Origin of the sequence: Cryomorpha ignava (genome assembly GCF_010686655.1) — a bacterium.
Classification (GTDB): domain Bacteria; phylum Bacteroidota; class Bacteroidia; order Flavobacteriales_D; family Cryomorphaceae; genus Cryomorpha; species Cryomorpha ignava.
Genome location: NZ_JAAGVY010000032.1, coordinates 1 through 57,671, shown reverse-complemented (window position 1 = coordinate 57,671; position 57,671 = coordinate 1). Strand labels below are relative to the sequence as shown.

At 40.1% G+C, this 57,671-nt stretch carries 43 protein-coding genes (1 of these 43 running past the window's edge); 24 read left to right on the top strand and 19 right to left on the bottom strand.

What is annotated here, in order from left to right:
- The 5 genes from G3O08_RS14820 to paaZ all read right to left on the bottom strand — a co-directional run.
- Window positions 1-778, bottom strand: part of the annotated coding region (locus G3O08_RS14820; RefSeq protein ID WP_163286167.1) for a DUF2339 domain-containing protein (this coding region is incomplete at its 3' end). Its footprint begins 787 nt before the window's first position; 778 of its 1,565 annotated nt are in view.
- 139 nt (window positions 779-917) lie between these two features.
- Window positions 918-1,130 (bottom strand): hypothetical protein, encoded by a 213-nt coding sequence (locus tag G3O08_RS14815; RefSeq protein WP_163286166.1) that lies wholly within the window; start codon window positions 1,128-1,130, stop codon window positions 918-920.
- Between the two features lie 1,001 nt (window positions 1,131-2,131).
- Window positions 2,132-2,911, bottom strand: a complete 780-nt coding sequence (locus G3O08_RS14810; RefSeq protein ID WP_163286165.1) for an enoyl-CoA hydratase/isomerase family protein — start codon at window positions 2,909-2,911, stop codon at window positions 2,132-2,134.
- A complete protein-coding gene (locus G3O08_RS14805) occupies window positions 2,904-3,650 on the bottom strand; it encodes a TerC family protein (protein WP_163286164.1) in 747 nt (248 codons plus the stop codon). Before G3O08_RS14805 ends, G3O08_RS14810 begins: the two co-directional genes overlap by 8 nt.
- Window position 3,651: 1 nt before the next feature.
- Window positions 3,652-5,700: a phenylacetic acid degradation bifunctional protein PaaZ gene (paaZ, locus tag G3O08_RS14800; RefSeq protein ID WP_163286163.1), complete on the bottom strand. Its 2,049-nt coding sequence runs from the start codon at window positions 5,698-5,700 to the stop codon at window positions 3,652-3,654.
- A 413-nt stretch (window positions 5,701-6,113) separates the two neighbouring features.
- Between paaZ and G3O08_RS14795 the strand changes: the two genes are divergently transcribed.
- From G3O08_RS14795 to G3O08_RS14785, 3 genes are read left to right on the top strand one after another with little or no spacing between them, the layout of a single operon-like run.
- On the top strand, window positions 6,114-6,371 hold the full coding sequence (locus G3O08_RS14795) for a DUF433 domain-containing protein (protein ID WP_204336896.1): 258 nt from the start codon (window positions 6,114-6,116) through the stop codon (window positions 6,369-6,371).
- A gap of 9 nt (window positions 6,372-6,380) precedes the next feature.
- Window positions 6,381-6,731 carry a DUF5615 family PIN-like protein gene (locus tag G3O08_RS14790; protein ID WP_163286162.1) on the top strand — a complete coding sequence of 117 codons (351 nt, stop codon included), beginning with the start codon at window positions 6,381-6,383 and terminating at the stop codon, window positions 6,729-6,731.
- Window positions 6,732-6,765: 34 nt separating this feature from the next.
- Window positions 6,766-7,116 carry a helix-turn-helix domain-containing protein gene (locus G3O08_RS14785; RefSeq protein ID WP_163286161.1) on the top strand — a complete coding sequence of 117 codons (351 nt, stop codon included), beginning with the start codon at window positions 6,766-6,768 and terminating at the stop codon, window positions 7,114-7,116.
- Between the two features lie 69 nt (window positions 7,117-7,185).
- Here the strand turns inward: G3O08_RS14785 and G3O08_RS14780 are convergent, their stop codons facing one another.
- Window positions 7,186-8,397 carry a bifunctional alpha/beta hydrolase/OsmC family protein gene (locus G3O08_RS14780; RefSeq protein ID WP_163286160.1) on the bottom strand — a complete coding sequence of 404 codons (1,212 nt, stop codon included), beginning with the start codon at window positions 8,395-8,397 and terminating at the stop codon, window positions 7,186-7,188.
- Between the two features lie 107 nt (window positions 8,398-8,504).
- Between G3O08_RS14780 and G3O08_RS14775 the strand changes: the two genes are divergently transcribed.
- From G3O08_RS14775 to G3O08_RS14760, 4 genes are all read left to right on the top strand, one after another.
- Window positions 8,505-10,901, top strand: a complete 2,397-nt coding sequence (locus G3O08_RS14775; RefSeq protein WP_163286159.1) for a penicillin acylase family protein — start codon at window positions 8,505-8,507, stop codon at window positions 10,899-10,901.
- Between the two features lie 126 nt (window positions 10,902-11,027).
- Window positions 11,028-13,631 carry a choice-of-anchor L domain-containing protein gene (locus G3O08_RS14770; protein ID WP_163286158.1) on the top strand — a complete coding sequence of 868 codons (2,604 nt, stop codon included), beginning with the start codon at window positions 11,028-11,030 and terminating at the stop codon, window positions 13,629-13,631.
- A 372-nt stretch (window positions 13,632-14,003) separates the two neighbouring features.
- Window positions 14,004-15,122, top strand: coding sequence for a serine hydrolase domain-containing protein (locus tag G3O08_RS14765; RefSeq protein WP_163286157.1), 1,119 nt, complete (start codon window positions 14,004-14,006; stop codon window positions 15,120-15,122).
- A 177-nt stretch (window positions 15,123-15,299) separates the two neighbouring features.
- Window positions 15,300-15,566, top strand: a complete 267-nt coding sequence (locus G3O08_RS14760; protein WP_163286156.1) for an XRE family transcriptional regulator — start codon at window positions 15,300-15,302, stop codon at window positions 15,564-15,566.
- A 512-nt stretch (window positions 15,567-16,078) separates the two neighbouring features.
- Here G3O08_RS14760 and G3O08_RS14755 read toward each other — a convergent pair.
- From G3O08_RS14755 to G3O08_RS14740, 4 genes are all read right to left on the bottom strand, one after another.
- On the bottom strand, window positions 16,079-17,929 hold the full coding sequence (locus G3O08_RS14755) for a Xaa-Pro dipeptidyl-peptidase (RefSeq protein ID WP_163286170.1): 1,851 nt from the start codon (window positions 17,927-17,929) through the stop codon (window positions 16,079-16,081).
- A 34-nt stretch (window positions 17,930-17,963) separates the two neighbouring features.
- Window positions 17,964-18,473, bottom strand: coding sequence for a DUF6265 family protein (locus G3O08_RS14750; RefSeq protein WP_163286155.1), 510 nt, complete (start codon window positions 18,471-18,473; stop codon window positions 17,964-17,966).
- Window positions 18,474-18,993: 520 nt separating this feature from the next.
- The gene (locus G3O08_RS14745; RefSeq protein ID WP_204336895.1) at window positions 18,994-20,355 is read right to left on the bottom strand and encodes an acyl-CoA dehydrogenase family protein; all 1,362 of its coding nucleotides are present in this window, start codon (window positions 20,353-20,355) and stop codon (window positions 18,994-18,996) included.
- Window positions 20,342-20,836 (bottom strand): MgtC/SapB family protein, encoded by a 495-nt coding sequence (locus tag G3O08_RS14740; protein WP_163286154.1) that lies wholly within the window; start codon window positions 20,834-20,836, stop codon window positions 20,342-20,344. The genes G3O08_RS14745 and G3O08_RS14740 overlap by 14 nt, the downstream gene beginning before the upstream one ends.
- A gap of 207 nt (window positions 20,837-21,043) precedes the next feature.
- Here G3O08_RS14740 and G3O08_RS14735 point away from each other — a divergent pair, with 207 nt between their 5' ends.
- From G3O08_RS14735 to G3O08_RS14725, 3 genes are all read left to right on the top strand, one after another.
- On the top strand, window positions 21,044-21,259 hold the full coding sequence (locus tag G3O08_RS14735; protein ID WP_163286153.1) for a dodecin family protein: 216 nt from the start codon (window positions 21,044-21,046) through the stop codon (window positions 21,257-21,259).
- A 205-nt stretch (window positions 21,260-21,464) separates the two neighbouring features.
- Window positions 21,465-25,121 (top strand): chemotaxis protein CheB, encoded by a 3,657-nt coding sequence (locus G3O08_RS14730; protein ID WP_163286152.1) that lies wholly within the window; start codon window positions 21,465-21,467, stop codon window positions 25,119-25,121.
- A gap of 50 nt (window positions 25,122-25,171) precedes the next feature.
- A complete protein-coding gene (locus G3O08_RS14725) occupies window positions 25,172-25,531 on the top strand; it encodes a response regulator (protein WP_163286151.1) in 360 nt (119 codons plus the stop codon).
- A 123-nt stretch (window positions 25,532-25,654) separates the two neighbouring features.
- Here the strand turns inward: G3O08_RS14725 and ypfJ are convergent, their stop codons facing one another.
- The 3 genes from ypfJ to G3O08_RS21895 all read right to left on the bottom strand — a co-directional run bounded on the left by ypfJ (window position 25,655) and on the right by G3O08_RS21895 (window position 28,099).
- Window positions 25,655-26,551, bottom strand: a complete 897-nt coding sequence (gene ypfJ, locus G3O08_RS14720; protein ID WP_163286150.1) for a KPN_02809 family neutral zinc metallopeptidase — start codon at window positions 26,549-26,551, stop codon at window positions 25,655-25,657.
- 850 nt (window positions 26,552-27,401) lie between these two features.
- Window positions 27,402-27,821, bottom strand: coding sequence for a helix-turn-helix domain-containing protein (locus G3O08_RS14715; RefSeq protein ID WP_163286149.1), 420 nt, complete (start codon window positions 27,819-27,821; stop codon window positions 27,402-27,404).
- Window positions 27,818-28,099 carry a type II toxin-antitoxin system HigB family toxin gene (locus tag G3O08_RS21895; RefSeq protein WP_163286148.1) on the bottom strand — a complete coding sequence of 94 codons (282 nt, stop codon included), beginning with the start codon at window positions 28,097-28,099 and terminating at the stop codon, window positions 27,818-27,820. The genes G3O08_RS14715 and G3O08_RS21895 overlap by 4 nt, the downstream gene beginning before the upstream one ends.
- Window positions 28,100-28,312: 213 nt before the next feature.
- On the opposite strand from G3O08_RS21895, the gene G3O08_RS14705 reads away from it, so the two are divergent.
- The 4 genes from G3O08_RS14705 (at window position 28,313) to G3O08_RS21750 (ending at window position 32,143) form a co-directional block, all read left to right on the top strand.
- Window positions 28,313-29,071: a hypothetical protein gene (locus G3O08_RS14705; RefSeq protein WP_163286147.1), complete on the top strand. Its 759-nt coding sequence runs from the start codon at window positions 28,313-28,315 to the stop codon at window positions 29,069-29,071.
- Between the two features lie 57 nt (window positions 29,072-29,128).
- Window positions 29,129-30,094 carry an alpha/beta hydrolase gene (locus G3O08_RS14700; protein WP_163286146.1) on the top strand — a complete coding sequence of 322 codons (966 nt, stop codon included), beginning with the start codon at window positions 29,129-29,131 and terminating at the stop codon, window positions 30,092-30,094.
- Between the two features lie 61 nt (window positions 30,095-30,155).
- On the top strand, window positions 30,156-30,869 hold the full coding sequence (locus tag G3O08_RS14695; RefSeq protein ID WP_163286145.1) for a flavodoxin family protein: 714 nt from the start codon (window positions 30,156-30,158) through the stop codon (window positions 30,867-30,869).
- 197 nt (window positions 30,870-31,066) lie between these two features.
- Complete coding sequence (locus tag G3O08_RS21750; protein WP_163286144.1) at window positions 31,067-32,143, top strand: dipeptide epimerase; 1,077 nt, start codon at window positions 31,067-31,069, stop codon at window positions 32,141-32,143.
- Here G3O08_RS21750 and G3O08_RS14685 read toward each other — a convergent pair.
- The gene (locus tag G3O08_RS14685) at window positions 32,133-35,891 is read right to left on the bottom strand and encodes a T9SS type A sorting domain-containing protein (RefSeq protein ID WP_204336894.1); all 3,759 of its coding nucleotides are present in this window, start codon (window positions 35,889-35,891) and stop codon (window positions 32,133-32,135) included. The genes G3O08_RS21750 and G3O08_RS14685 overlap by 11 nt on opposite strands.
- A gap of 320 nt (window positions 35,892-36,211) precedes the next feature.
- The gene (locus G3O08_RS14680; protein ID WP_163286142.1) at window positions 36,212-39,853 is read right to left on the bottom strand and encodes a T9SS type A sorting domain-containing protein; all 3,642 of its coding nucleotides are present in this window, start codon (window positions 39,851-39,853) and stop codon (window positions 36,212-36,214) included.
- A gap of 446 nt (window positions 39,854-40,299) precedes the next feature.
- Between G3O08_RS14680 and G3O08_RS14675 the strand changes: the two genes are divergently transcribed.
- The gene (locus G3O08_RS14675; RefSeq protein WP_163286141.1) at window positions 40,300-41,790 is read left to right on the top strand and encodes a T9SS type A sorting domain-containing protein; all 1,491 of its coding nucleotides are present in this window, start codon (window positions 40,300-40,302) and stop codon (window positions 41,788-41,790) included.
- A 333-nt stretch (window positions 41,791-42,123) separates the two neighbouring features.
- Window positions 42,124-44,043, top strand: a complete 1,920-nt coding sequence (locus tag G3O08_RS14670) for a DEAD/DEAH box helicase (protein WP_163286140.1) — start codon at window positions 42,124-42,126, stop codon at window positions 44,041-44,043.
- A 26-nt stretch (window positions 44,044-44,069) separates the two neighbouring features.
- On the opposite strand, the gene G3O08_RS14665 is transcribed toward G3O08_RS14670, so the two are convergent.
- The gene (locus tag G3O08_RS14665) at window positions 44,070-44,927 is read right to left on the bottom strand and encodes a mechanosensitive ion channel family protein (RefSeq protein WP_163286139.1); all 858 of its coding nucleotides are present in this window, start codon (window positions 44,925-44,927) and stop codon (window positions 44,070-44,072) included.
- A gap of 108 nt (window positions 44,928-45,035) precedes the next feature.
- Between G3O08_RS14665 and G3O08_RS14660 the strand changes: the two genes are divergently transcribed.
- The 3 genes from G3O08_RS14660 to G3O08_RS14650 all read left to right on the top strand — a co-directional run bounded on the left by G3O08_RS14660 (window position 45,036) and on the right by G3O08_RS14650 (window position 47,730).
- Window positions 45,036-45,917: a cation diffusion facilitator family transporter gene (locus tag G3O08_RS14660; protein WP_163286138.1), complete on the top strand. Its 882-nt coding sequence runs from the start codon at window positions 45,036-45,038 to the stop codon at window positions 45,915-45,917.
- A gap of 88 nt (window positions 45,918-46,005) precedes the next feature.
- Window positions 46,006-46,791: a copper resistance protein NlpE N-terminal domain-containing protein gene (locus G3O08_RS14655; RefSeq protein WP_163286137.1), complete on the top strand. Its 786-nt coding sequence runs from the start codon at window positions 46,006-46,008 to the stop codon at window positions 46,789-46,791.
- Window positions 46,792-46,815: 24 nt separating this feature from the next.
- Window positions 46,816-47,730 carry a DUF6268 family outer membrane beta-barrel protein gene (locus tag G3O08_RS14650; RefSeq protein WP_163286136.1) on the top strand — a complete coding sequence of 305 codons (915 nt, stop codon included), beginning with the start codon at window positions 46,816-46,818 and terminating at the stop codon, window positions 47,728-47,730.
- A 261-nt stretch (window positions 47,731-47,991) separates the two neighbouring features.
- Here G3O08_RS14650 and G3O08_RS14645 read toward each other — a convergent pair whose 3' ends face one another.
- The 3 genes from G3O08_RS14645 to G3O08_RS14635 all read right to left on the bottom strand — a co-directional run bounded on the left by G3O08_RS14645 (window position 47,992) and on the right by G3O08_RS14635 (window position 49,313).
- Window positions 47,992-48,174 (bottom strand): hypothetical protein, encoded by a 183-nt coding sequence (locus G3O08_RS14645; protein WP_163286135.1) that lies wholly within the window; start codon window positions 48,172-48,174, stop codon window positions 47,992-47,994.
- A 227-nt stretch (window positions 48,175-48,401) separates the two neighbouring features.
- Complete coding sequence (gene tnpA, locus G3O08_RS14640; RefSeq protein ID WP_163286134.1) at window positions 48,402-48,863, bottom strand: IS200/IS605 family transposase; 462 nt, start codon at window positions 48,861-48,863, stop codon at window positions 48,402-48,404.
- A 30-nt stretch (window positions 48,864-48,893) separates the two neighbouring features.
- Window positions 48,894-49,313, bottom strand: coding sequence for a type I restriction endonuclease subunit R, EcoR124 family (locus G3O08_RS14635; RefSeq protein ID WP_163286168.1), 420 nt, complete (start codon window positions 49,311-49,313; stop codon window positions 48,894-48,896).
- Between the two features lie 253 nt (window positions 49,314-49,566).
- On the opposite strand from G3O08_RS14635, the gene G3O08_RS14630 reads away from it, so the two are divergent.
- The 5 genes from G3O08_RS14630 to G3O08_RS14610 form a co-directional block, all read left to right on the top strand.
- Window positions 49,567-49,821, top strand: a complete 255-nt coding sequence (locus tag G3O08_RS14630) for a hypothetical protein (RefSeq protein WP_163286133.1) — start codon at window positions 49,567-49,569, stop codon at window positions 49,819-49,821.
- 352 nt (window positions 49,822-50,173) lie between these two features.
- Window positions 50,174-54,553 carry a DUF7149 domain-containing protein gene (locus tag G3O08_RS14625; protein ID WP_163286132.1) on the top strand — a complete coding sequence of 1,460 codons (4,380 nt, stop codon included), beginning with the start codon at window positions 50,174-50,176 and terminating at the stop codon, window positions 54,551-54,553.
- Window positions 54,554-54,564: 11 nt separating this feature from the next.
- Window positions 54,565-55,761 carry a hypothetical protein gene (locus G3O08_RS14620; RefSeq protein ID WP_163286131.1) on the top strand — a complete coding sequence of 399 codons (1,197 nt, stop codon included), beginning with the start codon at window positions 54,565-54,567 and terminating at the stop codon, window positions 55,759-55,761.
- A 12-nt stretch (window positions 55,762-55,773) separates the two neighbouring features.
- Entirely contained in the window at window positions 55,774-56,187 is a 414-nt protein-coding gene (locus G3O08_RS14615) for a DUF4365 domain-containing protein (RefSeq protein WP_163286130.1), read from the top strand.
- Window positions 56,184-57,671 (top strand): hypothetical protein (locus G3O08_RS14610; RefSeq protein ID WP_163286129.1); only part of this gene is annotated, 1,488 nt, incomplete at its 3' end. The genes G3O08_RS14615 and G3O08_RS14610, both read left to right, overlap by 4 nt.

Sequence of the window (57,671 nt, the reverse complement as noted above, 5' to 3'; positions counted from 1 at the left end):
TGATAATAGCTATGTAGAGAAATAAAATACGCACATCGCCAGTGCCATCGCTTAATAGAAACGGAACGCCATAAGCTCCCACCAAACCGATTAGGGCGATAACCTGCTGGGAATATTGGAGCGCAGCAAAAACGGTAAAACCTGTAAAGACCAGCATAAGCGCAAAGGCCAATCCTTTTGGAAATAAGCCGTAAAAGTTGAAGGCTGCAAAAGTGATGAAGTACATAATCGCCATAGCGCCACTAACCAAAACAGCGCTGTAGTTGTGATAATTTTTCTTGAGTTTCATGCCAATTCCAATCAGCGTAACACCAGCTAGGTAGCCGAGAATTATTCGCGTAAGCGGCGAAATTAAATCATGCTCAATGCTGTATTTTGCTCCAATGGAAACACCGATAACCGTGATGATGATCCCAATTTTATTAATCAGATTTTCACCGATAAATTTTTCCAGATCTGATTTTTTTTGAGGCTTTTTTGTCACTGAATCTTCGTGTGACATTATTTCTGGGCTTGCCGGTTTTTGGACTTCTTGTTTTTGATCAGTAAATTGAGGTTTATCGGGCTCAATTACAGATGAAATTGGCTTTTCTATTTCATCGATTTCAACTGGTTTTTCTACAATTCGTTTGCCTTCGGCTTCGCTAGATTTTGAATACAGAAGGCGCGACACTTCCTCTTGGAGTTCATGCAATTCTATCGTAACCTTTTCTTGTTGATCACTAAGACGGTTTAATTCAGAAAGAATTTTTGAAAGTTGAGATTCTTTGTCAGTCATTAGTTAAAATATTCAGGGCAGAAAATTAGCCAAATTACACAGATAAACTTTATTGAGTCAATTTTCAGCCAATAAAACGAATGTCAGTGAGTGTTTGACAGTGAAGTACCTCACCGTTAAAGGACTTGATAGCCGTAGCCTAAGCTGCTTTTGGTATTCGAATTCCTGCAACAAGCACATCGTCAGCTTGCTCTTCCTGATCTCTCCAATGGTGAAACTCGTATTGCAATAAATATTGCTGATCAATCATTTTATGCTGATTTGCAAAAAGTAAAAAATCTCGAAATTTACGACTCACGGACTTTTTGTTGAAATCGCCACCAAACTGGTCTGGAAAACCATCTGAAAACATATAGAAAGAGTCGATTTTTTCTGCATGGAATTTATGGGGGGACGTGTGTACTTACATTCATACGAAGTGAAGTAAGTAATCGAAACAATTTGAATCGTTATCAGCTCCGCTGTGGTATCCACCCTGCTGTCAAGAAAGTTCCATTTTAATTATTAGGGTTACCCCTTTAGATCGCTAGATGAAATGGACAGAGCTCGTGGAGGTGATTATATTTTTCCAAATTATTGACTGACAGCCCTGAAAGGGCGACATTCAATAGCACAGGGTGCAACAAGCGAAGCGCCGTGAAACCCTGTGTATCATGAAAGAAAAAGTCCAAAGCCCTGAAAGGGTGACATCAAGCTGCAAAGGATGAGAGATGAATTGTGTTTTTCGCGACTTACATGGGTAACCCTATAAATTATTATGCCGCGGGGTGGATACCCACGCGGAGCGATCAGCAACTACGATTAAATTCCACGAAATTCCAATTTGCCCATTGCAAATTGCCTATTGCAAATTGCTCATTGCCGCCCTTGTGCATTCCTCTCCGCGAAAAGCCTCGTCGGATGCAGGAAAGGGAGTTTACCTCACGGTATAATAAAAATTAGAATCTAATTGGAAGGATTTGAGTAGTAATTAAGATCGTTATTGAAAATTGCCTATTGCCTATTGCCTATTGCAAATTGCCCATTGCAAATTGCCTATTGATTTCACTTCTTAACTGCCGCCCTTGGGGTCAAAAAAGATACAATTTAATTATTATGCCGCGGGGTGGATACCCACGCGGAGCGGCCAGCAACTACGATTAAATTCCACGAAATTCCAATTTGCCTATTGCAAATTGCCCATTGCCTATTGATTTCACTTCTTAACTGCCGCCCTTGGGGTCAAAAAAGATACAATTTAATTATTATGCCGCGGGGTGGATACCCACGCGGAGCGGTCAGCAACTACGATTAAATTCCACGAAATTCCAATTTGCCCATTGCAAATTGCCCATTGCCTATTGCAAATTGATTTCACTTCTTAACAGCCGCTTTAAAAGCACCAATAGCATTTTTAGTAAAATCGCTTAGCACCAACTTTCCGCTATAAGCTGCTCGCTCTTCCAGCAAGACATCCCAATTATCAGCATCAGCCCAAAAGGTTTTTTTCAATTCCTTCATAGCTTCAGGATTAGATTTGGCAAGTGTTTCGGCTAATTTTTGAACCGCTGCGTCAAGCTCTTCAACGGTTTCAAACGTATTGGCATACATGCCTTTAGATTCCGCCCAGCCCGCTGTTTGCCAAGATGTAGCATCAATGGTAAGGCTGGTCATTGCAGCTTTTCCAACTTTGCGCTCTACGGCAGGACCTACCACAAACGGGCCAATGCCAATGGCAAGCTCGCTGAGTTTAACTGAAGCAAATTTAGTTGCTAAGCAATAATCAACTGATGATGCCAAGCCTACGCCGCCGCCTACAGCCTTCCCTTGTACACGACCTATTACAAACTTAGGTGCTTTACGCAGAGCATTAATTACATTGGCAAAGCCCATGAAAAATGTTTTACCGCTTTCGGCATCTTTTATGGAAATAAGCTCATCAAAACTCGCTCCCGCACAAAACGCACGATCGCCAGCCGATTTTAAAATAATGACTTTTACTTCGCTGTTTTCGCCGGCCTCAGTAATCGTGTCCGCCAACTTTTTCAATACTTTTCCCGGAAGGGAATTACTCGCAGGGTGCTGAAATTCAATGGTTCCAATTCCGTTTGCAACTTCCAGCTTTACGCTGCCTTCATTTATATAATCACTCATTTTCTATTGCTTTTACTTTTTTCTTTCTGGTGCTCTTGATGTTCAAAATTTCTACCAATAAGGAGAAGAACAGGGCGAAATATACGTAACCCCGCTCAATATGCTTGTGCAGTCCGTCCAAAATAAGAACAAAGGAGATGAGTATCAAAAACGAAAGAGCCAGCATTTGAATACTCGGGTAGGTATTGATGATTTTGCTGATTTTATTGACAAACACCATCATAATAATCATAGCAATGACTACAGCAACTATCATAATAATTATTTCATCGACCATTCCCACAGCAGTAAGTATAGAATCAAAAGAGAAGACCATATCAATCAGGATAATCATTCCAATTACACCCATAAAAGAGTGGGCCTTGGCTTTTTTTAGTCCACCTTCATCTTCGTCACCCTCCATCTTGTGATGGATTTCGCTAATGGTTTTCACCAAAAGAAAGGTTCCACCCCCGAACATAATCAGGTCTTTGACAGAAAAACCGATGTCGAAAAGGGTAAACAGCGGATTCTCAAAGTGCACCAGCCAGGTAATCATAAAAAGGAGTGCAACTCTGAAAATTAATGCCAGAGCCAGTCCTATTACACGCGCTTTTGGACGTTGCTCTTCGGGCAAACGCTCTGAAATAATAGAGATGAACAAGATATTATCTATTCCCAGAATGATTTCTAAAAGCGTAAGTGTACCCAGTGCGATGAGCGACTCGGGTCGCAGGAGCACTTCAAAATGTAATTCCATACTATGAACCTTCCTGATTTTCCTTTTTTACCATGGTAAGAATCGTGGCTATGGCAACCGTTTCTCCGGTTTCGTCATACACGTCAACCAAAAATTTCACAATCCCTTTTGCAATATCTTCTTCATCGCGCTTTTCCTGCTCTATTTTTTGCTTTACGGTAAGCTTAACGCCAATGGTCATTCCCGGATAAACGGGCTTGGTAAATCGACATTCTTCAATGCCATAGTTTAAAAGTACGGGCCCTTTTTTAGGACTAACAAACAAGCCGGCAGCTTTTGAAAGCACAAAATATCCGTGAGCTACGCGTTGCTCAAAAATAGTTCCTTCAAGCGATGTACCATCTACGTGTGCGTAAAAATTATCGCCGCTTACATTGGCGAAGTTTGTTATGTCAGCTTCTGTAACTGTGTGTTTTGCAGTAATTTCTGTATCTCCAATCTTCAGGTTTTCAAAGTATTTTCTAAACGGATGAATATCGCCTTCGGTTTGCTTACCACCGTTTTGATACACATTTGTAATAGCTGAAAGGGTAGTGGGAGAACCTTGAATAGATGTGCGTTGCATATAGTGCATTACACCGCGCTTTCCACCCATCTCTTCGCCGCCACCAGCTCTTCCAGGGCCGCCATGCACGAGCATTGGCATTGGCGAACCGTGACCGGTACTCTCACGGGCACAATCTCGGTTTAAAACCAAAATTCTACCGTGGTGCGATGCTGCGCCGAGCACAAATTCTTTGGCGTCTTTGTCATTATAGGTGGCAATAGAACAAACCAGCGATCCTTTGCCCATTTTAGAAAGGGCAATGGCATCATCAAGTGTATCGTAAGGCATAATTGTGCTCACAGGACCGAAAGCCTCAATTTCGTGGCTGCCCAAATTCTTAAACGGATCGTCGTTTCGCAAAATAATCGGCGACATAAAAGCACCGTTTTTGGTATTCCCTTCCGCAGTTACGTTTTCTAAATCTCCGTACACTAATGAAGAAGAATTCAGCAATTCGTTTACCTTTTCACGCACTTCTTTCAGCTGTGTTTTTCCCGCAAGGGCACCCATGCGCACACCTTCCAGTCGCGGATCGCCCACTGTGGTTTTAGCCAATCTGTTAGCAAGTGCAATTTGCACATCTTCGAGAATATCTTTTGGCACAATTACTCTGCGGATTGCGGTACATTTCTGACCGCATTTGGTAGTCATTTCGCGCTGCACTTCTTTGATAAAAAGATCAAATTCAGGTGATCCTGGTTCAACATCGGGACCAAGAATACTCGAGTTTAGCGAATCTGCTTCCATGTTAAAGGGCACTGCTTCTTGCAATATTTGCGGTGTAGATTTCAGCATTCTGCCGGTGGTCGCCGAGCCGGTAAAAGTTACAACATCTTGTGATTGGGCGTGGTCTAAAATCCCGTGTGCCGATCCGCAAATTAGCTGCAAACTCCCTTCGGGCAAAATGCCGCTTTTTACAATTTCGCGAACCATCAATTCGGTTAGAAAAGAGGTAACAGTTGCAGGCTTAACCACTGCCGGCATTCCGGCAAGCAGGTTTACAGCAATTTTTTCGAGCATTCCCCAAATAGGGAAGTTGTATGCATTGATGTGAATGGCTACACCTTCTTTTGGCACCATAATGTGATGACCAATAAAAGATCCCGTTTTTGAAAGTGGCACTGCTTCTCCATCCACATAAAACGATTCGTCTGGAAACTGGCGGCGCAGGCTGCTGTATGCAAATAGATTGCCTATTCCACCTTCTATATCTACCCAGCTATCGGCTTTTGTGGCGCCGGTAGCATAGCTCAATTCGTAAAATTTATCTTTGATAGTCATCAGGTGAAGCGCCAAAGCTTTTAGCATTCTGCCGCGTTCCTGAAAAGTCATTTTTCGCAAAACCGGATTTCCAACTTCACGCCCATATTTTAGAATATCGGCAAAATCGAGTCCTTTGCTGCTGGCTACGGCCACCACATCGCCAGATGTGGCGTCGTAAAGCTGCTTTCCATCACCATCGCCGGCAATCCATTTCCCCAATACGTAATTCTCTAAGTTCATAAGGTATTATTTTGAAATGCGAATTTACGAATAGAATGTGAGTTTTTGGTGCTTGGTTTTTGGTGATTGGTGCTCAATGGTGAGGCCTCGGTCAAGATCTTCGATTCTTGGTGGTTGGTTAATTGAGTTGCCAACCATTTATTGAACCTCAATATCGTTCCTCGCTGTCTTTGACTTGCTATAATCGCAGGTGGATATTACATTTAGCAAACCAAATTGAGAACAAGGGTGTGCTTATAGCGGAAATAAATACTTGTTTTGAGTCTTAGCTTTCAGTTCATCGATTATATCTAATTTCAGTCATAATTAAGTTTGTAACTAAAAAGAAATTTGAATTGTATTAAGTTAAAATATTGATTTTGAGCATAATAGAATTACCTGTTTGATTCCAATTCAGAAAACTAATATATTAGATGAATAATTCTTTGAAAATGAAAAATTGGCAAGAACATATAACTACAGATTCCGAAATATTACTTGGTAAACCTATTATCAAGGGAACAAGAATTTCAATTGAATTTATTCTTGAAAGATTAGCAACAGGTTGGAGTGTAGAACAATTATTAGAGAATTATCCTAGATTAACACTGGACGATTTAATGGCTGTTTACGCATACGCATATGATTGTATGAAAGATGGATTGCTGTTAATGAAATCTAAGAGTGCCTAATAGATACAAATGAAATTTCTGGCAAACGAAAATTTTCCAATAGCAAGTTTTAAAATTTTAAATAATATTGGTTGGGACATTGAACATATTGGCAATACAAATAATGGAATAACAGATAACAAGGTGATGGCAATTGCTATGAATGAAAGTAGAATTATTGTCACTTTCGACAGCGATTACGGTGAATTAGTTTTTAAATATGGTTATAAACCTCCAGGTGGAATATACTTGAGAATTCAAGATTTTAAACCAGAATATCCGGGGAAATTATTAATAGATATTATTGATGTTGACAAACTGGATGTCGAGAACAAATTCACAGTTATTGACGATAATCAAATAAAGCAAAGGAAAATATAAATATTCTAAAAATTGATGCTAAAACAATGTGATTATGGACATAAGGCCAATTAAAACAGAACAAGATTACAATGCTGCGATTAGTAGGATTGAGGAACTTTTGGGAGCTAAAATGGACACGCCAGAGGGAGACGAATTTGATTTATTGGTAACTTTAGTTGAATTTTATGAGATGAAACATTATCCTATTGCACCTCCTGATCCGATTGATGCGATAAAGTTTCGGATGGAGCAAATGGTACTGACTAAAGCTGACATGGTTCAATATCTTGGCAGCCAAAGTAGAGTAAGCGAAATACTCAATAAGAAAAGAGGTTTGACTTTGAGTATGATAAAATCACTATACAAGGGATTAAAAATACCTGCAGAGATATTGTTAGCATAATTAAGGCATTTGCCAAAAACTAAAAACTAAAAACTAAAAACTATAAACCAATCACCAATCACCAAAAACTCACTCCAAATAACGCGTCTCAACTTTAACATCAGATTCCGTAAGGGTGCGATGCACCGGACATTTATTGGCGATTTCAAGCAATCTCGCACGTTTTTCATCGTCTAAATCACCTTCAACTTCCAGGTATCTATTAAATGTGTCAATTCTACTTTTTTTCGCTTCCGGATTGCTGCTGTCTTTGGCGTATTCGCTCGAATGATCTAAATGGACTGTGACTTTTGTTAAATCCCACTTTTTGCGGTCGGCATACATTTTTATGGTCATAGCCGTACAAGCGCCAAGAGCTGCGTTTAAGAGCTGGTAAGGAGATGGGCCGAGGTTATTTCCGCCAACAGATTTCGGTTCATCTGCCAAGAACCGATGCTCTCCGGCAATAATTTCTGTAGTGAAACCATCGCTGCCAAGCTGCACAGCCGTATGGTTTTCGGTTGTAAACGGCTCTTCCACTTCGGGAATATACCTTTTAACCCAGGCACCCAGTACAGATGATGCATATTCGGCATCTTCCTGTTTTGTAAGCAGGTGGTTTGCTCCATCGAGTGAAATAAAACTTTTGGGATGGTGCGCCGCCTTAAATAGTGCCGCCGCATTTTCAATCTCTACCACACTATCTTGTGGACTGTGCATAATAAGTATCGCTTTCCGTAATTTATTGAGCACAGATTCTGAACTGTGTTTCTCCAGATCGCTCAAGAATTTTTGTCCAATCATAAAAGGTCTATCGGCTATTGAAACGCTGGCTTTTCCGTTTTTTTCAATCTCTTCGCGGCTGTGACCGATTACGTGCAAAACGTGACTGGCCTCGGCTGGCGCTCCAATGGTGCAAATTGCTTTTACCGATTCTACTTTCGCGGAAGCGTGAATAACAGCTGTACCACCCAGCGAATGGCCAACCAAAAGGGTGGGGGAGAAATAAAATTCCTCTAAGAATTTTGCGGCCGAAATAATATCTTCTACGTTGGTTGTAAAACCGGTATCTTCAAATTCGCCTTCGCTCTGGCCCAGACCAGTAAAATCAAAGCGGAGCACACCAAATCCATTTTGAGTAAGCTCACGCGAAATATTGGTAGCCGCTTTTGCATTTTTACCACAAGTAAAGCAATGTGCGAATATGGCAAACCGGCGCGGCTTTTCACCAATGGGTAGTTCAAGCCTGGCACTCAACTCAAAATCGTCTGCATTTTTAAATTTTATCGCTTTTGTCCGCATAATTTAATTCAATTTATCATTTAATGTAAGGAAAGATGGGTGCATCTTCTCAAGTCTTCATATACTTGTGAGATATTTTACCTCCCGGTGGGGATTGAAACAAATAGATGAAAAAAATTAGTACCATTTTTAAAATAACACTTGGCGTGTTGCTTGTTCTCATTTTGGGATTGTGGACTTATGTAGAAAGCCACCAGCCTAAATTAAGGGGTACCGTAAAGTTAACAGAACTCGTGAAGAATGTAGAAGTTTATTACGATTCTTATGGTATTCCGCATATTTATGCCAATGATGCTAAAGATGCTTATCATGCCTTTGGTTATGTACATGCTGCTGACAGGCTTTTTCAAATGGAACTTATGCGTCGAGTGGGCTCCGGGAGACTCTCTGAGATTTTTGGGCCGGAAATGAAAAAGACAGACGCTTTTTTCAGAACATTAGGAACCAACAGAAAAGCCAAGGCCGATGCTGAAAAGTTTGAAGAGCTTCCCGATCGTGTGAAAATAGCTTGCCGCGCATACATTGCCGGGATAAACGATTATATAGCTCACGGCAAAATTCCTATCGAATACAAATTATTACGCGTTGAACCAGAGCCTTATACAATAGAAGATATGTATGCTGTGGCCGGATATATGGCGTATTCGTTTGCTTATGCCCTGCGCACCGACCCGCTAGTTGAAAAGCTTTATCAAAAGCTGGGCTATCCCTATTTAAAAGATTTTGATATGGCTTATCCCAAAGATTCTTTGTGGATGACGCCCGATTCGATTATGTCTGACACCACTTTTACTCTCGATGACAATGTAGCAGCAATACAAGGGCTTCCTTTTTTAGACCAACTACCTGTACCTATGCTGCAAGGGAGTAATAATTGGGTTCTTGGGCCGTCGCGTACCCTTTCGGGAAAAGTTATGTTAGCAAATGATACGCACATTAAATACGCTTCGCCATCTGTTTGGTACGAAGCGCACATCGAGTTTCCGGGGTTTGCTATTTACGGTAATTATCTGGCTGGGATTCCGGTTGCGCTTATTGGCCACAGCCGAAATCACGCCTGGGGAATAACAATGTTTGAAGATGATGATTCTGACTTTTTTAAAGAAGAGTTTCTAGGCTCTGATAGTTCTTCTACAATTTCTAAAAGTGGTTCGGTACCTGTTGAAAAAATCAAAGAAACCATCGCCGTTAAAGGTGAAAAAGATACGATCGTAACGGTTTATAAAACGGTGCACGGGCCAATTGTAAATTCTTTCCTTCCCGTAGATTTTAATGTGCCGGTTAGCATGTTCTGGAATTATACAGCAATTGAGAATAAGCTGGTTCAAGGGTTTTATCAAATGAATTCAGCCATTAATATGGATTCCTTTCGGACTGGAGTTGAGATGGTTGGATCGCCCGGGCTTAATATTGCGTATGGTGATGCCGCTGGAAATATTGCCATCTGGTCGGCGAGTAAGCTTTATGAAAGACCTGAAGGCGAGTACGGTAAAATATTCCTTAGCGGGAATACTGAACCTTACAGCAATTACTATCCCTTTGCGGGAAATCCGCAATCTGAAAATCCACTAAATGGCTATTTATACTCGGCAAATCAATACCACAAACCCGATACCGGGAAGGGAATTGCCGGCTATTACGCTCCAAATACACGATACAATAGAATAGGGGAGCTGCTCAAAAATATGAAACCGGCAACAATAGACAGTATGAAATTTCTCATTACGGATGTACATTCGAAAACGGCAGAATCAATCAGTCGCGAAATAGCTAAGGTTATTGCAGAATCGGGGCAAACTCTTTCTGATAAAGAGGAAGAGGCGCTAGATTATTTGCTCAAATGGGATGGCAATCACCGATTGCAAGATCAGGAACCCACGATTTATTACAAGGTTTTGTTTTACACCCTGCGAAAAGCGATGGTGGATGAAGCAGGTGAAGATATTTTCAAGTCGTTATTGACCACCCACCTAATGATGCGCACCTATCCAAAACTGATTTTCAATAATGAATCAAAATGGTGGGATAATGTAAAAACGACGGGCAAAGTCGAAAAACGCGCACAAATCTTTACCGAGGCATTTAAAAAATCTATTGCCGAACTTCGGGAACAATTAGGAGATGATATAACTGAATGGAGATGGCAAAAGGTGCATTCCACCACGCACGAGCACCCTATAGGGAAAGTAGATTTGCTAAAACCGTTTTTTAATGTTGGTCCTTTTCCGAGCCCCGGAGGAGTTGAAACGATAAATAATTCAGGCTTTACACTCAATGGCGAAGGGGAGTACCATGCCAATTTTGGGCCTGCCATGCGCATACTTATCGATTTCGCAGACGTGGAAAATGCTCTTTCAATATTGCCTACAGGAAATAGCGGAAACCCACTTAGCAATCACTATAGCGATCAAGCAGAGATGTATATCGATGGCGACTTTCGCAAAATGTTAATGAATAAAAAAGAGATTGTTGCCAATTCTACTCTTCTGGAGTTAAAACCTTAGTGCCAGCGACAGTTCGTCGTAACAATTGTTTAGTTTATACCGTAATACAGGCCTAAACCTTAGACCTTGATACGTTTCATATTTCTTCTTTTTTTTACTTTTATTTCAAATTTTGTTTTCGGGCAATTGACTATAGAGAACAATCTAACCGCCGGCCAAGTAATCAATGATATATTACTCGGCGCAGGAATTGAAGCAGAAGACATTACAATCAATGGACTTCCTGATAATACCCTTTCCACCCAGTTAGGAGTTTTTGATGCCGTAAACTCAAACCTTGGACTAAGTCGCGGAATAATTCTGGCTACCGGAGGTGTAACCGTTGCAGAAAGCCCAAATGATTATCCTACAGCTTTTGTGGCCATTGCTGAAAGTGATCAACTCGATATAGAACCCGATCTGGAACAAATTATGTCGCCTGCCAATCTCAAAGATGTTGGTGTGGTGGAATTTGATTTTACAGCACAAGGCGATACGCTTCGGTTTAAATATGTTTTTGCGAGCGAAGAGTACAATGAACATGTTTGCTCTCCATACAACGATGCTTTTGGTTTTTTTATCTCCGGCCCGGGTATAGTCGGAAATCCCAATTATGCCAATGCCGCTAAAAATGTGGCGCTAATACCAAATACAAATGTGCCTGTAGCCATTAATACGGTTAACAGAGGGGTACCAGGTGAATTTGGAAACATGGCGACCTGCAATGCGGCGAGCCCAAACTGGCAGGCGAATCATATTTATTTTGTTGATAATGAAAACAATCCTTCGCCAAATGCCACACAATTTGATGGTTTTACCGTTCCGTTTTTAGTCGAAATTCCTGTGATTTGCGGAGAAACCTATCACATAAAAATGGCTATTGCCGATGCATCCGACCGCAAAAACGATTCGGCAGTCTTTATTGAGGCTGGCAGTTTTACGAGTACGCCACCGCTCATAGCCGACTTAGAGATTATAAATCCCGATCTCGAAGGCAGACCGATTGAAGGCTGCAGTACTTATCGGTTTACACTTTCGCGGGCTGATAGTAGTAGGTCAAAAACGTATTATATCAGAAGCGAAGGTCTATCAAATCCAACCGAAATTATTCCCGGTTTGCCCGATTCCATTACGCTCTACTCCCAAGATGGTATTAAATCTTTTGATGTTGAAATTGAAAACGATCTCCAAAATAGTGGATTGCGAAACTTTCAAATCTTATTTATAGAACCCGAGGCCTGTTCGCTTGATAGTTCGATAACCACTTTAGCAATGTCGGTTTTTGATAATCCTGCTCTCGAAGTAAGTTACAATCCTGATATCACCCTAAACTGTGTGGAAAGTGGCGAGATAGATATTGCGGTTTCAGGTGGCCAGCCCGCATACGAAATTCAGTGGAATAATACGGATTATGAGGGGTTTAACTTTACTGTTTCACCAGAGAATAATCTTAGCCTTTCAGCGAATATCTCTGATTTTTGTGGTGTAAATCAACAAGAAATTCAAATAAATGTTAGTCGGCAGGAATATCCACTGTTAAATGTTGGTGTGCCAGAAGCGGTCAGCTATAACTGTGTAAATCCGGTTGTTATAAACCCAATAGTCGAAGGTGGTTTTGGCGAATATTCTTATCAATGGATTCAAAATGGGAATCTCATCCATACCGGATTAACATTTAATCAAATTGTGACCAGCGATGCCCCAATTACACTTGTAGTTTCAGATTTATGCGTTCCTGATTTAAGTAGAACTATCCTTGTGGCACAAGAAACGAGCCCGCTCACTTTAGACCTCGGCGAAGACTTATCGGGAGCTTGCAATACCAATTTTGCTATTGTACCCCAAATTGAGGGTGGTTTTGGAGAAATGAATTATTTGTGGAAGGTGAATAATCAGGTTTTTAGCAATTCGCCTTCGCTCATAAGCGAATTTTCAGCAACGAGTGTTATTTCACTAACAATTATGGATGCTTGTGGAACGCAAAATTTTGATGAATTAACTGTTTATATCCAAACACAACCTTTAAGCGTGAGCATGACCTCAGATACTGCATTGTGCAAAAATGAACGATTGGTATTGAATCCAATCCTGTCGGGAGGGCATGGCGATAGAACTTATTTTTGGAATGGACAGGAGTCTATAAGTTCAATCTATTCGGCTATTCTATCGGCAAATACCGTTTTGCGGTTTAGAGTTGAAGACAAATGCGGTTATTCGATCGAAAAAATATGCGAAGTTGAGATTAAAGATGTCGTAGCCCATTTTGAGTTTGATTATGAAAACCAGTTCCGACCGATTATCAATTATTCTACAAAGAATAGCTGGTACGACTGGTTTTTTGCGAATGGAGATGGGTCAAATCATTTTGAGCCGCTGATGGAATACGACGCTCTTAAGGGAGGTACAACCACCTTGTTAGTGCGCAATGAAATTGGTTGTGAAGCCGAAACAAGGAGAAAATACGATCCACCATTTCGCGTATTTCTTCCAAATGCATTTACTCCTGATGGGGATGGGAAAAATAATATTTTTAAAGCTGAAGGACAATACGTCGATTCTTTTGAACTTATGGTTTTTAACCGATGGGGTAAAATGATATTTAAAACCAACGATTTCACGAAAGGATGGAACGGTGAGGGTGCTGATGAAAATTATTCGGGTGAAGCCAATGTTTATACGTATCGCTACCGTGCAGAAGATGCTTTTGGGCGTGTGGACGAGGGTAGTGGGACGGTGCATTTGTTGAGATAGTGAAGAGCCTCAAGCTTTAAGCTGCAAGCCGCAAGCCGGAAGTTGGGACATAGTTGAGTCGCGGATGCACCTCTCTCTGGCTCGCGTCCCGCCGTGCTCGTAAACAGCAAAGCTGGGGGCGAGGCTGTTTTTGTCTGGCGTCCCGCCAGGTTCACAGTGAATAAATCTGAATCGAAGAGTTAATAATGAAAATGAATTTTAATTTTTCTTTTAACCTTAGGTGCCTCACTATAAATTAAAACCCGGCGGGACGCCGGACAAGAAATCTACAAGCTAACAGCTTGGCGGCGGCGACTCGACGCGAGCCTGGGCGACGTGCAACCTCTGCTCCAAACCTTTTAAACCTTTTCAAAAATAAATTGTCAAAGCTCCATGAAAGCAAATTACCTAATAATTATCGCCTTGATATTCATCGCATTTTCTTGCAAGAAAGACGATGAATCGGCAATTCCAGCTCCCGCTCCAGATCAACCAGTAGAACAAATGTACTTTCCGCCCGTTGCGGGAAATGAATGGGATACAATGAGTTTTGCCACTGCCGGTTGGGATACAACAGCGCTAACAGCGCTTTATGATTTTTTAGAAACTAATGAAACCCGGGCTTTTATCGTTTTACAAAACGGGAAAATAGTTACCGAAAAGTACTGGGGAAATAATATTATCGGCAATGCAGCTTTTACGGCTGATTCGAAATGGTATTGGGCTTCCGCCGGGAAAACGCTCACTGCCATGATTACCGGAATTGCGCAGCAGGAGGGTTTGCTCGATATCAACGATAAGACTTCAACTTATTTGGGAAATGGCTGGACGAATATGCCGCAAGAAAAAGAAGATCTGATTTTAATTAAAAACCAGCTAACCATGACGAGCGGGCTGGATTACTTCTTTGGAAGCATTGATTGTACCGATTCGGAATGCCTTCAGTATAAAACTGATGCCGGCACCGAGTGGTATTATTACAACGCTCCTTATACACTTTTAGAATCGGTAGTGGGCAATGCCTCAGGGTTATCGTACAATGCTTATTGCGATCAGAGCATTGAAAATAAGGTAGGTATGAGTGGGAGTTGGATTTCACAAGAGTACAATAATGTGTATTGGAGCACTGCCCGCGATGCCGCACGATTTGGTTTGCTTTTGCTGAATAAGGGTGTGTGGGATACCGATTCAGTGCTAAATGATATTGCTTATTTTACGGCTATGACTAATTCTTCGCAAGATTTAAATCCGTCTTATGGCTATCTCACTTGGCTTAACGGAAAAGAATCAATTATTTTACCATCGCTCCCTTTATCATTTAATACGTCACTTTCGCCAAATGCCCCTGAAGATCTTTTTGCCGCCTTGGGTAAAAATGGCCAGTTTGTAAATGTAATTCCGAGTAAAAATATGGTGGTCATTCGAATGGGAACTGTACCCGATAATGGTGCAGTGCCCTTAATTTTTCACGATGAGATGTGGGAAAAGATCAATGCTGTGATTGGAATCTGATAGTTGGTTAAGAGCTACTTTAAAACAGGCAAACATTAAAACAGAAAAAAGATGATGAAACCAAAAATAAAGATTGTCGTTACTAAAGAGGATATCGGATACATCGCCACCGCTGTATTTAAAGAGAAATTTATTGCAACCGAAGCTGAAGATTATCAAGCGCTATAAACCAATATTTTGGAAGCTCTTAGTCTCGCATTTGAAGATGAGGGATTTGAATTTAGCCTGGAAGAAATAAAATTTGGATACGATCTACAGAGCTTTTTTGATTTCTACAAAGTAATAAATGCAAAGGCTCTTTCAGAACGTATTGGTATGAATCAAAGCCTCCTTGCCCAGTATATTAAGAGAACAAAAAAGCCTTCACCAACTCGAACAAAACGAATTTTAAAGGGAGTTCACGAAATTGGTCGGGAACTTTCTCAAGTTAGCTTTCTGATTTAACCCGATAGCATCTCATTGTTGTTTTAAGCAGCGGAGCAAGACCTTTTAAAAGATTTAAACGCTAAACAAAAAATTACTGTGAGTATACGAATAAAGAAAGTGCATTTGAGCTTACCAAAGAAAAGTATATAGCTCAACAGTCTAAAAACCAAGAACTAAAAACCAAGAACTTCGGGACTATTTCCTTCTCACTCGCACTCGCTCAAGTTTGCGGGTTTTACCCGAGCCAAAAGTGAGCATAATACCAAAAATGATGTAGAGGACTGCAAATAGCCCGTGAGAAACTTCGGAGAGAAGCGTAGAGATAAGATGGAATATGATAGTGAAAATCATCCCGATCTTACCGATAAAATAGAATTGATTAAAACTGGCCATTTGATTTAATTTAATAGCGTTAAAATTTCAACTTCCGAAAGTTACGGACTTTAAATCTATAACGCTACATTAAGAGAATATGTTTACAATCTTTATTGTATTCCTAATTGTATTGTTATCTCTTAACATTTCAATAATTAATCGGCGATTGATTTACTAAATGCCTCTTTTCCACCAACAACGGGTAGAATCAAATTCGTGCGATCTAAATCAATCGTTAATTCAGTTCCCGGTTCGGGCCACAATGTGAATTCTTTGTCGCTCGAAAAAATCATCAAACCAATTTTCTGACCCGCCGGAATAATCTGATCGTCGGGCATTAGATCAAAACTGACTTCATAAAAAGTACCCGGCTTCAACGGCTCACTTTCTTTTATTGATTTGTGGTTTTGAGGATCTGCCCAGCCGCGGGTTATGATATTGTCTGTTATTTTAGCACCGATCTGGTCATTCCACGGAAGGGATACCAACCAAACCGATAAATTGGCAGAAGGCTTGTTACTCGAAAGCGTAATTGTAACGCTGGGTATACCTGAAATATGCACATCTTGCGAAAGTGTGGGAGTGGCGTATATCAATCTATTGGTAGAAGTATCGGCTTCCGCCAAAGCGCCACCGGAAAAGGAGTAATTATCAATGAATGATTCTTTTGTTTTTGTTTCACTTTTTGAGCTGCTAAGACCACCGTGGCCAGGAGCACCTGCGCTTAAATAGAATCTCACATCGCCGGCATCGGGATTTGGGAAATCGGCATACGGAGTTGGGGAAGTATCATCTTCGCGAACGATCCATGCTTTGGGATCATTTTCCACACCATTGTCAATCCCGAAAAGGTAATGTGTAAACCAGCGATTCATCATGCTAATTGGCGGTGAGCCTCCGTGACCTTTTTGATGATAGAAAATTTGCACTGGATTTCCTTGTTTTTTAGCAGCTTCGTAAATGCGATAGCTGTGCTCTGGCATTACATTCCAATCGTTAAACCCGTGGCTCATCAGCATCGCGGCTTTCATGGGTTTCATATCGTTTAGATAATCGCGCCCTGCCCAAAAGTCATTGTAATCGCCCGATTCTCTGTCCATTCCGTTTTTCATCTCGGTATCGCGCACTCTTTTATTATTCGCTGCCCTTTTTGATTCATCACCGCTGTGAATAAAATCGTAGAGTACATCGATATCTTCGCCCAAATATCCGCCGGGAGAGCGAACCAACCCATTTGAACGGTAGTAATGATAATACGAAGTATTTGGTGCAATGGGAATAATCGCTTCCAGACCTTCCACGCCGGTGGTAGCTGCTGCCAATGCAAGAGTTCCATTGTACGAAGTTCCGGTCATTCCTACTTTGCCGGTACTCCAATAAGCCTCTACGGTTTCATTGCCCTCGCGGGATGTAAAACCTTTTGCGCGGCCGCCAAGCCAGTCAATAACTGCTTTGGGAGCGAGCGATTCATTGTCGCCACCAACAGTTGGTGACCCATCAGACAAACCGGTGCCGGGCGATGAAGAGTGCACAACAATATACCCGCGCGGTACCCAGGTAGAAATATGCGCACTTGAAATGATTGGACGCTTACCGGTTCTTACCACTTCGGGGTGAACGCGTTCTGGAGCCGTTTCGCCGAGCTCAACATGTACATCCCAGAAAAGTCCATTCACATCTTCGGCTACACCGGCAAAATAGGGGCTGGAATTGTAAACCACAGGAAGTTTGAGTCCTTCTGTTTCAGTTTGTTTTGGGCGCGTTACATCCACATGCATTCTGTCAGGCTTGCCGTCTTCATCAGAATCAAATTCGGTTTCTACCCATAGGTCTTCTCTAATCCAGTTGTCGGGATTGCTAAAAGCCTCTACAATTTGTGCTTCGCCATTTTCAATCACCGGTGAGGCTTTGGATGCATTCTCTTGTAATTGATCTTGCGCAAACGAGATAGCCGGAATCAGGAAATACAAGAAGAGGATGGAAAAAAGATTTTTGGTATATATCATATTTAAAAATGTTATCGAAATAAATTCAGTCATTCTATTTTACCCGTTTATATTGAAAAAGCACTTGTTCTTCTCCTTTTTCAGTTGCAATTACTATGTAGATATTAAGTAAATCATCACCTACTTTTTTAAAAGTTAGCTGATCGAAATATGCAGCGCCTTCTGTTAATTTTACAAGTTTAAAATCTTCGGTCTCATCTTTTTCTTCCCAGCCTTTTAGGTCATCACTGAAGTGTTTAATACGCAAAATCAGGGTTTCATTCTCTTCTGTTATCGTTTCGAGTTCGTAAAATAGCACTTTTCCATCGGCTACGAGTTTAAAAGAACCCATCATCGAGCCACCAAGTGCGGGAGTCCAGACTTCTTCAATTTCTCCGCCCATCGCTTTGCCTTTCCAATGACCTGCAATCCAGGCTAAGTCTTGTAATTTGGCTTTTGGACTTGCTTCCGTTTCGGAGTACTTTAAGGTGTTTTCAAAATTCTCCTGACCAATGCACCAAGCAGAGATCAAGGTAATTGATATGATTAAAAATATTTTTTTCATGGGTGTGATTAAAGTGGAGCGCTAAAAATAACGAATAGGATTATACGATTGGAGGTGGCAGGTGTTTTTTAGTTGGGATAGAAGACGAGAGATGATCCATATGGTGAATGTCTTTTTAACTGGCATTAAAGAACGCGTTGTGATTTAATACTTCTTTGAATATTTATTAGTGCTGAAGGCACTACCGTTATTTTAGCCTTGGGTTTTAACCCAAGGACTAAAAATAGCATTAAAAAGCTAAGTGCCATCGGCACGACAGTTATTACAAATTGAAGTTTCATTGAGATTTAAATTCAATAAATAGAAATGCAAACTATGCCACCGGATGAAATTTCTTCTATCGAATCAGTTTGAAGCAAAAACTGTCGTACCTCTGGCACTTTTGTGATTTGTTTCTATTTGACCCCGGATTGAAATCCGGGGCTAAAATAAATGTCGTGCCTCTGGCACTAAGAAGTTTAAATTCTGTGTAAAATAAAATTATCATTACTAATGTATTGCAATCTGAATCTTTCACATTTTAAACAAAAGCACTAATCCCGGTTATCTCTCTTCCCACTATCAGCGAGTTGATCTCCTTAGTTCCCTCATAAGAATAAAGCGCTTCTGCATCGGCTACAAACCGGGCAACATTGTATTCCAATAAAATTCCGTTTCCACCCATAATTCCTCGGGCTATATCTACAATTTCGCGCGTGTGAGTTGTGCACGACACTTTTGCCAAAGAAGCTTGGGCATCGGTCATTTTACCGGCATCTTGAAGTTGTGATAAGCGCATAACCAGGGTTTGCATAGATGTAAGGGCGTTGAGCATTTGCACCAGCTGATCTTGAATTAGCTGAAAAGACGCGATTGGCTTTCCAAATTGTTTCCTTTCCATAGTATAAGCCAGCGCATTTTCGTACGCTCCTCTGGCACAGCCCACTGCCTGCCAAGCCACGCCGGCACGTGTAGCGCGCAAAACGCGAGACGTATCTTTGAAAGAATCTGCACGTTGCAACCTGTTTTCTTCGCTTACCTCACAATTATTGAGTGTTATCAAGGCATTTTGCACAGTTCGTAGCGACATCTTGTTTTTCATCTTTTCTGCGTGAAATCCGGGGTTATTCTTTTCAACGATAAATCCTTTTATTTGGTCATCTTCTTCATCCTGTGCCCAGATTATTGTAAAATCGGCGAAAGTGGCATTTCCAATCCATTTTTTCTCTCCGTTTAATATCCAGGTTTCACCTTCGCGGCGCGCTTTTGTTGTTAGCCCTCCGGCCACTGCAGATCCTACCAAAGGTTCGGTTAAACCAAAAGCGCCCAAAATTTCCATCTTCTGCATTCGCGGAAGCCATTTAGCCTGCTGCTCTTCACTTCCGCAATGGTATATGGAACCCATTGCAAGCCCGCTTTGGACTCCGAAAAAAGTACTTATCGAAGTATCTACCCGCGCCATTTCCATAGCAATGATCCCTTCCAATACATAGCTGTGATTTGGGCAGCCATGACCAGCCAGTGGAACACCACAAATATTTAACTCGGCCATTTTTGGAATCAAATGCATCGGGAACTCGCCCTTATTCCAAAATTCATTGGCAATGGGCTTTACCTCATCGTTCATAAACTTGCGCACTTTGAGCTGCACTTCACGCTCTTCAGGGGTTAGGAGGTCGCTCAAGTCATAGAAGTCGCCGTTTATTTCAGGCTTTTTATAATTATAATTCCCTGCTTTAAGGGCTTTTGAAAGTTCATAAAGCTGAGTTTTATTCATCTTTGATAAGGAGCTGAAAACCTCTTTTAAATCAATATGCTGGCTTATGGCTTTGAGTTTTGAAAAGTCAAAGCCTTTAAACATTGAAAAAATTCCGTCATTGTCTTCTTCGTCATTCTTTTTCATTGATTCCGTTTCTAGAGGTTCTGTCCTTATTGGTAAACTTAAATGACAATTTGCGGACAATAAAGTTTACGAATAGAATGATCAGGGTAACGCCAACTGCGATAATATACTGCTCAATAGCTACGGCAATTCCTACACCCATAGAAAACAAAAGCGTTGCGGCCGTGGTAAGTCCACTAATTTTTTTGCCAGAACCTTTTATAATTGTTCCCGCCCCGATAAAGCTTATACCGACTACCAATGCCTGAAGCAAGCGTATTGGATCTGTGCGCACTATTTCTGTGGCATTGGCAACTTCAAGATGGTCTATTAGCGGAAGCGTAATGGAAACGATCAAACACGAAGCACCACCAATAATCATATTTGTGCGAAGACCTGCGGGTTTCCCCAATTGTTCTCTTTCAAAGCCAATAATTCCGCAGAGCACCATCGCTATTGCTATCCGGTATAGGGTAGTTAATTGTTCGATGTATAATTCCATAGCGTTTTTTCTTTTTCGGGTGGTTTGTAATTTATAAAATAAACTTGTTCTGATAAATGATTTTTTTTCACAGCACATTTTGTTAGCAAAAAAACCAAGGCTGTACTTGTTTCTCCACAGCAGAAATATCTAAACATTTAATATTTTATTTTGTTAAGATCATAACAAAGTTAATTTATTAATCACTTATTAAAACCCCAAACGAACATGAGTATCATAAAAGTAATTGAAGTAATAGCCTCATCAAATAAAAGTTTTGACGACGCTACGCATAACGCTGTGGCAGAAGCTGCGAAATCAGTAAAAAACATCAAGTCTGTTTACATTGAAAATATGAAAGCGAAGGTTGAGAATAATAAGATATCTTCTTATGCTGTTAATGCCAAAATTTCTTTTGAAATAACTAATAAAGATATTTCATAAGTCAAAGAGTTCTCTTTAAAAGTAAAGCCCGAAGTGAAATGCTTTGGGCTTTTTTCTTGAATCCGATAAACCTCATTTTTCTCAAACTTATGAAATAGAATGGATTTGGTTTTCATTCTCGAAAAGAATAACTCCATATAAATTCGTTGCAATAGTGGAGCAGAAAGAAATTATATTACCTTTAAAATAATCATAATTCGTTACAATGCCCGATACCAAGAAGAAAAAAAAATCTGCACCTCTCGCAAAAGGGGATTCCAAGTTGTTTCCCATTGTGGGCGTAGGTGCAAGCGCCGGCGGGCTAGATGCCTTCAAGCGCTTGCTTAAAAACATACCTGAAAAATCGGGAATGGCTTTTGTATTGGTGCAGCATCTGGATCCAAATCACGTGAGTATGCTTCCGGAAATTCTGCAACGCGTCACCAAAATTCCGGTTCATGAAATTACAGATGACATTAAGCTCGTCCCTGACAATATTTATATTATGCCTTCATCCAAGATTCTTACAGCCGAGGAAGGAGTGCTTTGCCTTAAACCCCGTGAAAACTTTAAAACAAATCTTCTCATCAATGTATTTTTCGAGTCGCTTGCCGAAGTCCATAAAGAGCACGCTTATGGTGTTTTGCTATCGGGTACGGGCCATGATGGCACCAACGGATTTAAAGCGATAAAAGATAATGGTGGTGTAACTATCGCGCAGAATCTGGAATCGGCAGCTTATCCGGATATGCCAAAAAATGCCATTGAGTCCCGTATGGTAGACTTCATTCTTTTGCCTGAGGAGATACCCAATGAATTGATAAAAATTTTTAAAAGTGATCATCAGACGAGTAAACAAGAAAAAACCGAACCAGGATCTAAAGCTGAAGAATCCTTTTATAAAGAGATTCTTGCGATCCTTGAAGAGCGAAGCGGTATAGACTTTACGTATTACAAGCAAAGCACCATCCGCAGAAGAATAGCGCGTAGAATGGTATTGCTTAAAAAAGGTAAACTAAAGGATTATTTAAATTTTTTAGAAAGTGACAAATCCGAGCAAGAGACGCTTTTTCAGGACATGCTTATTCCTGTCACCTCTTTTTTTCGAGACCCTGAAACCTTTGACTTTCTGGTTGATACTATATTTCCATTGCTACTAAAAGAGAGATCTGCTGACAATCCTATACGCTTGTGGGTGGTAGGGTGCTCCACGGGTGAAGAGGCGTATACCTTAGCCATTCTATTGAATGAATTTTTCGATAAGAATTCAAAAAAATTAAACTATTGCCGCTTACCCGTTCAAATTTTTGCGTCAGATATTTCTGTAATAGCGATTAAAAAAGCACGCAAGGGCATATTTAGCCAGGCCGCTGTGAAAAAGCTCAGTGATAATCTCTTGAAGAAATATTTTCATAAGAGATCAAATGACACTTACGTTGCAGATCGCTCAATACGGGACATGTGTGTTTTTGCCCCACACAATATATTAAAAGACCCTCCCTTTAAAAGAATAGATTTAATAAGCTGTCGCAATGTGCTTATCTACTTTGATAATTTTTTACAGAAAAAAGCATTCACTGCTTTTCATTATTCCTTAGAAGAAAACGGCTTTCTACTTCTTGGTAAATCAGAATCTGCCAACAGTGCCACAAATTTATTTAAGACACAGGACAAAAAACATAAGGTATATAGCCGCAAGGCTGTGGATAGCCGCTTTATACATTTTGGCGCCATAGGAAGTCAAAATACGGATACCACAAAAACGAAAGAAATAACCGACACTGAAAAAATAAGCACCTTACCCGAAAAGCTGCAAACTGATTTCAAAAAAAGTGCAGAGGAGAGGCTCCTCAAAGAATACACTCCTGCGGCGGTTATTGTAAATGAACAAATGGATATTGTACATATTCACGGAAGAATTACGCCTTTTTTGGAGCCATCTCCGGGAAAACCCAATTTTAATCTTCTTAAAATGGCTCGCGAGGGATTGGGCTTTGAATTGCGAAACGCGCTGCAAAAAGCAAGAACAACCCACCAAACGATAATCAAAGAAGGTATCCCTTCCAATGCAAATGGAGATCACCTCCGGGTTACTATTGAGGTCGTTCCTCTCAAAAAAACCGTTGAACCGCATTATATGGTTTTGTTTAAATCCATGTCAAATGAAAAGATTAAAAAAAACAATAAAGCCGATAAAACTCTTACGCCTACTATTATAGCCAAAAAACGCGCTGACCATTTAGAAAAAGAACTGGAATTGGCACGGGAGGATATGCGCAGTATAAGTGAAGAGCAAGAAATTGTGAATGAAGAATTGCAAAGTGCAAATGAAGAACTTCAAAGCAGCAATGAAGAAATGCAAAGTCTCAATGAAGAATTGGAAACTTCAAAAGAAGAACTACAGAGTAGCCTTGAGGAACTTACCACTGTAAATCAGGAATTGTATGATAAACAAGACCAGCTAAATAATTCCCTTTTATTTTCCAGAAGCATCGTATCAACCCTTCGTCACCCGTTTATTGTTTTGGATAGATCGTTTCGGATAAAGTCGGCCAATGAACCTTTTTACAAAAAATTTAAAACGGACAAAGAAGAAATTGAAGGCAAACTATTTTTTAAAATCCAAAACCAGCAATGGGATGACGGTGAAATTCGCACCTTACTTGAAAAAATTCTGCCGGAGGAACAAACCCTCACGGACTTTGAAGTAACGTTGGATTTTGACTTGCTCGGAGAACGCACACTTTTACTCAATGCCAGACAAATAATAAACACACCATCTGATAAAAAACTAATCCTGCTTGTTATTGAAGATGTTACAGAAATGCGGAAAAGTAATAATCGCTTGCTGGCAAGCGAAACCAAATTTAAGCAGTTGACCCAAACCATGCCTCATCTCATCTGGACTGCCTCTCCAGATGGGAAACTCAACTTCTTCAATCAATTTATGCTAGACTATACCGGAAAAACCTTAAAGAGCTTGAAGGGTGACGGCTGGCAAAAATTAATTTCGCCTGACGACAGAGAAAGATCACTTGAAAAATGGAAAGAGAGCATAGAATCGGGCAAAGAGTTTACAATTGAAAACCAGCTTCTTGATCATGGTGGAGAATATCAATGGCATATTGGGAGAGCTATTGCTCAAAGAGACGCGCAGGAAAATATACTTGCTTGGGTAGGAAGCTATACAAATATTCACGAGCAGAAAATAGCGGAGGAGCGAAAAGATGAATTTATTGGTATTGCAAGCCATGAGTTAAAAACACCCTTAACAACAGCCAAAGGTTATATAGAATTGTTGCTTCTTTCATTAACAGAAGAAGATCAGCAAGCATTGCTTTATGGTACAAAAGTTTATGAGGCTATAGACAGACTGAAAAACCTGATTACAGAATTATTGGATGTAAGTAAAATAAAAAATGGCAGGTTAAATTATAATATCACAACTTTTGACTTTAATAAACTTTTAAGCGAGACGATAAAAGACATGAACCAAATGTCTAATTCTCACAAAATAATTATAACCGGAAAAAGTAAGTCCGAAATTACCGGCGACAAAGTGCGTTTGCAGCAAGTGATTATCAATTTATTGACCAACGCCGTAAAATATTCGCCAAAGTCTAAAGAGGTGTCGGTATCGATAGAAGAAAAAAATAAAACATTACAGGTTTCGGTTCGGGACACCGGCATAGGCATCAGTAAAAAGCATTTAGATAAAATTTTTAACAGGTATTACCGGGTGGAAGAACATTCAAAAGAGTTTCAGGGAATGGGGATCGGTCTTTATATTTCTTACGAAATAATAAAAAGGCATGATGGCAAGATGTGGGTGGAGAGCACCCCCAAGCGCAGTACTACTTTTCATTTTACATTGCCGATTTAATTTTTTGGTTAAATTGCCCTTTTTGACCCGTTTATAAAATCCACTAAAGCATGAAAGAAAAAATTCTCATATATGAGGACGATAAGGACATTATTATTTTATGTAAAACTGTTTTGTCTCAGCATGGTTTTGAAACAGAGTCGCGAGAAGTATGTGAAAATATTTTCGATGATATCGAATCCGTGGTTCCAAATCTAATTTTAATGGACCTGTGGATACCCGGAATTGGCGGCGAAAAAGCCATCGACATGGTTAAGAAAAATGACAAGACAAAACACATTCCGGTTCTTGTCTTTTCAGCCAATTCAGATATTGAAGAAATTGGTATAAAAGTTAAGGCGGACGGGTTTGTTAAAAAACCATTCACCATTACTGATTTTGTACAAACAATAAGAGGCCATTTACAATAATCTCATTTTGCCTTTATTCTAAAACTTTTGCTGAAGCATATTCCTTAAAGTCATCTTAATGAGGATATTAGGATGTTTTTTTTGGTCTCTGCTATGTAATTAGCACTTGTAAATCTTTCTTCATTACAAAGATGCTGCATTAAAAGTATCACCTTGTTTTATGTCGCCCGTTTCTAATCCCTTTTTAAACCAGCGCATTCTTTGAGCCGAAGTTCCATGTGTAAAAGCGTCGGGCACTACGCGGCCGGTGGCTTGTTTTTGTAATCGGTCGTCGCCGATGGCATTAGCAGCATTCATAGCTTCTTGTATATCGCCGTCTTCAAGTGCCTGATTCATGCGCTGTGTGTGATGCGCCCATACCCCGGCCAGAAAATCGGCTTGCAACTCCAGCTTAACAGAAAGTTCATTGTATTCCTTTTCGCTTACTTTTCCACGCATCGCCTGCACCTTTTCAGAAATTCCCATTAACTTTTGAACGTGATGTCCTACTTCGTGAGCTATGACATACGCTTGCGCGAAATCGCCGGGAGCGTTCAGTTTTCTGGCCATATCATTAAAAAAGCTCAAGTCGAGATATACTTTCTCGTCGGCAGGGCAGTAAAAAGGCCCTGTTGCGCTTGATGCGCTTCCGCAGGCAGATTGCACATATCCCGAAAACAAAACCATAGTGGGCTCGCGGTAATTCTGAATCAACTTATTCCAAACATCCTCGGTATCTCCGAGAACAGTTGCGCTAAACTGAGCCAGCTCTTCTTCTTCCGGCGATGGTGCATAAGGTTGTGCGTTTTGAACGCCTTGGGGACCGCCACCAAGAAATTGAGAAAAGAAAGTGATTGGATTAGTACCCGTAACGATAAAAATGACCACCAATATTCCGGCTATTATCAATCCTACTTTCGAAAATAGAAACCGAAACAGTAGGGAAATCATTCCTATGTTAAGTCCGCCACCTCCGCCACGGCTCGATTGTCCGCGGCGATCGTCAATATTAGAACTTTGTCTTCTTCCTTTCCACTTCATGGTTTATATAGATTGATTAAATCTCACCGAAAATACATAAAATTGATTCTTCTTTAATAATTAATTTCAATTGCCTATTTTTCAGAGATAAAGAAATATCGCAGAATGCGTTTTGTGCAGTTTGCAGCAAAAAAATATTAGCCGAACTATGATTTATGGAACTTTGAAATTAATCTTAAGGCGGTGTTCCTATAGATACTGTAGAATATTTTGGTTAAACCAGACCTAAATTTTGAATAGGTGAGTTTGTTTCTTGCCGCAACTGAGCAACATTTTCTTACGACTGCACTGATCTTTAAAATATGATACGTAAAATTTAGACTGTGAAAATTTTGCTTTTTCAAATACATGATGATCAATGCCTTCCCGCGCCCTGGCCCTAAAGGGTACTGCCGCACATATCTATCAAGGAGTGATTTCATACAATAAATGTATTGCAAATACATCTTTGGCTTTACAGAATTGACGTGTTTCGCGGAACGATAAGATGTGCGGTGGGCTCGCCTCTTTAGGGGTTGGGGGTGCGAGTGCGTTGACAATCAATAAGTTGAATTATTTTAGGGATGCATACCTTGATGAAAATTCTAACAATCTAACTTTACGAATAGCTAGAATAAGACGAAAAAAGTAAGGTTGAAAAAGATGCGCTGTATTGAGTGGATATTGAGCCTGTCGAAATGCTATGTCGAAATGTGTATAGGGATTAGTATGCAAGAGGCGAAAAAGTCATTATTCGGTACCAAATACGCACCCTGAAATATATTTCACCCTGCTGCTATTTAGAGATTTTTGTTCAGAAGGAAAACGTAATGTGAAGGCTGTACGAAATGATGAATGGTTTTATTTATTATCACAGTTTGTTCGCATCGCTTGAGGCTGGAGCTCTTTCTGTGGGTTTATAATTTTTTAGTAAATATGGCCTGCTGAATGCTTCTGGTTGTAGTTTGAATCTCGTGGATAGCTTGGTTATCATATCCTTGCTAATATTTCTTCTATATCTTAAAATATCACTAACAAGTTGCCGCGAGGTACCTATCTCTTTTGCAAGTGTAGCTTTTGAAATCTGCTCTTCATCAATGATTGAATTTAATAGTTCAACCGGATTCATTTCCTTTTTGAATTGAACTTCTCTGGAGTCATACTCATCTATCAGAATTTCTATCAATTCTATTTCATCTATATTTTTATCGTAACCTTCTGCCACCAAATTTTCATGTTGATTGCAGTAATCGGTATATTCTGATAGAGTGGCAATTTTTTTATACTTCATTTTACATCATTAAATAAATTAAAACTACAAATATCAATGCTATCATATTCCTTATGAGTTCCTACGAATTTAACATATAGAATAACTTCAGTTCTCCCAAAAAAATATCCACATACCATTCTATATTTGTTTCTTCCAACATTGAAAACTATTCTGCTCAATTGGCCATTACCACAAGTTATTAAGTCGGCTGACTTAAATGTTTGAGTTATATTCTGTGGAATTTCCCAATCAACATATTTAAGTTTTTCGAAAAAGTTATCGAAACATTTCGACATCTGTTTATTCTTTCCAATGAAAGCGTAAACGTTACTTTTTTTGATAACTCTCGCACGCATCTACAAATGTAAGCAAATTGTGTCGTGTAAGCAATGTGTTGACAGAATTGGCTTCTTTGAACCTCTTGTATTGGTTAAATTAAAAGATTATAATTAGAAAAAAGCTTAATTTGGAGCATATGAATTAGATTTGAAATGAAAAATTATTAAAGGATGAAACACTGGGTATTTATTGTTCTGATTGCGGGCTTTTCTCAGGTATGCAGAGCTCAATGTGTTGAAGATATAGAAAAATTCAATGCTTTTCTTGGCCAGGAAAATTCCGAGATGCTAAGCGTTTTAAATCATTCTTTTGACACCATTCTTCAATCAGCATATCCTGATGTTCCCGATTTCCCAGATCGGATATCCCTTTTTTTAGAAAGTTATGCCGAGATTAATGATTTCGAACGACAGTTTTATACGGATAGCGCAAGTTTTAGGAGTTTAAAAATTCAATTAGAATCCAGCGGATTTAGGAAGGATATTTATTTGCATGAAGACGAAAGTTATGATAACAAATTTGACTTGAATGAATTTATACCCGAAGGGGAAGAGCCAGAGCCTACTGAACTTGGTCAGCTGGATATTGATTTAATTGAGGCTGAAATTCAATACGAAAGAAGAGATAAGGAGTATGAAGTTGAGGAATATGACCAGGAGTCAATGTATCTATTTAATAATAGGCCTGAATTGGATTTTTATATGAATCCTGATGGGAAATTTTGGTATGGGCTCGGTAAATATTCATGTAGTGCTGCTATAATAGATATACTTGAGTCTGTAAAGAACATGAACGGAATTAGTTTAGGAGTGGTAGCCGGTGGAATGAGAGAAATTGATTTAAACAATGCATTTATTCAGCAAGCTGTCATGGCTCAGTTTTATATTCCGGCAATTTTAAGGTTTGGATATTCCGAAAAGCCAAAATGAGATTCATTCCATTAAAACAAGAAAATATTCTCGTAATTGCATCATTAAAATCAAGTCATGAAAATCATCCTATTCGCGTTATCACTTGTTTCAGCTCTAACCGTTTTCTCTCAAACTTCGGAAGAAGTGATTGTAGTTTCTGATTCCATAGAAATTCACGGAACGCTTCTCTGTCCTGAAGGCACAGCCAAAATGCCGGTTGTTTTGATTATTGCAGGCTCCGGCCCGACAGACCGCGATGGCAATAACCCGGAATACAAAAACAATTCACTTAAAATGCTTGCTGAATCTTTGGCAGATAGCGGAATCGCAAGCCTTCGCTATGACAAACGGGGAGTGGCCTTAAGCGATGATCCAAACATTCTCGAAAGCGCTATCCGGTTTGAAGATTTTTCTTCGGATGCAGCAAAATGGATTCAGCTTTTGTCTGAAGACAAACGATTTAAAAATATAGTCGTTTTAGGGCATAGCGAAGGGTCGCTAATCGGGATGCTGGCTTCACAAACAACTGCTGTAGATAAGTATATTTCTGTGGCCGGGCCTGGCCGCCCGGCAAATTTTATTTTATTAGATCAAATTATAAAAAGCTCGCCATTTTTTACGGTTCCTGCTACAATTATGATGGATTCGTTGGTAAACGGATATACCGTTTCAAGCGTACTACCTGCGCTAAAAGAAATGTTTCGGCCGGGTGTGCAGCCTTATCTTATTTCCTGGTTTAAATACGATCCGGCTGTGGAAATCGCGAAACTCAATAAACCGGTTTTAATCATTCAGGGTAGCACAGATATCCAGGTGCCGGTAAGCGATGCCGAACTATTGGCGGAAGCCAGCCCACGAGCTAAACTGGTAATAATTGAAGGAATGAATCACGTTTTTAAAGAAGCATCCGCCGAACGGGGGCCGAACATAAAGACTTATTCCAACCCTGACTTGGCATTGATTAGCGGGTTTGCACAAGAAATTATCGATTTTATCCGCAATTCAAGTAAAATATATTGGCTGCCGACTAAAGTGGACTGATTCTCAACTTTGTCGGTTAAAATCTGTTGAATTTCTATCTAACTAAAAATTCAATTGTCTTATGAAGAATCCAGATTTTAATGGCCTTTCGGCAATGTTCATTAATTGCACTTTAAAAAAATTTCCCGATAAGAGTCATACCCAGGCACTTATGGACGTGTCTGAAGGAATAATGGAACGGGAAGGAGTGAAGACCGAAAACATTAGGTTTATCGACCATGATATTGCAACAGGCATTCAGCCGGATATGACCGAAAATGGCTGGGAGACAGATAAATGGCCGGAGCTGTTTAAGAAAATTATCGCTGCCGACATTCTCGTAATCGGCTCGCCCATTTGGCTGGGCGAAAGGAGCTCAATGGCTACAAAACTCGTAGAAAGGCTTTACGCAATGAGTGCCGTCCTTAATGATGAAGGTCAGTCGAAATTTTACGGGAGGGTAGGTGGCTGCATTATTACCGGAAATGAAGACGGAGTGAAACATGTTTCAATGGGATTGCTGTATTCACTCCAACACCTGGGGTATAGCATACCGCCGCAGGCCGATTGCGGCTGGCTGGGAAAAATTGGCCCCGGCCCAAGTTATCTCGATGAAGGTTCGGATGCAGAAAACAGCGATTTCACCAATAAAAACACAACGTTTATGACCTATAATCTGCTGCATTTAGCAAAAATGCTAAAAGACAATGGCGGCTATTCAAATTATGGGAATGATAGAAACGCCTGGAAAGATGGCGAGCGATGGGAATTTCAAAAACCAAAGGCTAAGCTTTGATTCTTTTGGTTCGACTTTGATGAATTAAATTTCACACGGGTATTGACATTCTGATTTAATCGCCTTAATTTGCGTCTTTAACGAATTATTTTAACCAATGTATTAGAACTACTTAAAGCTGGTGTTGCCAGCTTTTTGTTTTGATATTAGTCAAGATTAAAATGAATTTGCTTTGATTTGCATGTAAATTCTAACCTGTGGATGAAACCATTCTTTTTCAAGCCGGCAATTTAAAAGTATCGGCCATACCTTATCAGCTCAACTTTAAATTCCCGTTTAAGCTGGCTCTCAGTACGCGCTCTTATACTGATATTGTTATACTTAAAGTTCAGTCAGGAAAAATTACAGTTTACGGCGAAGCTGCTTTGCCACCTTACTTGGGCGCATCTGTGCAGAGTACAATTGACTTTTATAAATCTTTAGATTGGAATCTGATTTTAGATTTTTCTCTGCAAGAGTCGCGAGAGATGATAGACCTCGCATCTACAGCTGACAACGCAGCTAAAGCTTCTATTAGTATTGCGCTTCACGATCTGCATTGCCAGAGGGAAGATATTACTCTTGGTGATTTATATGAAATTAAATCAGAAAAGACTTCTTATTCTACTTACACCATTGGAATTTCTACAGAAAAGGAATTGCGCAGGAAGCTGGAAGAAGGAAAGGATTTTAAGATCATAAAACTCAAACTTGGCAGCGACGATGATAAGGATTTGATTAAGGCTTATAAGAAACATTGCCAAAAGCCTTTTTGTGTGGACATAAATCAGGGTTATAAACCACGCGATAAAGCAGCTGAAATGGGTGAGTTTCTGCTCAAAAACGGAGTTTTATTCATTGAGCAGCCCTTGCCCGCCGAGCAATTTGAGGAAATGGCCTGGGTACGCGAGAGGGTTGATATTCCGTTTATTGCTGATGAATCTGTAAAGCGGCTAAGCGATTTGAGATATGCGGCAGAAGCTTTTGACGGTGTGAATATTAAGCTGATGAAAAGTACCGGAATAGCAGAGACTTATGAAATGATTGCCCAATCGCGGAAGCTAAACCTAAAAATAGTACTAGGAGCTATGGCCGAATCGTCGCTGGGAAATACCGCCGCCGCACATTTCGCATCGCTTGCCGATTGGGTTGATCTAGATGGGCCAATGCTTACATCAAATGATCCTTTTGAAGGGATAATTTATAGTCACGGAGCAATTGTATTGCCCAGCAGGGCAGGTGTGGGAGCTATTCCGGTAAAAGGAATGGAAACAGATTCAAAGTTTATTTTATAACTATCTTTTCTGTAACCTGATTTTGCCCATCATCAATGGATAGAAAATACATTCCTTGTGGAAGTTGATAGACAGACACTTGAGTTAACATTTCATTGGTGTCGCGCATCCAAAGCGTTTTCCCGTTAGCATCTAAGATTCGCATATGAACCGGATTTTCGTTGGCTCGCACAATCGTAAATATTCCTCGACTCGGATTGGGATATATCACAATGTTGTCGTTGTATTCGAAATACACAGATTTTATATCAAAATATGTTTGTTCTCCGTCAAAATCTGTTTGTGAAAGGCGATAGTAGTTTATACCCGCTTTTGGGGTATTATCCAAATATTTATACACTTGCCTTTGTCGGCTCGACCCGGCTCCGGCAACTTTTAAAATTTCATGGAAGTGAATAGCGTCATCACTCCGCTCAAGGGTAAAAAATGAATTGTTGCTTTCAGAATCCGTTACCCATTCAAGATTTGTACAACTGTTTTGTTTTTCAGCCGAGAATGAAAACAGCTCTATGGGCAGCGGATTTGTTCCCGAAATAGTTCCAATCGTGAAAGGGCTAAAGTCGTTGATAGGAAATTGGCTCGTAATAATGCCGCTTCCGCTTTCCAAATCACTTTCTTTAAATCCATCGTAATTTATTCCCTTGTTTTCCCATTCATCGCCATTCCAGTGGAGAACCTGTAGGAATGAAGGATCTTCAATTCCACAGCTTCGCGCATTTGCGTAAGACAGTGAAACACTTATCATCGAATTGCCTTGCGATCTATCAATTGTCCAGTATTCACATGAGCTTATCGTACCCAGCGATCCATCGTGCCTGTTGGTTGCAAAACCTGCATCGGTGGGGTCTGCGTTAAAATACTGGGCCGTAAATGCATCAGTAGGGTTTTCAGGAGCCGAAATTTCAACGGGAGCAAATATATTTCCCGAACCTATGGGGAAATGAAAAGATGAGTTTCCGATTTTTCGCACCTTGCCATCAATAAAGCTATTTGAATTTCCTTTGCTTGATTTACTTCCTTTAAGATAAATGACTTCATGGTTCTGCGTTCTCAGCTTACCGCTAATAAAAGTCGTCTCTTTTGAAATGGAAATTTCTGATAATAGGTCAATTTCATTTTCAGGACTGGATAAATTTACGGTCAACTCTTTAAATACCAATTGATCACCTTTTAGCTTTCGGTTTCCATCTCCTTTAAAGGCTATATTTCCATTGCCGCAAATCAAGGTGCCGTCAATTATAAAATCTCCATAAACCAATAAGCTGACCATTCCGGCCATCATGAGCTCAGCATTGGTTTCAACGATAACGTTTTTTGCGGATTGTTCTGAATTTATCAGTGGTTGGTGTGGTCGGTCTGCCGGGATTCTTGTCGAAAGATTTGCATTCGGAACACCTTCACTCCAGTTGGCGGGATTACTCCATGCAGTGCTCACACTACCCAACCAGTGGGTGAGGGTGGTGGGACCCAGAAATCGAGCGCGATTTGATTCTGTTGCTGCAAGGGCATTACAACCAGCAAAATCCGGAGTAACGGTACAAGTAACAATGTCCTCATTTTCGATATTTGGAAATTGCAGCGTAGTTTGGTGAGAGCCGGTCTGAATTCCGTTGACATACCACTGTAGCGTAGGTGCGGCTCCGAGATTTGATACATGTGATGTGAATTCTCCGCCATTTTCATTACCCACCACTGCGTTTTGAATGGTGCCGCCTTCGCTGCTTAACGAAATATCTACCAAAAGTGGAAGAGTGGGTGCAACATTGCTGGTATAAACTAAGGTTTGATTTCTGAAATACTTTACAATGCTGTTCTCAACAACAATCCGCAAAATATCGCCGACTGCATATGGTTGGTTTCCAAGCCGCCATGAACCTTTTTCATAAATAGTAAACATTCCGTTATTCCCCAATACCATGGCATAATCGGTTGAGTTATAATTAAAGTCAGGATCACTGACGCTAAGTCCAATTGCTTTTGTTTTATTGGTTTCACTTACCGCAAAATCAAAATAACCGTTGTTTTTAACCTTATTCAATGAGCTTGCACCCGCGTTGAATTGATTATAACCCTGCACTTTTATTAAGTTATTATCGATGTTTGACACATTCGCCATTCTTTCCGGATTCCAAACCACTTGTTCCTCTGCTACTCCAATGCTATTTGATTGAGTAATTCCTTCTATGTAAAAAGAAAGAGGTGAAACCTTCTTATTCGGTAATATTTTAATGGAATTGCTGGCCACCACAGAACTACCGCAACCGGGTTGCGATGAAATATAGGTGCAAGTAATGATGTCATTTTCTAACAAATCTTCTAAAATTAAGGTGGCACCGGTATGTCCCGTGCTTTGTTCATTAACTGCCCAATTTAAATCTGGATTATCCGCATCGCTTGTAAATGCCATAAACATTCCCTCAGTGGGATTAGCCATTTTCGCATTGATAATGGTCGTTCCAATGTCCTGCATGGTACCATCTGCTATAAGCGGAAGATTGGGAACTTTATCACTCACATAAAGCAAACTAGAGTTTTTGTAGTATTTAACCACTCCGTTTTCCAGGGCTATTCGCATCGTGTCATTTGTAGAAAACTGACCATAAGCACCTTTCCACGAGCCGCTTTCATAAACTACAAGATTCGAAGATTCCATGTAAAATGCAAATTGAATGGTAGATTCGGAATGACCACCATCTTGCGAACTCAATCCCACCATTTTTCGGGTGTTGGTTTCGCCGGTTTGAAATTCAAAAAATCCATTATCGCCTACCGCATTTTGTGAATAGACACCGCCGTTTGACGTATTGTAGCCTTGTGTTTTCTTTACACTATTTTCATTTATTAAAATATTCTCCGGAGTATTAGCGAGCCATATCAAACCTTCTTCAGCCAAATAGCATCCTTGATTTGCAGGAGCTGCTTTTATATAAAAATCGTTTTCTGGTATGGATTCATTTGCGTACAACTGCATTTTATTAGATTGCAAAGAAGTTCCGGAACAAGATCCCGAGTTAGGCGCAACCATACAATGAATTATGTCGCCGTTAGAAAAACTACTTAGAGTGAGTTCAGATCCCGTCTCTGAAAGCAATACATTGTTTTTGTACCAATTGTAAGATGTAATGCCCGATGGATTCTTATCTGTAAAAGCGCGAATTTTTGTGCTGGTGGAATTCACAATTTTCACATCACTAATTTCTGCGTTTTTTTGCTCAAATGCCAAATCAACATATTGCGGTATAATAGGGGCAGCAGTACTTTCATATAATAATATGGTGTTTTTATAGTAGCGCAAGATGCCATCTTCAATGGCTATTTTGAATTTATCGCCAATGTAATAATTTCCAATACTTGCCTTGTACGACCCTGATTCTCTAATTTCTCCGCCACCCCAATCTCTTAGTACGATAGCATACTCAAGGTCATCAATTTTATTTTTATTTTCTTTATTGGTGGGTGATACTCCAAAAATTCGCGTTTTATTAGTTTGTGATATTACGGTTTCTGCATACCCATTATTCAAGATGCCTGCGGTGCTAAAAGCTCCGGCATCCCATTTGGCTTTATTATCTGTTTTTATGACTGTCGTTCCGTCAAATTCGGTGCGAACCAAATCTATAAAAACAGCCTCAGAATGAGATTGCATACAGCCCGCAATAGGAATTGGTTCTATGGTAAAAACGCATTGCGAAAAACTGAAAAATGGACTAGCAACGAACAATAAAACAATAAGGGTGAGACGATACATATATATGATAAAGATTCACCCTATATACAGCAAGCGCTACTTATAGTTACCGAACACGCTTCGCACAAGCCATAAACCACTTGTCGCACAGCGCTGTACGCACTCGTAATAATTTGATTAATAGGCTTGATAAAATTTCAGATTGAACTGGAATAAATTTCACATTGTTTTAAAGTCATTGAATTAGGCCCCGATTGCATAACTCATAGTCATATTAACTTAGTACGGCACTCTTGGCGACCACGAATTTTCATATTGCAGATTAAAAATCCGGCATAGAGACGCATAAGCTTGCGTCTCCGCCCGGATGTGGTTTAATCTCATTGAATAATCACTTTTTCGGTAAATGAACGTATTCCATCGTCAATTTCTAAAAGGTAAACTCCTTTTGAAAGGTCTGGAATAGCTACACGAATCAAGATTTGATCTGTAAATTCTTGCCACCTTATTTTGCCAAACATATCAATTAGCCGAAGCTGCACCTTGTGGTCGCTTTTTCGCTCAATGCTGAATGTTCCTGTACTCGGATTTGGATAAATACTTAGTCCGCTATTTGGTTCAAAATAAACCGATTGAATATCAAAAAATGTCTGCTTTCCATCATAATCGGTCTGAGACAAGCGGTAATAATTTATTCCGCTTTGAGGCGAATGATCAATATGCACATAGTCAATGCTTTGGTGGCTGGTGCCTGCTCCAGAAATTGTTTTTATAGGATTAAAGTCAATCGCATTATTACTCCTCTCAAGCGTAAAGTAAGCATTGTTGGTTTCTGATTCTGTTTTCCATAAAAGTTCTGTTTCATCACCTCGTTTTTGAGCCGTAAATGATGATAGTTGGATGGGCAAGGGGTTAATACCGGAGCGTGATCCGAGGGTAAATGGGCTAAAATCATCAATCAATTCTTCACTTGTAATAGTGCCGCTATTGATGTCGCCATCATACGATTGCAGACCTTTGTTTTCCCATTCAGATCCATTCCAATGTGCTACTTGTAAGTAAGAAGGATCATTAACTCCGCAGCTGCGCTCATTTTCGTACGAGAGCGAAACCCGCACAGCTGATTGCCCGGCAGTTCTGTCAATCATCCAGTATTCACAACTGCTTGCGCTAGCAAGGGTGCCGTCCTGGCTGCTTGTGGCGTATCCGGCTTCGCTGGGATCATTGTTGAAATACTCGGCGGTAAATGCGTCGGTTAAGTTATCTGGGCTCGAAATTTCTACAGGCGCGTAAATATTTCCAGAGCCAATAGGGAATAGAAATTCGGAATTTCCGATTTTACGAACCTTTCCGTCAATAAAGCTGTTTGTATTTCCTATACGAGTGTCACTTCCGGGTAGATAGATTACTTCCTCATTCAGCGTTTTTATTTTTCCATTGATAAATACAGTCTCACTTGCTATATAAATTGGTGACAACAGTAGGAGTGAATTAGCTGAATTTGATGAATTCACAATGAGTTTATTGAATTTCAGATCATTACCTTGAATTCGTTGGTCTGTGCTTCCGCTAAAAGTAATTATTCCGTTACCGGGATCAAATTCACCTTCTATAGAGAAATCTCCATAAACCAGTAAACTAAAAATTCCGGCCATCTTAAGATCGGCACCCGCTTCAACTGTAATGTTTTTTACTGATTGTGCTGAATTAATAAGTGGTTGGTGTGGTCGGCCGGCCGGAACCTTTGCAGAGAGATTTACATTTGGAACACCTTCACTCCAGTTTGCCGGATTGCTCCATGAAGTACTCACGGTTCCTAACCAGTCGGTTCGGGTAGGAGGGCCAATAAAACGAATGTAATTCGATTCAAATTTTGTATCAGTTGTACAACCAGCAAAATCTGGAATAACCGTGCAGGTAATGATGTCTTCGTTTTCAATATTGTCATGATTGAAAATGCTTCCAAAACTTCCTGTTGCGTTATCATTGACGTTCCACTCTAGAGTCGGCGACTCTCCTAAACCCATAAGATGAGCTGTAAATTTTCCCTCATTTTCATTTCCAACTACGGCATTTTGAACTGTGCCGCCTTCGCTCCTTAAAGAAATATCTACTATGAGTGGAAGGCTGGGTGCCACATTGCTTGTATAAACCAATGTTTGATTTTGATAGTATTTTACTATGTTGTTTTCTACTGCGATTCTTAGATTGTCACCCACATTATAAGTCACATTTCCCAGTCGCCAGCTACCCGATTCATAAATAGTGAACTTTCCATTGCTGGCCAAAACCATGGCATAATCAGTAGTGTTGTAATTGTAATTTGGGTCGTTGGTACTTAGTCCTATCGCCTTTGTTCTATTTTTTTCGCTAACCGTAAAATCAAAATATCCATTGTTTTTCACGGTGTTTAATGAACTGGCTCCGGCATTGTATTGGTTGTTTCCCTGCACTTTCGTTAAATCGTTGTCGATGTTTGAAACGTTTGCCAAACTTGCAGGATTCCATACTATTTCTTCTTCGGCAACTCCTATTCCACTCACCTGTTGAATGCCCTCGATGTAAAACAAATGAGGAGCTATATTATCGTTCTTCAGAATTTTTATGGGATTACTTTCTACCAAGAAATTGCCACAGCCTATTTGTGAAAATAAATAGCTACAGGTTACAATATCATTTTCATTTAATTCGTCTAGTGAAATGGTGAAACCCGCTTGACCTGTGGTTTGGCCGTTTACTTTCCAATTTAAGCCTGTAATTTCTGATTCACTCATCACAGTAAACTCTCCTTGAGTAGGGTTGGCAATCACCGCATTGGTTATCGTGGCGCCAATATCCTGAATAGTACCATCTGCAATGAGCGGAAGAGTAGGAGTCTGATCGCTTACATACAAAAGCGCATCATTTTTATAGTATTTTACTACTCCGTTATCTACATGTATGCGCAATTTATCGGTGGTGTTCATGTTTCCAACTCCGGCTCTCCAATTTCCGTTTTCATAAACGCGCAGACTTCCTCCCCATTCTATATAAAATGCAAATTGAATAGACGACTCCGGGCTTCCTCCATCAGAAGAGCTAAGACCGACCATTTTTCGAGAATTCAATTCTCCTGTTTGCAATTCGAAGTATCCATTATTCGTAACGAAATTTTGTGAATAAACGCCGCCATTTGAAGTGTTGTAGCCATTGGTTTTGGCAACACTACCTCCGTTTATTTCAATATTTTCGGGAATATTAGCCTGCCAGATCACCTCTTCCTGTGCCAAAAAACAACCCTGCTCTGCAGGAATTGCAGAAATTTGAAAATTAACTTCAGGTGTAATTTCATCATGGGTGAGCACCATAGAGTTAGATTGCAATTCCATACCGGCAGAAGATCCTGACAAGGGCGTGGCGCTGCAATTAAGAATGTCTCCATCTGTAAAGCTAGTCAATGTAATTTCTGACCCTGTTTCCGGTAGCTGGACATTATTTTGATACCACTGAAAGGTGGAAATACCCGTTGAGTTTTGATCGCTGAAGGCGCGAATGGTTGTGCTGGTTGTATTAGTAATTTGCACATCGGCAATTTCGCCTCCAATATCCTCAAAAGCCAAATCAACATAAAGAGGCAGGGAAGGCGATGTATTGCTTATGTAAACAAGATTGTCATTTTTGTAATATTGAACCACGCCATTGATTACTTCAATTTTGAATTTGTCTCCAATACCGAAAAACCATAAAAATGCCTTGTAATTACCAGATTCTCTAATTTCAGCGTATCCCCATGCATTGAGTACAATGGCGTATTCCACTGTATTTATTCCATTTTGATTAGGATTATTGGAGTGGCTTAACCCGAATATTCGCGTTTTGCCGGTCTGGGAAATAGTGGTCTCCGCACTTCCGTTGTCTAAAACTCCCGCAGTGCTGAATGCTCCTGCGTTCCAGTTAGAATTTCCGTTAGTTTTTGTAACCGTTGAGCCGTCAAAGCTGGTTCGCACCAAATCTGTAAATACTGCCTCCGACTGCGATACCATACAACCCGTTTCTGGGAGTGGCTCGATTGTAAAATCAGATTGCGAAAAGGCTATGAATTCAAATGACAAGAAAAGTATGAAACAAAAAGTAAATCGCATAAATTATGGAAAAAAGATTCGCTATGATATACTTTTAGTTTTAGTTTAAGTTACGAATATAGGTTTTTAGTCGTTCAAAGTAGCCTATTTTTCGACGAAAATATCATGTTTAAATAACTGAATATCAAATTTATATGCTTAATAGAAGCTGTATAATGTTTTATTTCTTCGACGGAGGTTATTATACCTTAGACGGAGTAAGAGATTGAGTTAAATTGCAAATTGGTGACTTCTGTTTTGTTATCTCTGAATTTTGAACATGGCGCGATACCAAGAATATTGATTTTAAGGATTTGAGAGATTAACAAAAATTTTTAACTTCAAGCCATAATCAAATCCCTGAAATTATGAGGCTAATTTTACTATTTACCCTGATCTTAGGCTTGTCAATCCCGGCCTATTCGCAAAACTACCAAACCGTTAATAGCTCTGAAGTGAAGCTTTTTGAAAGCCAAAACAATGCAATTCGTGGTTACAGAATAGATTCTCTTAAAGTTCTAGGCAGTGATACTCTGCTCTTTCCATCTCGAACCATTCAGAATGTTGGAGAAGAATGGGATGAGTGCTTTGACGTGCAGGGTGCATCAATGTTTGGCGATTACGTGCAAATAATGCCCAATGGAACAAACTTGTTTTTCAACAAGGATGCAGATACTATCCGCATAAATACCATGGCTCAACAAGGCGAAACGTGGAAGGTTTGGAAGGGTGAAGACTTTGATGTCTACGGTGAAATGGGCGAAACCGTACTCTCAAATGTTTTTGGCATAGCCGATTCTGTAAAATCAATTAAATTAAATGCTTATGACAGCGAGATGAATCTAGTCCAGGATTTTCAATTCAATGATTATTTGATTTCAATATCCAAAAACTATGGATTCTTAACTGCTTTTAATTTTTACGCTTTTCCCGATTTCTACGAAGACTATTTCACATTTTCTGCCATGCAATACTCATTGTACGGCATTGAGAGTCAAGATATCGGTGGGAGCAACTTAACAACTTTCGATATTTTTGACTTCCAGCCTGGCGATATTATTCACTACGAACAAAGCCAAATAAGTGAAGGCTACGGATTTAAACGGGAGGTTCAGGATGTTTATCTGTCAAGAGAAGAATATGCTACAGATTCAATAGTATATGGAATGAATGTGACTGTAATTACTTATAACTACGACGGGACGGGCGATGAGCCGGATATTTCCTTTGAATCAAATCAAACATCCAAAACCGTAATTCCACTGTCGTATTTAGAAAAGCTACCGGGACTTCCATGTGCCAACAATGCTAATATTGAACCGGAATACTATTCGGTTTTAATGACTGATTCTGAATTTATAGAAAAGCAAAGTTTGCAAAACGCTAATCCGGGAGGCACACTGTTTATCAATGACAACCAGGATTGTTATGCTCATGGAGTCGATGGCTTGTGCGGTACGGGTCAGCCGGATATTTATTTGGAAGGTCTTGGCGGGCCCTATTATAATTGTAATATTTCACCGGCTTATATTCGTTCCAAAACATTAAAGTACTTTTTGAAAGATAGCGTGGAGTGGGGAGTACCCTTAGATTTTTCTCTTTCCTTAACCAATGCCCAAAGTCAATTTGATTACACCATTTTCCCAAATCCCGCCAGCGATAAGTTGACTATTAAATTATACCAGGCTATGGTTCCATCAACAGTTGAGATTGTAGATTTGAGCGGGCGCGCAGTATTCAGTAAAACAATCGATGCCACAGCGTCGGAAATTGATATTTCCAAATTGCAAAGCGGACTCTATTTTGTTTGGTTTCCCCTTTCGGGAAATAAATCTGTACGGAAATTGGTAATCCGGTAGTTTTTCAATAAGCAATTTGCAATAGGCAATTTGCAACGGACAATTTGCAACGGACAATACCATAAATGAACTAGTGAGTATAAAACCATATACTCAATACGCAGTACGCAGTACGCAGTACGCAATACTCAATACGCAATACGCAATACATAATACTCAATACTCAACACTAAACTAAAAACGAAACACCATATTGTAAAATCATTTATATTCTGTATATTTGCAGCCGAAAAGCGGATATATTTAACAGCCGCTTAAATATCATTACATCCGCTTGATTCACTATTTCCTTTTTCTACAGTTCGATTTTCGGGTGTTCCAACAAAAATTTTTATGATCACTTTTGAAGAATCGGGTTTAAAGCCTGAAATATTGCGCGCTGTCGCAGATATGGGGTTTGAGAATCCTACCCCCGTACAGGCCGAAACCCTGCCGCTGCTGCACGAACCGCCTACAAATCTTATTGCTCTTGCTCAAACGGGTACGGGTAAAACAGCAGCATTTGGTCTGCCACTTATACACAGAATAGATGCGTCGAATAAAAAAACGCAAGCGCTTGTGCTTTGTCCTACGCGCGAACTCTGTTTGCAAATCACCAAAGACTTTGAAAACTATATGAAATATCTTCCCAAAATTGCTGTAACAGCGATTTACGGAGGTGCTCCTATACATACTCAGGAACGTCAACTCAATAAGGGAAGCCAGATTGTAGTTGGAACTCCGGGTCGTGTTATTGACATGATTAAACGCGGAGCATTAGATTTGGCTAATATCGAGTGGTTTATTCTCGACGAGGCCGACGAAATGCTCAATATGGGATTTAAAGATGATTTGGAAATCATTTTTAATAAAACGCCATCGGAAAAAGCTACCTGGCTATTTTCGGCTACAATGCCACCTCGCGTAGAGTCTATCTCTAAGCGATATATGAAAGATGCGCAACGCATTGCAGTTGGTAAGCGAAATGAAGGAGCTGCAAACGTTTCTCACGAATATTATGTTGTTCAAGCCAGAGATCGGTTTGAAGCATTGCGCCGAATAGTTGCCGTTCACGACGAATTTTACGGTGTTGTTTTTTGCCGTACGCGTCAGGAAACTACAGATGTATCGTCAAAACTTATAAGCATGGGCTATCCTGCCGAAGCTATAAGTGGAGCACTTTCGCAACAACAACGCGATCATGTAATGGGCCGATTCAGAAAAGGTCAGCTTAAATTGCTTATTGCTACAGATGTTGCTGCGCGTGGTATTGATATCGACGACCTTACACACGTTATAAACTTTCAGCTTCCAGATGATCCCGAAGTGTATGTACACAGAAGTGGACGTACCGGGCGCGCAGGAAAAAGTGGAATTGCTGTTTCCATTATTCACGGAAGGCAGAAAAACAAGATCCGCGAGCTTGAAAAAATGACTGGCAAATCGTTTCAGGTGAAGCAAGTGCCTACAATGGACGAAATAGGCCGCAAAAAAGTAGTTGCTCTTGCAGAAGAAATGGTCAATGCTAAAGTGAAAGGCAAAGCAGTTGATTCAATCCTTACCGAAGTCTATTTAATGATGGAAGGAATGACCCGCGAAGACCTTATTGATCAATTCACGAAATGGGCGTATGTACAGGCTCTTGCAGGCGAATCTGCAGCGAGCACCGATATAAATATTTCTGCAAAAGGTGGAGATAGCGACAGACCAGAGCGTGGTAATAGACGCGAGCGTCGAGATTCTGGCGATGATGGTGGCGGAAGAAGAGAGCGTATTAGAAGAGATGACGATGATGGCGGTGGAAGAAGAGAGCGAACCAGAAGAGACGACGATGGTGGAAAAAGCTTTACTCGTGTTGATTTCAACATAGGTTCTGAGCAAAACCTCAATCCCGGAAGATTGATGGGAATGATTAACGAAGTGATGAACAATAGTTCAATCAACTTCGGTAAAATTGAAATCGATCGTGAAAACTCTGCAATTGATATTGACTCTGAACACGCGTCTAATGTGGCTGTTTCTCTTGAAGGAATGCAATTTGGTGCTAAGCAACTTAGAGTAGAGTTAAGCGATAAGCCTCTCGGAAAAGTTGGACGGCCTTCAAAAGGTGGTTCGTCGCGAAGCAGTGATGGTGGTGCAGGATTTGGAAAAAGCAGATCTGGCGGTGGCGGTGGCTACAGCGACCGTAAATCTGGAGGAGATAAATACGACAAGAAAAAAGGAAGTTTTAAAGGCGGGAAGTCTAAGACTGGTTATAAAGGCCGCAAAAAGTAATTTAAAAACTTACAGAATAATCTTATTTAAGGATGCAATTCATTTGCATCCTTATTTTTTTGCTCAATAATTACCGAAGTAAGCAATCCAAATCCATTCGCGAGAAGCATATCTTTGGTGCCGCGCATAACGTGAGATTTTATGCTTTCTCCGCGCGCTTCAGGATCAGATTTTACGCTGGTTTTCTGAAAAATCCAAAAGAGAATCTTAATGTTTACGCCGCTTCCGGTTATTTCATCAACAAGTACATTGGGAGCAGGATTTTTCAATACATCGCTTACCGTATCTATATAATCAAGAATTATGTTTCGCGCCTTATCTACATCATTATCCATATCGATTCCTATTATAAATTCATGGCGTAAAAGTCCATCGCGGGTATAATTTGTTAAAATTCCTTTTACAATGAATGAATTTGGTATCCAGATATCGCGCCCATCAGCGAGGCGCATAAGCGTGCTGCGCAACTCTAAAGCCCTTACGGGACCTTTATATGAACTTACCTCAATGATATCGCCTACCTTAAATGGTTTTTGAACGGCGATAATAAAGCCGGCCAGAAAATTTTCAAGTATATCCTTAAAGGCAAATCCAAAAATTATGGCAGAAATACCCGCACCGGCAAGAATGCTGCCTGCAATATTGGTAAAGCCCAGAGCCCTCGCCGCAACAAGCGATCCAATAATTAGCGATAGCCAGAAGAGAACTTCTCCGCTAAAAGTGGCAACTATGCTGTTATTCAGATTCTTTATAACGCCCCTCTTGAAAAAGCGCCTAAGCAACGACCCTATAATATAGAAAATAAGGAAAATAACAGCTGCTATAAGCAGGCGGGGCGCGTTTGAAGCAAAGGCCTGCCAAAGTTCATTTAGTGCGTTTTTCATTTAATAAGGATTCAATTTCTCATAAAAGTCATAAAGTTATTTCTTTTTTCAATCATTTACCGGTATTGCAATGGGTATTGGCATCTTTGTATTCAAGAATAGAATTGAATGATTGAAAAATCAAAGCGTCAGCTGGCGCTGAAAACAGCGTGGTTCAGCATTTTCGGAAATATTATCCTGGCACTCGCCAAAGGAATTACCGGGGTTTTGGGGAACTCTTACGCGTTAGTTGCCGATGCCATAGAATCTACCACCGATGTATTTTCATCGTTGCTCGTGGTGGTAGGCTTAAAATACTCCACGCGCCCTGCAGACGAAAATCATCCCTACGGCCACGGAAAAGCAGAGGCTGTAGTTACCTTTTTTGTGGTTGCTTTTCTCATCGTATCGGCCGGAATAATTGCCATACAGAGTATAAAAAATATTCAAACACCCCATGCATCACCCGAGCCATTTACGCTCGTAGTATTACTTATTGTAGTGCTAATTAAGGGGCTGTCTTATAGATTTGTAAGTAAAAAAGGAGAACAGTTAAAAAGCACTTCGCTCAAGGCTGATGCATGGCATCACCGCAGCGATGCCATTACCTCGCTACTGGCATTTGTAGGTATCTCAATAGCGCTTTTAATGGGCGATGGATACGAAGCAGCCGACGATTGGGCTGCACTATTGGCATCGGGATTTATTATTTACAATGCTTACCTTATTTTCAGACCTGCCTTAAGTGAGGTGATGGATGAGCATAAATACGATGATCTGGTTGAGCAAATTCGGATTATTTCAGAGAACATATCCGGAGTGGAAGCAACCGAAAAATGCTTTGTTCGAAAGAATGGAATGGTTTTTAATGTTGACCTTCACCTTGTGGTGAATGGCGATATTACTGTGCGCGATGGTCATGAGCTCGCCCATATTGTAAAAGATACTTTATGTACTCAAATTCCGGAAATTGCCGATGTGCACATACATGTTGAACCCGATACATTCTAAAACATCAATACTTTTAATTCATTTTTAGAGGTTCACCTTTAACTACCTGATTTTCTACCTTTGTGAGAACCCAAAAACCAAAAAAATTATGAGAATGCTGTTCCTTGCTATTCCTTTTTTGATGATGCTATCATGCGCCAACAATTCCGAAAAAAATGAGATGAAAGGCCAATCTACCGATTCTGAAAATGTGCCTGATATGCACAACAGCAAGACTTCACTCGATTGGGCAGGTCGCTATACAGGCGTGCTACCTTGCGCCGATTGCGATGGCATTGAAACCATAATTTACCTTTCGGAGGATAATTCATACGCCAAACGCCAAACCAATGTGGGCAAAGGTGCTGACCCGATTGAAGAGTCGGGAGAATATACATGGAGTGAAGATGGTGGAAGTATTACTCTTGGTGCAGATAATCAGAAGTATAAAGTAGGCGAGAATGTGCTCATTGCTCTCGATCAGTCGGGAAAAGAAATTACAGGTGATATTGCTGAAAAATACAGACTTTCTAAAGCTTTCGCAGATAGTAAGATAGAAAACATAACCTGGGAGCTCACAGAAATTGACGGAGTAAAAGTAACCGATGGTGATACTGATTCAAAAGCTTATTTCATTCTCAATAGTTCCGAAGGTCGCGTAAGCGGAAACCTGGGTTGCAATAATTTCTTTGGTACTTATGCACTGGAGAGCGGAATGCGTATTTCGTTTGGCCAAATGGGAGTTACAATGATAGCCTGCCCCGGTATGAGTGCCGAGCAAAGACTGAATGAAATTTTTGGAGTGACAGATAATTATACTGTGCAAAACGGCATTTTGTCTTTGAATAAAGCACGTATGGCGCCATTAGCTGTTTTTAAAGCAGTTGATAAATAAACGCAACTGTTTGAGCATATGGTTATGAGGTTTATTGTATTGGTTTTTGCTGGTTTGCTTTCGGCGATACCCGTAATGAGCCAAAATTCGATTGATCTTATTACCATTTCCGGAAGGCTTGGTTTACCATCTGATTACGATCCTGCATTAAAGAATAAAGCCAGAGAATCGGGCGGGCTTGTCAACCTGAAAATCCCTATTGTTTTTAGTGATAAAACAATTTGGTATTCCAATTTCACGTATACCTACTCTAAGGTTTCCAATGGCCTTGGCTTGCCGGCAGAGGTTATGAACCCTATAAATCTGCACGGCCTGGTGTTTCAAACCGGAATCGTTCAGCGCATAGATGATAAGCAGGCTGTTCAATTGCTTTTCGTTCCGCGGTTTATGAGCGATTTTGTGAATCCGGGTAGCGACGCGTGGCAGTTTGGTGCGGTGGGTCTTTTTGAAAATAAGTTTGGCGAAAACCTGCTCATGCGCTTCGGGGTTTTGTACAATCACGAAATGTCCGGCCCCTTGCTTGTGCCACTCATTGATATAAATTGGAAATTTGCGCCACGTTGGAGCATTACCGGTCTTATCCCCATTTACGGTAAAGTGAATTATGAGCTTACCGATCGATTAACAACCGGTTTTAGCTTATTCGGGTTAGTAACCAGCTACGCTTTAAGCGACCCATTTTACAATACCGATTATATGGAGAGGACAAGCGTTGATCTGGCGCTTTTCGCGAAATGGAATCTTGCAGGGAATATTTTTCTTGAGGGACGAGTTGGGTATGCGCTGGCACGGACTTACAAACAATACGATAAATCTGAAAAAGTAGATTTAAAGATCAGTATTTTTAAAATTGGTGACAATAGGGGAGAACCTGTGAATCCGGTTTTTAAAGATGGAGCCATTGGGGAGTTGCGGTTGGTGTATTCGCTGCCGATTTGAGTCTTGAGTTGCTAGTTTCGAGTGCTGGATAGCGAGATTGTTGCGCTGTAGAAAGAGAGCTGTAAGCCTCAAGCTTTAGGTGGCTTTTTGGGTGGGAAGAAATTTAATCATGAGATCAAAATTGGAAGCCTGCTTTCTGTTATATTTTTGATGTTGATTGTTGTTATAACACAAAACTTCCAATGTTAATTTCTTCAGATGTGCTTGTTTAAATCGCGAAGATTGAATTCGATATTAACAACACTCCCCAGTAACGAATTATTACAACCTTTTGCTAGTAACACCTTTTTTCTCTTCCAAGTATCCATCAGCACTTAATATTTGTAATTTTCCTTTATTTAACCTAGGAAATTCACGAATCATGTAATGGTCTAAAACGCCAGACTCATGAGCTTCTTTAGTCGTAATCCCCTTATCTACCGCCCAATCCAAACTTTCCTTCACAGATATTTGTCCTAATCTGCTAACACGACCCCCTTTCATACGATATATCGAATTGTTGAAATAGCTGCTTCATATTAAATTGATATATAAATAGTAGTGCCAGAGGCACGACCGTTATTTTAGCCATGGAGTTTACTCCGTGGATAGAAATCATTAAGCAATTCCTAAAGTACCAGAGGTACGACCGTTTTTACCCAAAACACCCGACCTTCTTTTTTGTAATGATATCAAACGAGCGGATCGAAAAGATAATCAGGATCAAAGTCAATATTCTGATCTTTCAGAAGAAGCAGAAATTCTTCCAGAAAGGTGACATTACGGTGATGTTCTTCCTGATTTTTGATGTATTGATATATTCCATCCACTTCTCTATAAGAATGCGAAAATAAGCCCGAGCCACCTTGCCATCTAAAAGGAGAATCAAATAAACGTTCATCATTGAAATCTTTGGAAGATTTGGCCTTCACTTTCTGAAGAATATCTGACGGAGCATATTTTGGCGGGATATTAAATAAGCAATGAACATGATCCTCCACACCATTTACAATAAGTGGAGTACAATCTGCATCTTTGATTTGTTGTCCAATTATGGCCAACGCCTTATGGCGAACAGAATCAATTAATATTGATTTTCGATACTTTACCGCAAATACGGCATGAATGAAAAGTTGAGAATAGGTATTGGCCATGATTAGAAAACGATTTATTGGTTATCGGTTTCAATATACGAATTGATTTTCAATACAAGCGATGTTGAAACAGGCAATAACGGTCGTGCCTCTGGCACTTTGTATTTTGTTTCTGCATTTTGTCGGATGGTTAAAACCATCCGCTAAAATAACGATCGTGCCTCTGGCACTTGGGTGGCCGCCTTCAATCAATTCCAATACCTGATCGCGCATAGGCTCCCGCTCGGCAAAGAGATAATCTTCAATCAGTTTTTCTGTTCGCTCGGGAGATAGGTTTTCTTCTGTTACCAACTTCTTAAACGCCTTCTGCTGTTCTTCGCTCCAGTATTGGTCAAAGGCGGGTTCAACTTCATCGGCGTCTTCAAAAACGGGTAGGTTCTCCAGAATAAACTTCTCTATCAATTCGCGTATGCTGCGCAGGGATGTTTCGGTACCCAGCAAGTTGAATATTTCCTGCTCTGGTGATCCACGCTTTTCTTATACCCCAAGCTACCCTCGGCAACATCGTTTAAATCGAAACTATCAAAGTCTTCGTCGAAATTGATAAATCCATTGGCATCCGGATAGGGTTCATTTGCGCTATAGCTGAGACTATGCATAGGCTATGCTGTGGATCGGCTGGTTTAGTTCAAGAAATATTTTGTTTTGGAAATCTTTTCACCGATCTTATTTTTATCTTGCAATATAATTATATTTCTTAGGTATGATAAGAGTTGAGAATTTAGAACATTTAAAAAAATTAGCTTCTCGTGTTAACGGAGATTTTGTAGACTTTCATATTCTCATCGCTGGCGGTTTAGCCCGGAGTAGTAAGCGAATTCAGTACGACCCTCAATTTGATGCGTTTTGTATAATCAATGAAATTGATGAATCTTTTCAAGAGATAGCATCAAATCGGATAAGCTCTGAGACAAACCTAATTGATGCAATCGAAAAAAATGCGCTATTTCAACATTGATTTAACGAATATGGAGCGGTATTTCAGATTCAATTGCTCTTGCTGTTTTCATTTATTTTTTAGGAATTGTAAAGAAAGCATTTCGGGATTACAAATGCCGCATTGTGGGGCGCATGCCCAGCGGAGCGGGTAGAATCTATTCTGTATTTGTTACGAAATTTATCGGCCATGATGCTGAAAAAATGGGGGCATTTCCTGTGAATTTGAATTAAATAATTGATTATTTGCAATTTGGCCGGTGTGTTTTTGGTGGTTATGGGTGAACCGTTGGACAAAAGGCATAACTCGTCTCTACCACATATACCTATTCGGAAAACAATCCTTACTTTAACCCACTGAAAAAGTGAGCATAGTGAACAACACCAACATAACCAGATTAAAACCTCGAAAGGCACTGAATAAAGCCTTTCTGAAAGTAAAGCCAAACCGGCAGGAGATAGAGCAATTTAAGGCAAACTTAATACAATTGCTCGATAGAACCAACGCCATCGAAAGCGAAGAGTTTCACAAAAACCTGGTAATTGACTTTCTGAAAAAGACCTATTACGACCCCAACCATTTTGTAAATACCAAAGGCCGCAACGATCTGGTTATTCACAACGGCGCCAAGGCAAAAACAACAGTGGGCGTAATTGTAGAAGCCAAGAAGCCAACCAATACCGCCGAAATGGTTAAGGCTGTAGCCGATGATGCCCCATTTGTTGAAAAGCTTGCTGCACTAAATACCAAAGCTTTTCACGAACTGGTGCTCTACTACCTGCGCGAACGCATTACTGCCAAAAATTTGGAAGTAAAACAGCTTGTGGTAACAAATAGCTACGAGTGGTTTATTTTTGACGCCACTGTCTTTGAGCGGCTCTTTGCCCAAAACAAAGTTCTAGTAAGGCAGTTTACCGATTTTGAAGAAGGCCGACTGGCTGGCACCAATACCGATTTCTTTTACAAGCAAATAGCCGAACCGTTTATAGCACAGCTGCAAACAGATTTCGATTATACCTATTTTAATCTGAACGATTACAAAAAGCCGCTGCGTAATGCCGATAAAAAAGACGATACCAAGCTTATAGCTCTCTACAAGCTGCTATCGCCCGAGCATTTGCTCAAGCTACCATTTGCAAACGACAGCAATAGCCTCGATAAGCGGTTTTACAGCGAATTGTTACACATCATTGGCCTGAACGAAACCAAGCAAGGCGGCAAAAAACTGATAGAGCGAAACTCCGAAAAAGCAATAAACTCGGGTAGCATACTCGAAGATGCCATTATTCAACTCGACAGCCTTGACAAAATATACCGCCTTGAAAAACCAGCACAGTATGGCGACACCCACAAGGAGCGGCTTTTTAATGTGGCACTCGAACTCTCCATTACCTGGATAAACCGCATCTTGTTTTTAAAACTGCTCGAAGCACAGCTCCTTACTTACCACAAAGGCAATTCCGAAAAGGCTTTTTTGAATTCCAATAAAGTAAAAGATTACGACGATCTGAATCGACTCTTTTTTCAGGTGCTTGCCAAGAAGCACGATGCGCGTAACACCGATGTAAAAGAAGCTTTCAAACATGTGCCGTACCTAAACTCTTCGCTCTTTGAGCCCACCGAGATAGAGCAAACCACCCTGCTGATCAGCAATTTGAGCAACGACAAGACCCTGCCCATCCTTCCGGGAACGGTGCTGAAAGATGTAAATGGCAAAAAGCGGACAGGACGAATGAAAACCCTTGACTATCTATTCGCTTTTTTGAATGCCTACGATTTTAGCAGCGAAGGAAGCGAAAACATTCAAGAAGACAACAAGACACTTATAAACGCTTCTGTGCTGGGGCTAATTTTCGAAAAGATAAACGGCTACAAAGACGGCTCTTTCTTTACGCCCGGCTTCATAACCATGTATATGTGCCGCGAAACCATCCGCAAGGCGGTGGTGCAAAAGTTTAACGATACCAAAGGCTGGCAGTGCAGCGACCTGGATGCCATCTACGATAAAATTGAAGATCGAGCCGAAGCCAATACCATTGTAAACTCAATTAAAATATGCGATCCTGCTGTAGGCTCTGGTCACTTCTTGGTATCGGCATTAAATGAAATCATAGCCGTTAAAAATGACCTGAAAATACTCCAAGACCGCCAAGGACGCCGCCTAAAAGAGTATGTAGCCGAAGTGGTAAACGATGAGCTGATTATTACCGACGAAGAAGGCGAACTCTTTGACTACAACCCTAACAACGCAGAGAGCCAGCGGGTGCAGGAAACCCTCTTTCACGAAAAGCAAACCCTGATAGAAAACTGCCTTTTTGGGGTTGACATAAACCCAAACTCGGTAAAAATATGCCGGCTACGGCTATGGATAGAGCTCTTGAAAAACGCCTATTACATAAAGCACGTAGAAAACTCCTCCCCTGAAAAGGGGAGGTGGCCAAAGGCCGGAGGGGTTAAGTTCAACAACCTCCCATACCTAAAAACCTTCCGCAAGAATCTAAGAAATAATTTAACCCCAGCTGAAGCAAAACTCTGGACTTTGTTAAAAGGCAAAGGCCTTGAAGGAAGAAAATTCAGGCGACAGCATAGTTTTGCCAATTACATACTTGATTTTTATTGCCCAGAAGAGCGGCTGGCCATTGAGCTGGATGGACAAGGCCATTTTGAAGCCACCCAGGCTGAATATGATCGAGAGCGGGATTTATTCCTGGAATATTCCGGTATACGCGTTTTGAGATTCGAAAATAAGTGGGTTTGGAATAATCCGGGAGGATTGTTGGAAGAGGTTAAAAATTATTTTGGTAAACAACCAGCCCGTTCTGGGGACAAAAGTGATTTGAAAGATCAGCAACCACCACGTCCTGGGGACACCCTTGATTTAATTGATAAGCAACCACCCCGTCCTACGGACACCCCTCCTTTGAAAGGAGGGGAGCGGGAGCTTGTTGAACTACAAACCTTGCCCAATATTGACATCAACATCAAGTGCGGCAACTCGCTAATAAGCAGGTTTAGTATAGATGCCAGCCTGAGCAAAGCCCTGCGCAAAAGCAAGTTTACAATAGACAGTTACCGCGTAGCTGTAAGCACTTACCGCAATGCACAAAACAAGGAAGAAAAGCACGAAATGGAGCGGCTGATAGCGGGCATAAAATCCGATTTTGAAACCACCATTGAAACGCCCTTCATCAAAAAACTATCAAAAGCGCGCGGGGCAGTAGAAAAGCTTGCCACTGAAATAAACACCCGCCACCAGTGGGGCGAAGCCACAAAAGCTCTTACCAAAGACCTGGACAAAGCCTCCAAAAAACTAAAAACCCTCGAAGCCACCCGCACCGAAGTAGAAAACAACAAGGTATTTGAAAATGCCTTTGAATGGCGGTTTGAATTTCCCGAAGTGCTCAATGAGAAGGGCGACTTTGTGGGGTTTGATGTGGTTATTGGGAATCCGCCGTACATCAGGCAGGAAGAGCTGGGCGACATAAAGCCATACCTACAAGAGCATTACAAAATTTACGCTGGCACGGCCGATCTATACGTGTATTTTGTAGAGCGCGCACTCACCATAATGCGCATCGGTGCGGCATTTAGCTATATTATACCCAATAAGTGGATGCGCGCGGGCTACGGCAGCGCACTTCGCAGCTTCCTGCAAGAGCAGCGCCTTACCGAAATTATAGACTTTGGCGACCTACCCGTATTCGAAGAAGCCACCACCTACCCCTGCATTATGCAAATGGAAAAGGCGGCTGTAGCCAATGTGTTTAGGGCAGCAACCGTTACGGCGCTCAACTATGCCGATGGGCTTGACTTTAGTCACCACCTGTCGCGCTTTGAAGTATTGGCGGGTGAGTTGCGCACCGAAGGCTGGTCGCTTGTGCCCAAAGATGTACAGCAGCTTCTCGCCAAAATACGCAGCAAGGGTGTGCCGCTTAGCGAATATGTGGAGGGTAAGATATACTACGGTATTAAAACCGGACTCAACGAAGCTTTTGTAATTGATCAAGCTACGCGCGATCGGCTTATAGCTGAAGATGTACGATCGGAAGAGGTTATTAAACCATTTTTGGCTGGGAGAGATATTAAACGGTATAAGCAGCCTGAGAGTGATAATTACATTTTGTTTATACCCTGGCATTTTCCTTTGCATAAAGATGAAAGTGTTTACGGTGCTTCTAAAGAGGCTGAACTGGAATTTGAAAAGCGATTTCCTTCCGTGTACAATCATCTTTTGAAGTTTAAAGGAAAACTTGAAAAAAGAAACAAAGCTGAAACAGGGGTACGTTATGAATGGTATGCACTTCAAAGATGTGCAGCAACTTATTATGAAGAGTTTGATAAGCCGAAAATCATTATTCCGGCAATTGCAAAGAGTGCAAATTATGCTTATGACACCAAGGGCAATTATGGCAACGATAAAACTACAATAATCCCATTGAGTGATTTTAATCTTTTAGGACAGCTCAACTCAAAACTCGTTGATTTTTATTTTAAAAGTATAGCCAGCACTAAGCAGAATGGCTATTTTGAGTATAAGCCTGTTTACATCAATCAATTGCCAATATTACCAGACTTTCACCCTGTTATAAGCGGAGGTGCTGAAGATCTTCTCTCGGCTTATGCGAATGGAGACAGAGAGACAATTGAGCTATTAGAGTTTGGTAATGATCGGGATATGTATGAGTTATATGGGTTGACGGAGGATGAAATATTTTTGATTGAGCATGCTGATAGTGTGATTTTTAATAGGTAAATTATTTTGAAATGGATGAAAGAATAAGAGAAAAAGTATTTCACGCAATAGGTGAGATGTATGTTCCTAAAGAAGTAGTATATTATTTAGGAGCCGGTGCAAGCTTTAATGGTCTTCCCTTGGTTAAAAATTTTGAAGAACAAATGGAGAAACAAGTGGAATGGTTACTTTCTGAAGATGTCCAAAAAAAATTAAAGGGCATAACTACAGAAGAGATCAATCACTATCAAAATAACGTTGCAGAAATAAGTCAGAATTCCAAAAATCATGCAAGCATTGACACTTATGCAAAAAAACTTTACATCACGAACAGAAAAAAGTATGAGATTCTAAAAATAACTTTGAGTGTCTTCTTGACAATTGAGCAGCTCAGAAATGGGCCGGATTTCAGATATGATTCATTTTTTGCCAGTATAATTGGTAATACTGCAGATGATCTCCCAGCCAACTTCGGAATAATCTCATGGAATTACGATTGCCACATTGAATTGGCATATATGAAATACGCTGAAGAATATAGATTACAAAAGGTTCAAAATTTGCTTCATATTAATAGTAAAAATCACTTCATACATAGAGCGCTTGGATTCTTCAATGTCCTTAAATTAAATGGCAGTGCTACAATTATCAATGAAGGTGAAAATATTCTTGGACTATCACAAGCTATCATTCATGATTGGCCTAAATCCTTCAGTTCGGATAATATTAAGCAAATTAAAGAGGTTTTTGATAGTTATGTGAACTTATTTTCAGCGATTGATAATAATCTTAAAGACCTTGAGCAAAAAGAAAATTCTATAAATTGTAATCTGTCATTTTGCTGGGAGAAAGAATTTAAAATGGCTAATAATGCTGTAATTGAAACTGGTATAGAAATGATCCAAACAGCTAAAAATATTGTCGTTATTGGTTATTCCTTTCCATTTTTCAACCGAGACATTGATGAAGCGTTTTTTAAATCAATGCGTGCCGATGCTGTCGTTTATATCCAAGACCCGAGGGCAGAAGGCATTGTAAATTCTTTGAAAGAGAGATTTCCTGAACTTGAAAACAACATCAAACCCATCACCTTAAACATTGATGACAACACCGCTCTACCATTAAGTCGTCGAATTGATGGTTTCTTTATTCCCACGGATATTAAAATGGGAGGTAGCCCAGAATTTTATAAAATAACTGTACCCAAATTCTCGGAATCACAACATTGATATAAAAATTTTATGGCATTTGATGACGAACCAATAATAGATAGGAATTCTGAAATTTCAGAAAAGTCTATAACCGAAGTAAAGAATTGTTTTTCTCGAAGAAACGGATTCGTTAGTCACATTATCGATGGTACAGATGATTATGGAGTCGATATTGACTGCCATGTAATTAATGATGGAAAAGCAAAAAGTTTTCAATTTCCAATTCAGGTTAAAAGTTCAGACTGCTTTCAAGAAAAAGAGATAGATGGTAGTAAATATAAAACACTAAATTTTAGAACTAGCAGACTGGGTTATCTTATCAAGTTTAAGCCTCAAGTTGGGATAATAGTTGTTTATGATGATTCTGAGAATAATTGCTATTATGAATTTGCATTCAAAGTTATAACCAAATTCGACAACAAAAAAATAATGATAAGTGGTTGAAGCAAACAACTGTAACCATTGCGATTCCTTGTAAGAATATTTTGACACCATCTACTCTGAAAGAGTTGCACACACAATTAGAAAATTTTAATGCTCAACATAACAAGCTTTTTGACGAACATGGATATAAGTATAGTTTACCGAATATAAAGGGGCTTAACCCAGTACAAATACTTGAGGAGTATGGTGAATTAATGTTGTCTTCGAATCACGTTTTCGAATTGCGTTCTATTCTTGACAACCTCGATAAAAGCATTTTAAAGCAGCCATACTTTTCTTACATAGCGGCACTTACTTATGCTGAAGTTGGAGATATTCTGGAGGCAGATTATTTCTTTCGTATCGTAAAAAGGCACACATCGAATTATACACAAAACCAGCGAGAAAATTTAGAATTTCAAGAGTATAAATATAAATTCCATTCGGGTGAGTACTCGCGAAGTGAATTGCGAAGTCAACTTCTAAAAATGGAAGGAACGATTACTAATAATAGTAGAAAATTACAATTAGAAATTGCACTTTTCCAAGAAGATGTACATGATAGTGTCTTAAAATCAGGGATTGATTGGCAACTTATTGACAGGTTTAAAATCTTAGTTAAAAAAATTGAAGAAATAACGGATTCAAATTTTAACAGAAATTTACAATTGCTTTCAAGTTGTGAAGCGATATCTCACTACTTAACTTATTTACTCACTAAAGAATTGGTTAATTCGCGGATTAGAGAAGAAGTTGGCAGTACAAGTTTTCCCGAGATATCAAGACGAATTATTTTAGAAGTCGGCGATTGCATAAATCTCTGTCATAAGTATATCACTAATTTAATTTTGAAAGCCGAAAAAAAGGAAGATAATATTCTTTTGAGTCATTCAAATTATTCTTTTGCCGTCTTACACTTTGGGAATTTTTATGCTTACTTTGTTGCTTCTATTCAATGGGAAAATAGAGAAGAATTAATGACGTTTTTTGAAGAGTTGCTGAGACGTGCAATTGCTTCATATAACGGATTCACGAAATTACACCTTGAGCCGCTTGCATACAGCGCAATCCATCTAAGTTGGGAAATTCATCTATTAGCCAGCAAATGGGCAAAATTGGATCTCACTCCCATTATGTCAGTTGACAAAATTCTCGAAAAGAAAGAAAGGTTCATTTCCGCAGATTTCAAAAAAGGAAATGGTTCAATAGTACTCACGACTTTTGATGAAAAAAAGGAAATTTTTGGTGAATCCCCAATTAAAGAATTTCAAGAATTCAATGACTATCAAATTGAGAAAATGGCTGAAATATTTTTACAAGATAATAATTTGCCTCAAGAAAGATTACCAAGAATCATTAATGAAATTAAAGATAAAACGTATCCACCCGACCATCCCATATTGCCTAATTCCCACCCCCGCCTGATCTTTGTCGAAAATAATTTTGATGAAGTTACAAGAAAAAATGTTTGCTCTGGTTCAAGCCTGGCAAGAGAGCGGAATGGT

What these genes read in the sequence shown, in the direction of transcription:
- G3O08_RS14805 (WP_163286164.1), bottom strand. Translation starts at nt 3,650, where the DNA reads ATGGAATTACATTTTGAAGTGCTCCTGCGACCCGAGTCGCTCATCGCA.
- G3O08_RS14785 (WP_163286161.1), top strand. Translation starts at nt 6,766, where the DNA reads ATGGACATAAGGCCAATTAAAACAGAACAAGATTACAATGCTGCGATT.
- G3O08_RS14750 (WP_163286155.1), bottom strand. Translation starts at nt 18,473, where the DNA reads ATGAAAAAAATATTTTTAATCATATCAATTACCTTGATCTCTGCTTGG.
- G3O08_RS14670 (WP_163286140.1), top strand. Translation starts at nt 42,124, where the DNA reads ATGATCACTTTTGAAGAATCGGGTTTAAAGCCTGAAATATTGCGCGCT.
- G3O08_RS14680 (WP_163286142.1), bottom strand. Translation starts at nt 39,853, where the DNA reads ATGGTATCGCAGTCGGAGGCAGTATTTACAGATTTGGTGCGAACCAGC.
- G3O08_RS14615 (WP_163286130.1), top strand. Translation starts at nt 55,774, where the DNA reads ATGGCATTTGATGACGAACCAATAATAGATAGGAATTCTGAAATTTCA.
- G3O08_RS14685 (WP_204336894.1), bottom strand. Translation starts at nt 35,891, where the DNA reads ATGTATCGTCTCACCCTTATTGTTTTATTGTTCGTTGCTAGTCCATTT.
- G3O08_RS14780 (WP_163286160.1), bottom strand. Translation starts at nt 8,397, where the DNA reads ATGCGGACAAAAGCGATAAAATTTAAAAATGCAGACGATTTTGAGTTG.
- G3O08_RS14695 (WP_163286145.1), top strand. Translation starts at nt 30,156, where the DNA reads ATGAAGAATCCAGATTTTAATGGCCTTTCGGCAATGTTCATTAATTGC.
- G3O08_RS14795 (WP_204336896.1), top strand. Translation starts at nt 6,114, where the DNA reads ATGAATAATTCTTTGAAAATGAAAAATTGGCAAGAACATATAACTACA.
- ypfJ (WP_163286150.1), bottom strand. Translation starts at nt 26,551, where the DNA reads ATGAAGTGGAAAGGAAGAAGACAAAGTTCTAATATTGACGATCGCCGC.
- G3O08_RS14665 (WP_163286139.1), bottom strand. Translation starts at nt 44,927, where the DNA reads ATGAAAAACGCACTAAATGAACTTTGGCAGGCCTTTGCTTCAAACGCG.
- G3O08_RS14765 (WP_163286157.1), top strand. Translation starts at nt 14,004, where the DNA reads ATGAAAGCAAATTACCTAATAATTATCGCCTTGATATTCATCGCATTT.
- G3O08_RS14660 (WP_163286138.1), top strand. Translation starts at nt 45,036, where the DNA reads ATGATTGAAAAATCAAAGCGTCAGCTGGCGCTGAAAACAGCGTGGTTC.
- G3O08_RS14745 (WP_204336895.1), bottom strand. Translation starts at nt 20,355, where the DNA reads ATGAAAAAGAATGACGAAGAAGACAATGACGGAATTTTTTCAATGTTT.
- G3O08_RS14715 (WP_163286149.1), bottom strand. Translation starts at nt 27,821, where the DNA reads ATGAAGTATAAAAAAATTGCCACTCTATCAGAATATACCGATTACTGC.
- G3O08_RS14730 (WP_163286152.1), top strand. Translation starts at nt 21,465, where the DNA reads ATGCCCGATACCAAGAAGAAAAAAAAATCTGCACCTCTCGCAAAAGGG.
- G3O08_RS14755 (WP_163286170.1), bottom strand. Translation starts at nt 17,929, where the DNA reads ATGATATATACCAAAAATCTTTTTTCCATCCTCTTCTTGTATTTCCTG.
- G3O08_RS14740 (WP_163286154.1), bottom strand. Translation starts at nt 20,836, where the DNA reads ATGGAATTATACATCGAACAATTAACTACCCTATACCGGATAGCAATA.
- G3O08_RS14620 (WP_163286131.1), top strand. Translation starts at nt 54,565, where the DNA reads ATGGATGAAAGAATAAGAGAAAAAGTATTTCACGCAATAGGTGAGATG.
- G3O08_RS14725 (WP_163286151.1), top strand. Translation starts at nt 25,172, where the DNA reads ATGAAAGAAAAAATTCTCATATATGAGGACGATAAGGACATTATTATT.
- G3O08_RS14650 (WP_163286136.1), top strand. Translation starts at nt 46,816, where the DNA reads ATGAGGTTTATTGTATTGGTTTTTGCTGGTTTGCTTTCGGCGATACCC.
- G3O08_RS14790 (WP_163286162.1), top strand. Translation starts at nt 6,381, where the DNA reads ATGAAATTTCTGGCAAACGAAAATTTTCCAATAGCAAGTTTTAAAATT.
- G3O08_RS14735 (WP_163286153.1), top strand. Translation starts at nt 21,044, where the DNA reads ATGAGTATCATAAAAGTAATTGAAGTAATAGCCTCATCAAATAAAAGT.
- tnpA (WP_163286134.1), bottom strand. Translation starts at nt 48,863, where the DNA reads ATGGCCAATACCTATTCTCAACTTTTCATTCATGCCGTATTTGCGGTA.
- G3O08_RS14630 (WP_163286133.1), top strand. Translation starts at nt 49,567, where the DNA reads ATGATAAGAGTTGAGAATTTAGAACATTTAAAAAAATTAGCTTCTCGT.
- paaZ (WP_163286163.1), bottom strand. Translation starts at nt 5,700, where the DNA reads ATGAACTTAGAGAATTACGTATTGGGGAAATGGATTGCCGGCGATGGT.
- G3O08_RS14815 (WP_163286166.1), bottom strand. Translation starts at nt 1,130, where the DNA reads ATGTTTTCAGATGGTTTTCCAGACCAGTTTGGTGGCGATTTCAACAAA.
- G3O08_RS14810 (WP_163286165.1), bottom strand. Translation starts at nt 2,911, where the DNA reads ATGAGTGATTATATAAATGAAGGCAGCGTAAAGCTGGAAGTTGCAAAC.
- G3O08_RS21895 (WP_163286148.1), bottom strand. Translation starts at nt 28,099, where the DNA reads ATGTCGAAATGTTTCGATAACTTTTTCGAAAAACTTAAATATGTTGAT.
- G3O08_RS14705 (WP_163286147.1), top strand. Translation starts at nt 28,313, where the DNA reads ATGAAACACTGGGTATTTATTGTTCTGATTGCGGGCTTTTCTCAGGTA.
- G3O08_RS14655 (WP_163286137.1), top strand. Translation starts at nt 46,006, where the DNA reads ATGAGAATGCTGTTCCTTGCTATTCCTTTTTTGATGATGCTATCATGC.
- G3O08_RS14775 (WP_163286159.1), top strand. Translation starts at nt 8,505, where the DNA reads ATGAAAAAAATTAGTACCATTTTTAAAATAACACTTGGCGTGTTGCTT.
- G3O08_RS14700 (WP_163286146.1), top strand. Translation starts at nt 29,129, where the DNA reads ATGAAAATCATCCTATTCGCGTTATCACTTGTTTCAGCTCTAACCGTT.
- G3O08_RS14675 (WP_163286141.1), top strand. Translation starts at nt 40,300, where the DNA reads ATGAGGCTAATTTTACTATTTACCCTGATCTTAGGCTTGTCAATCCCG.